This window comes from Mesorhizobium sp. WSM4848 (assembly GCF_055811375.1).
The window spans coordinates 1-57,671 of sequence record NZ_JBVVPX010000024.1; the positions used below are offsets into that span (position 1 = coordinate 1).

44 protein-coding genes (1 of these 44 running past the window's edge) are annotated in these 57,671 nt (G+C 59.9%); 23 read left to right on the plus strand and 21 right to left on the minus strand.

Going from position 1 to position 57,671, the window contains the following annotated elements:
- Positions 1–317: transposase family protein (locus tag AC0L16_RS20960; protein WP_473622972.1), on the minus strand; the 317-nt coding region annotated here is incomplete at its 3' end.
- A 96-nt stretch (positions 318–413) separates the two neighbouring features.
- Here AC0L16_RS20960 and AC0L16_RS20965 point away from each other — a divergent pair.
- From AC0L16_RS20965 to AC0L16_RS20975, 3 genes are all read left to right on the plus strand, one after another.
- Positions 414–695, plus strand: coding sequence for a hypothetical protein (locus AC0L16_RS20965; protein ID WP_473622973.1), 282 nt, complete (start codon positions 414–416; stop codon positions 693–695).
- A gap of 151 nt (positions 696–846) precedes the next feature.
- Positions 847–2,328 carry an ATP-grasp domain-containing protein gene (locus AC0L16_RS20970; protein ID WP_473622974.1) on the plus strand — a complete coding sequence of 494 codons (1,482 nt, stop codon included), beginning with the start codon at positions 847–849 and terminating at the stop codon, positions 2,326–2,328.
- Complete coding sequence (locus AC0L16_RS20975) at positions 2,321–3,082, plus strand: DUF2334 domain-containing protein (RefSeq protein ID WP_473622976.1); 762 nt, start codon at positions 2,321–2,323, stop codon at positions 3,080–3,082. Before AC0L16_RS20970 ends, AC0L16_RS20975 begins: the two co-directional genes overlap by 8 nt.
- Before the next feature lie 140 nt (positions 3,083–3,222).
- Here the strand turns inward: AC0L16_RS20975 and AC0L16_RS20980 are convergent, their stop codons facing one another.
- Positions 3,223–3,489 (minus strand): hypothetical protein, encoded by a 267-nt coding sequence (locus AC0L16_RS20980; RefSeq protein ID WP_473622977.1) that lies wholly within the window; start codon positions 3,487–3,489, stop codon positions 3,223–3,225.
- 169 nt (positions 3,490–3,658) lie between these two features.
- Between AC0L16_RS20980 and AC0L16_RS20985 the strand changes: the two genes are divergently transcribed.
- Positions 3,659–4,510 (plus strand): hypothetical protein, encoded by an 852-nt coding sequence (locus tag AC0L16_RS20985; RefSeq protein WP_473622978.1) that lies wholly within the window; start codon positions 3,659–3,661, stop codon positions 4,508–4,510.
- Positions 4,511–4,608: 98 nt separating this feature from the next.
- Here AC0L16_RS20985 and AC0L16_RS20990 read toward each other — a convergent pair whose 3' ends face one another.
- From AC0L16_RS20990 to AC0L16_RS21020, 7 genes are all read right to left on the minus strand, one after another.
- Complete coding sequence (locus AC0L16_RS20990) at positions 4,609–5,748, minus strand: hypothetical protein (RefSeq protein ID WP_473622980.1); 1,140 nt, start codon at positions 5,746–5,748, stop codon at positions 4,609–4,611.
- Positions 5,749–5,955: 207 nt separating this feature from the next.
- Positions 5,956–7,437 carry a lipopolysaccharide biosynthesis protein gene (locus AC0L16_RS20995; RefSeq protein ID WP_473622981.1) on the minus strand — a complete coding sequence of 494 codons (1,482 nt, stop codon included), beginning with the start codon at positions 7,435–7,437 and terminating at the stop codon, positions 5,956–5,958.
- Between the two features lie 447 nt (positions 7,438–7,884).
- Positions 7,885–9,150, minus strand: coding sequence for a glycosyltransferase (locus AC0L16_RS21000; protein WP_473622982.1), 1,266 nt, complete (start codon positions 9,148–9,150; stop codon positions 7,885–7,887).
- A gap of 99 nt (positions 9,151–9,249) precedes the next feature.
- The gene (locus AC0L16_RS21005) at positions 9,250–10,500 is read right to left on the minus strand and encodes a glycosyltransferase (protein ID WP_473622984.1); all 1,251 of its coding nucleotides are present in this window, start codon (positions 10,498–10,500) and stop codon (positions 9,250–9,252) included.
- A gap of 579 nt (positions 10,501–11,079) precedes the next feature.
- Positions 11,080–12,057, minus strand: a complete 978-nt coding sequence (locus AC0L16_RS21010; protein WP_473622986.1) for a nitroreductase family protein — start codon at positions 12,055–12,057, stop codon at positions 11,080–11,082.
- Positions 12,058–12,079: 22 nt separating this feature from the next.
- Entirely contained in the window at positions 12,080–13,246 is a 1,167-nt protein-coding gene (locus AC0L16_RS21015) for a polysaccharide pyruvyl transferase family protein (protein WP_473622987.1), read from the minus strand.
- 49 nt (positions 13,247–13,295) lie between these two features.
- Positions 13,296–13,598, minus strand: a complete 303-nt coding sequence (locus AC0L16_RS21020; protein WP_473622988.1) for a glycosyltransferase — start codon at positions 13,596–13,598, stop codon at positions 13,296–13,298.
- Between the two features lie 346 nt (positions 13,599–13,944).
- On the opposite strand from AC0L16_RS21020, the gene AC0L16_RS21025 reads away from it, so the two are divergent.
- From AC0L16_RS21025 to AC0L16_RS21045, 5 genes are all read left to right on the plus strand, one after another.
- Complete coding sequence (locus AC0L16_RS21025) at positions 13,945–16,578, plus strand: SGNH/GDSL hydrolase family protein (RefSeq protein WP_473622990.1); 2,634 nt, start codon at positions 13,945–13,947, stop codon at positions 16,576–16,578.
- Positions 16,575–16,835 carry an acyl carrier protein gene (locus tag AC0L16_RS21030; protein ID WP_077378588.1) on the plus strand — a complete coding sequence of 87 codons (261 nt, stop codon included), beginning with the start codon at positions 16,575–16,577 and terminating at the stop codon, positions 16,833–16,835. Before AC0L16_RS21025 ends, AC0L16_RS21030 begins: the two co-directional genes overlap by 4 nt.
- 8 nt (positions 16,836–16,843) lie before the next feature.
- The gene (locus tag AC0L16_RS21035; RefSeq protein WP_473622991.1) at positions 16,844–18,409 is read left to right on the plus strand and encodes an amino acid adenylation domain-containing protein; all 1,566 of its coding nucleotides are present in this window, start codon (positions 16,844–16,846) and stop codon (positions 18,407–18,409) included.
- A complete protein-coding gene (locus AC0L16_RS21040; protein ID WP_473622992.1) occupies positions 18,409–19,557 on the plus strand; it encodes an acyl-CoA dehydrogenase family protein in 1,149 nt (382 codons plus the stop codon). The genes AC0L16_RS21035 and AC0L16_RS21040 overlap by 1 nt, the downstream gene beginning before the upstream one ends.
- 257 nt (positions 19,558–19,814) lie before the next feature.
- Positions 19,815–20,966: a glycosyltransferase gene (locus AC0L16_RS21045; protein WP_473622994.1), complete on the plus strand. Its 1,152-nt coding sequence runs from the start codon at positions 19,815–19,817 to the stop codon at positions 20,964–20,966.
- A 152-nt stretch (positions 20,967–21,118) separates the two neighbouring features.
- Here AC0L16_RS21045 and AC0L16_RS21050 read toward each other — a convergent pair whose 3' ends face one another.
- A complete protein-coding gene (locus tag AC0L16_RS21050; RefSeq protein WP_473622995.1) occupies positions 21,119–22,486 on the minus strand; it encodes an exopolysaccharide biosynthesis polyprenyl glycosylphosphotransferase in 1,368 nt (455 codons plus the stop codon).
- Between the two features lie 385 nt (positions 22,487–22,871).
- On the opposite strand from AC0L16_RS21050, the gene AC0L16_RS21055 reads away from it, so the two are divergent.
- The 3 genes from AC0L16_RS21055 to AC0L16_RS21065 all read left to right on the plus strand — a co-directional run bounded on the left by AC0L16_RS21055 (position 22,872) and on the right by AC0L16_RS21065 (position 24,823).
- Positions 22,872–23,594, plus strand: a complete 723-nt coding sequence (locus AC0L16_RS21055; RefSeq protein WP_473622996.1) for a Crp/Fnr family transcriptional regulator — start codon at positions 22,872–22,874, stop codon at positions 23,592–23,594.
- Positions 23,595–24,118: 524 nt separating this feature from the next.
- On the plus strand, positions 24,119–24,412 hold the full coding sequence (locus AC0L16_RS21060) for a hypothetical protein (RefSeq protein ID WP_473622998.1): 294 nt from the start codon (positions 24,119–24,121) through the stop codon (positions 24,410–24,412).
- Between the two features lie 252 nt (positions 24,413–24,664).
- Positions 24,665–24,823: a hypothetical protein gene (locus tag AC0L16_RS21065; protein WP_473622999.1), complete on the plus strand. Its 159-nt coding sequence runs from the start codon at positions 24,665–24,667 to the stop codon at positions 24,821–24,823.
- Between the two features lie 89 nt (positions 24,824–24,912).
- Here AC0L16_RS21065 and AC0L16_RS21070 read toward each other — a convergent pair whose 3' ends face one another.
- Positions 24,913–27,063: a GDSL-type esterase/lipase family protein gene (locus AC0L16_RS21070; protein WP_473623000.1), complete on the minus strand. Its 2,151-nt coding sequence runs from the start codon at positions 27,061–27,063 to the stop codon at positions 24,913–24,915.
- 722 nt (positions 27,064–27,785) lie between these two features.
- Between AC0L16_RS21070 and AC0L16_RS21075 the strand changes: the two genes are divergently transcribed.
- Entirely contained in the window at positions 27,786–29,507 is a 1,722-nt protein-coding gene (locus tag AC0L16_RS21075; protein WP_473623002.1) for a hypothetical protein, read from the plus strand.
- A 428-nt stretch (positions 29,508–29,935) separates the two neighbouring features.
- Positions 29,936–31,036 (plus strand): SGNH/GDSL hydrolase family protein, encoded by a 1,101-nt coding sequence (locus AC0L16_RS21080; protein ID WP_473623003.1) that lies wholly within the window; start codon positions 29,936–29,938, stop codon positions 31,034–31,036.
- A gap of 62 nt (positions 31,037–31,098) precedes the next feature.
- Here the strand turns inward: AC0L16_RS21080 and AC0L16_RS21085 are convergent, their stop codons facing one another.
- Complete coding sequence (locus AC0L16_RS21085) at positions 31,099–32,139, minus strand: EscU/YscU/HrcU family type III secretion system export apparatus switch protein (RefSeq protein ID WP_473623004.1); 1,041 nt, start codon at positions 32,137–32,139, stop codon at positions 31,099–31,101.
- Between the two features lie 84 nt (positions 32,140–32,223).
- On the opposite strand from AC0L16_RS21085, the gene AC0L16_RS21090 reads away from it, so the two are divergent.
- Complete coding sequence (locus AC0L16_RS21090; RefSeq protein ID WP_473623006.1) at positions 32,224–33,027, plus strand: tetratricopeptide repeat protein; 804 nt, start codon at positions 32,224–32,226, stop codon at positions 33,025–33,027.
- 94 nt (positions 33,028–33,121) lie between these two features.
- On the opposite strand, the gene AC0L16_RS21095 is transcribed toward AC0L16_RS21090, so the two are convergent.
- The 7 genes from AC0L16_RS21095 to AC0L16_RS21125 form a co-directional block, all read right to left on the minus strand.
- The gene (locus AC0L16_RS21095) at positions 33,122–33,568 is read right to left on the minus strand and encodes a hypothetical protein (protein WP_473623007.1); all 447 of its coding nucleotides are present in this window, start codon (positions 33,566–33,568) and stop codon (positions 33,122–33,124) included.
- Between the two features lie 13 nt (positions 33,569–33,581).
- Positions 33,582–34,931: a type II and III secretion system protein family protein gene (locus AC0L16_RS21100; RefSeq protein ID WP_473623008.1), complete on the minus strand. Its 1,350-nt coding sequence runs from the start codon at positions 34,929–34,931 to the stop codon at positions 33,582–33,584.
- 57 nt (positions 34,932–34,988) lie between these two features.
- Positions 34,989–37,154, minus strand: coding sequence for a type III secretion system export apparatus subunit SctV (sctV, locus tag AC0L16_RS21105; protein WP_473623010.1), 2,166 nt, complete (start codon positions 37,152–37,154; stop codon positions 34,989–34,991).
- Positions 37,151–37,462 carry a tetratricopeptide repeat protein gene (locus AC0L16_RS21110; protein ID WP_473623011.1) on the minus strand — a complete coding sequence of 104 codons (312 nt, stop codon included), beginning with the start codon at positions 37,460–37,462 and terminating at the stop codon, positions 37,151–37,153. Before AC0L16_RS21110 ends, sctV begins: the two co-directional genes overlap by 4 nt.
- Positions 37,463–37,485: 23 nt before the next feature.
- Positions 37,486–37,920, minus strand: a complete 435-nt coding sequence (locus AC0L16_RS21115; protein ID WP_473623012.1) for a hypothetical protein — start codon at positions 37,918–37,920, stop codon at positions 37,486–37,488.
- Positions 37,917–38,882, minus strand: a complete 966-nt coding sequence (locus AC0L16_RS21120; RefSeq protein ID WP_473623014.1) for a SctD/MshK family protein — start codon at positions 38,880–38,882, stop codon at positions 37,917–37,919. Before AC0L16_RS21120 ends, AC0L16_RS21115 begins: the two co-directional genes overlap by 4 nt.
- A gap of 113 nt (positions 38,883–38,995) precedes the next feature.
- Positions 38,996–39,175, minus strand: coding sequence for a hypothetical protein (locus tag AC0L16_RS21125; RefSeq protein WP_473623015.1), 180 nt, complete (start codon positions 39,173–39,175; stop codon positions 38,996–38,998).
- 200 nt (positions 39,176–39,375) lie between these two features.
- Here AC0L16_RS21125 and AC0L16_RS21130 point away from each other — a divergent pair, with 200 nt between their 5' ends.
- Positions 39,376–40,251: a MurR/RpiR family transcriptional regulator gene (locus AC0L16_RS21130; protein ID WP_473623016.1), complete on the plus strand. Its 876-nt coding sequence runs from the start codon at positions 39,376–39,378 to the stop codon at positions 40,249–40,251.
- 89 nt (positions 40,252–40,340) lie between these two features.
- The gene (locus AC0L16_RS21135) at positions 40,341–51,881 is read left to right on the plus strand and encodes a LysM peptidoglycan-binding domain-containing protein (RefSeq protein WP_473623017.1); all 11,541 of its coding nucleotides are present in this window, start codon (positions 40,341–40,343) and stop codon (positions 51,879–51,881) included.
- Here the strand turns inward: AC0L16_RS21135 and AC0L16_RS21140 are convergent.
- A complete protein-coding gene (locus tag AC0L16_RS21140; protein ID WP_128245325.1) occupies positions 51,854–52,816 on the minus strand; it encodes a LysR family transcriptional regulator in 963 nt (320 codons plus the stop codon). The two genes, AC0L16_RS21135 and AC0L16_RS21140, sit on opposite strands and share 28 nt — an antisense overlap.
- A gap of 39 nt (positions 52,817–52,855) precedes the next feature.
- Positions 52,856–53,581 carry a L,D-transpeptidase gene (locus AC0L16_RS21145; protein WP_473623018.1) on the minus strand — a complete coding sequence of 242 codons (726 nt, stop codon included), beginning with the start codon at positions 53,579–53,581 and terminating at the stop codon, positions 52,856–52,858.
- A 237-nt stretch (positions 53,582–53,818) separates the two neighbouring features.
- Here AC0L16_RS21145 and AC0L16_RS21150 point away from each other — a divergent pair, with 237 nt between their 5' ends.
- The 6 genes in view from AC0L16_RS21150 to AC0L16_RS21175 are tightly spaced (at most 51 nt apart) and all read left to right on the plus strand, a layout consistent with a single transcriptional unit that may run on beyond the window.
- Positions 53,819–54,469, plus strand: coding sequence for a type III secretion protein (locus tag AC0L16_RS21150; protein ID WP_473623019.1), 651 nt, complete (start codon positions 53,819–53,821; stop codon positions 54,467–54,469).
- Between the two features lie 20 nt (positions 54,470–54,489).
- Entirely contained in the window at positions 54,490–55,149 is a 660-nt protein-coding gene (locus AC0L16_RS21155; protein ID WP_473623021.1) for a hypothetical protein, read from the plus strand.
- A 51-nt stretch (positions 55,150–55,200) separates the two neighbouring features.
- A complete protein-coding gene (gene sctJ, locus AC0L16_RS21160; RefSeq protein WP_473623087.1) occupies positions 55,201–55,998 on the plus strand; it encodes a type III secretion system inner membrane ring lipoprotein SctJ in 798 nt (265 codons plus the stop codon).
- On the plus strand, positions 55,995–56,618 hold the full coding sequence (locus AC0L16_RS21165; protein WP_473623022.1) for a SctK family type III secretion system sorting platform protein: 624 nt from the start codon (positions 55,995–55,997) through the stop codon (positions 56,616–56,618). Before sctJ ends, AC0L16_RS21165 begins: the two co-directional genes overlap by 4 nt.
- A gap of 5 nt (positions 56,619–56,623) precedes the next feature.
- Positions 56,624–57,244, plus strand: coding sequence for a type III secretion system stator protein SctL (gene sctL / locus AC0L16_RS21170; protein ID WP_473623023.1), 621 nt, complete (start codon positions 56,624–56,626; stop codon positions 57,242–57,244).
- Positions 57,241–57,671, plus strand: the start of a protein-coding gene (locus AC0L16_RS21175; protein ID WP_473623025.1) for a FliI/YscN family ATPase. The gene runs 928 nt beyond the window's last position; 431 of the gene's 1,359 nt are visible here — the first part of the coding sequence; the start codon lies at positions 57,241–57,243; its stop codon lies beyond the right edge, outside the window. The genes sctL and AC0L16_RS21175 overlap by 4 nt, the downstream gene beginning before the upstream one ends.

Below are 57,671 nucleotides of genomic sequence, written 5' to 3' on the forward strand. Positions count from 1 at the left end.
GCAACGAAGGCAAGAAAGCAGGAGGCGAACAGGTCCGGTCCGATCCGGTTCATCACCACCCGCAGCCAATCGGCGCAAGGAATGCCGAAATGGTAGGGCTGCAGACGCCGCAGGAAGTCGAGATGCCTGTTCCCCCACAGAACGATGTCGTCATAGTCGTCGCAAGCCGCCATCGTGCCGCAGACAACCAACAGCAGCACCTCGCTCAGCGGATACATCACCTTGCAGGACTGGCGATTGTCCTTGATGGCCGAAAAATGCTCCAAAAGGCTCTTGCGGCGCGCGGCTACGTCTTGGCTCATGGCTTCCTCTCGAATCATGGAAGCCTCTTGAATCACGCCAACCTACGCCGTGCCACAAATTACAACTCGCCGTTAACCTGAACTCGTTGCCCTGGATCCACCGGCCACTGCTTGCGTTACACCCCCATTCCGGGATATATTAGCGCCGGAACTTCCAGCATCTACCTAGCAATCCTTGCCGTGGTGATGGCCATCGTCTTTGTCTTCGCCCAGTTGTTCGAAGCTCCGGGGTCATCCATCAAGCTGTATTTGCGAGGCATGTTTTCGGATCGCCCTAAAACTCAAGCCGTGCAGGCGGTGAGCGTGTCGGAGCCCGAGGCGATGAGTCAGAACGTCCAACCTGCTAACAGGCAAGTAACACTGGCCCCACTCTCGAGCCTCGAATTGGACTGAAAAAAGTCGTTGGCGCGCCCTATGACAAGACCCCCCAAATAACAACTCCCGATTATTAACGATTATGAAGATTGCCTTAGTTGACGCAACCGATCGAGCCGGCCTTGCGGTGTGTCGATCCTTGGGTCGAGCCGGGCACGATATTACACACGTGCAGTTTGGAAACAACAAGAGAGTAGCCGATTTATCAAGGTATTGTCGCAATCGGGTTGCAATCGGAAATCCAAATATTGATTTGCCTCGATCAGCATTAAATCTTGCAACGGCACTTGGAGATATTGACTATGTTATTCCTATAACAGATGGCGCTGTTGAACTTGTATACTATGCTCGTGACAATATAAAAACTACGATACTAGGCCCTCCATTCTGCTCTCTTCAGAAGGCAAAGAACAAGCTCGCCGCGATTTCCTTGGTAGCGCCTTGGTTGAAGGCCCCGCCAACGTCGCTGGTTCCGCCTAACGGCGACATTTCTGGAATCGAATTCCCCTGCTTTGCCAAGCCAATCTTCTCGTCTCACATTGTTGACGATCGACTGATCGGAACATCGGTCTCTTTCGTCAAGACAGCTAATGAGCTAGAGCGCAAGATCAGAGACACGCCTGTGCCTCTTTTGATCCAGGAGCCCATCTCGGGCCCGGGCGCAGGGATAAACTTCGCCTCATATCAGGGACAGCTTCTCGGTGTCTCCGTCACGGAACGGCTGCACGAGCCGGGCTATGGTGGCGGGAGCTCTTACAGGCGCTCTGGGAAAGTAACAGACCTTATTATAGAGGTTGCTAGCGGCCTTAGCGCTGCCCTTGAGTGGACGGGCGTGATGATGATTGAATGCAAGCGCCACGATGGAGAACTTTACCTGATGGAGTTAAATTGTCGTCCTTGGGGTTCGTTCAATCTCTCCCTCTTTGCCGGCGCGGATTATCCCACCTTAGTTTTGAACGCCTTTCAGGGTATGGGAACCGGTAAACTTGTGGTGGCGCGTGAAAACGTTTTCGCCAGGCATCTAAAGAAGGACATTGGCTGGGTTCTTCGAAATCCCCAGAAACTATTTCATTGGCTCGCTTCTTTCCGAATGGTGTTCTCTGGGACAGAGCAATTCGACATTGAGCGATTATCAGATCCTTTGCCAGGAATGTATCAGTTTGTCACTGCAGTTGGTCCCTTGTACTCAAAAGCCGTCCTTCGCCTTCCGCATCGGACGGAGCGCCATGCGATTGATGTGTCCAAAGGGGTGGTATTTATCTGCAAGGGCAATGTGAATCGCAGCGTTGTGGCCGCCTATGTTGCCAATCAATTGGGCATTCCGGCCAAATCGGGATGTTTACTGACAAGGTCCGACCGGCGCGCTTCAATTGAAGTCGAAAGGTATATCGAAGGAACTCTTGGCACGAGCGCAGCGGGTCACCGTACGACAGTTCTGGAGCGTGCGATCTCGGGAGCAGAGAACGTCGTCGTATTCGAAAGTCGCCATGTCAACGAGGTCCGTAGGAGGGTCCCGCGCCATAAGGTATTTCTGCTGAGTGAACTCGCTGGAGAAAGCGGAGATGTGGCGGACCCGGACGGCAGGTCCTCAGACGTTTACGAAGAGTGTTTTCGCCGAATAACCGATCTGGTGAGGAAAGCGTTTGGCTAAACTCGTGATCAGGGTCGACGATATCCACCCAAGAATGAAGTGGGCAACTTTCATGCGCTTCGTCGAAGGATTGTCGCGCCGCGGCTTCACGGCCACACTTGGCGTTATCCCGGAGTGCATGGACGCCCAGCTTTGCCACGATGCCCCGAGGAAGGAATTCTGGGATACGATACGCCAGCTTTCCACCGAGGGATGGATAGTTGCACAGCATGGGTACAGGCACGTCTACGACATCAGCCACGCCAACTACCTTGGCATCAGAAATCGAAGCGAGTTCGCAGGTCATCCGCTTGACATACAGGTCGAAAGACTTGCGGCGGGAGCCGAAATATTGCTTGCCGAAGGGCTAAGGTCCGACGTGTTCATGGCACCTTGGCATACATTCGACAACACTACTCTAAAAGCTTTGGAGCGCACTGGCTTCCGTTATGTTACCGATGGCTACGGTTTTTGGCCATATCCGGAGGGTGAAATTATAATGGTTCCGCAGCTATTCGCGCGACCGCACGGGTGGCGACTCGGCGTCTACACGTCATGCATCCATCTTGATGGAATGTCCTATGTAGAAATCGAAAGGATGGTAGGGGGTCTGCAACGGTTTGAAGTGGTCAGTCTGTATGAGGCTGCCAAGCTGCCGCGGCCGCTGACTATGTCTGTTCTGTCCCGGCACGCTACCAAAACCGCTATCCTTGCTCGTCGGTTGGTTAGGGATCAGATCAAAAAGGTACGCGCGGCAGTGCAGCCAACCCGCTAACACCTCATTAGAGGGTAAGTTTCCTCTGGCTCTCATCATTGCGGCCGCTTCCGAACACGATCCTATCCGTATCCGAGGACCGGAGCACGTGATGCTCAGGTCTCCGGTTGGAACCGGCCCAACCGCCAAGGAACCGAACATCAGCGCGCGCCTTTGTAACTCGGCAAGTACATGCCGAGCCGATAAGTCACGCCATTGATCACAGAACACATCAGAGAATGCAGCGAACCATCAACTTCACAATCATTTCCGGGAACAGACCAGGGGATGCCAGGAGTGAGCTTTCGGCTGCGAGCCTTGCGCCGGACCGGCGGCGCGAGCACCCGTCCTGGGCGATCGGCGGTCGCCAGCACAAGGGCGGCGCATGCGGCCCGCGCCAGGTCCCGGCGAGAAAGGCGGTTGGTCATTGTCGTGTGCCAATAATTGCTGGTTTCGGGATGAGACTCCGCATGGACACCCGTTACTTACTATCGCGCTTCTCCTCACAAGCTCCGCAGCATATCATAGGTTTCAGTTTAGCCTTTCCACGACGGCCAGGGAAGTGAGTCGCGCCTGATGCGATAACGGAGAAAGCAGATGCAGACCGCTGACAGGATCGGTGCTTCGCCTCCCACCAGGCCGGGCAAAGTTCTTCCGCCCAATGCGCTTCTATTGAATTGCTTTGGCCGAGGTGGGTCAAACATTGTCTGGAATATCATCGGCAGCTCGCCGGATGTGTTGATGCCATACCGCGAATGGCATGAGGGGGTATTCGGACGTTTCTACAAGCTGCGCAAGGCTGCGTGCCATGTTGGCGGGGCCGTCAACTGGGCGTCTGTTCCCTTCCTCTGGCGGCATATGCGCGCAGCGACTGCCGAGTCGCTCCGCCACGGGGAGCGCAACGAAAAGTCCCAAGCGCGCTACGTCGTTTTGAAGGTGATGGATTACTACATCGCATTCGACGACGCGATTGCGCGCGGGTTTATGGAAGCGCGGAACCTTGTGCTTACGCGGCATCCATTACCGATGTGCGAAGGGCTCATACGCAGCGGTCTCAGCGAGGCGCGCGCGATCAAATGGTACAATGATGTGACTAGCCTAATGTTCAAAGCCTCGGGAAAGCCTGATGCGCTATTGCTTCGATTCGAGGACTTGATCCAATCACCGGATACCTTTGTAAAAAGCCTTTACGACGCGCTCGGCATAGCAGCAGCGGAGGACGGAAGGATCCGGTTTAAGGTCAAATCATTTGGGACGGAGCGGACGACGAACACAAACGCCACAACTGGCGAAAAGCTGCGGATAAGGTTGGATGAAGCACCCGATCACATCGCACTAGACGTTAACACCCGAGCGGTTGCCCGCCTCGATCGTTCAGCACGACAGCGGATTTGGACAGACACCCGCGCAACTGCGGAATTGTTCGACTATGGAGCTGACAATTTCTGAGTTTGTGCAGTTAACGGCGTTTGCCGATTGGCCCGGAATAGGCACGGGATAGGCGTAGACAAGTTCACGGTATCCAGTCCTTAGCGCCCGGCAGCCGGTCATTGAAATCGGTTTGTTGCCTCCAACAGCAATCTGCGTATGCCGCTGCCGCGCGCAAAGTCGAATATCAATGAGAGAAAAGGCAATCGCCTGCGAGTGAAGGAGGCCCATCGCCTCAGAATGCGCTCCAGACGGAAGCCCATCCGACCTTGAACAGCGTTGTAGTGGAATTCGATCTCCTTTCTCTTCTCGAGCGCAAGTCCCGGGTAGGGCTGCCACGTGGCCTTGGCCGCATCGAGATCGAGTTGCGGAAAGGGGGGCAGAGAAAACTCCGCCTGTAGCAACTTCATACTTGGTTCCAGCCTTGATAGGAGGTCGGCTCTCTCATCGGGTGAAAGGTATTCGTGATTATTGTCGGGATTCGTCACTCTCCGATCAACCAATGCATAGATCTTTCGTTCCAGCCGCCGCTCAGAAAACAGGATATGCTCGTTTTTGAGGCGCTTATACTCCAAGACATCTCGGCTCAGGCGTTCATTAGCCCGACGATAGGGCCGTACGAATGCGGAGAGATACTCGATCCCGACGACATTCTTCATGAAATCACCGATCAGATTCGGCAGCGCCGACTCGTAGACGCGTACCAAACACGCGCTGCTTCCAAAGACTTCGCGCCAGATGGACAGGCAGTGACGATAATCCAAACTATCCTCGATCGTGTTTAGAAAGTCGATGACATCTCCGGTGAACAGAACACCGCGCTTGACGTTCTGATTATACATTGACTCAAGCCAATGATCCGGTCTTCTCACATAACACAGCACACGGCATTCCATCTTCGCCGGAATGGAAGCACGCAACCGTTCGATCAAATTGCGCTCCTGTGATAGGGCGTCGGCGCTGGATTTATTGGCCATGAAACGCGCAAGGTATCTGATCAAATAAAGGTTTTCAGAACTTGCAATGATCGTGTGCGCTCCGTCTCGTTCGGCCGCCCTCAGATGATGCAGGAAGAATGCCTGGAAGTTGTCCGTGCCGGATAGCAAATAGCTGTTGGTAACACTGTTGAAATTGAACTGGTTTGGAGGTACAGCATAGTAAATTCTTCTCTCTCGGAGCTTCTTTGCATTCGCGGAAAGAAAATATTGTAGCGCAGTTGTTCCTGTCTTGCTCGTGCCAATGTGGAGGATAAGCTTCATCTGGCATTTCCTTGCCTGATAGCCGGCATACATGACACCGGCTTCACAAACGGTCTCGCCCCTGAGCCGGTTACAGTAAGGGGGCGTCGTGACTGAACTCCGTCGACTGTATCGTCAAGCCTCCGTACCTTCATGATGCATTCCATATCCTCTGATGGTCTGTCGCAAGACACGCCGAGAACGCAGGTATTGTGGGGCTATGCAAATCTAATGCATTCGGTTTGTTTGCTTGGATGTTAGCGTTTGCAGAACTTCCGCGCCATATTTCCCGAAGAGGAGCGACGCTCTCAGATAGACAGTGACAGCGGACAATGTACCTGTAACGAACAGCCCGGTCGCGAGCACAAGATAGTCGGGCGATCCGGCAAGCAGCATTTTGACCGCCGAGCCGGTGGCGAACACCGCAGCGGCGAATGCGACAGGCGGCACATGGACGAGCGCGAAATCCAGAGCTGATAATCCTGTCATCCGACAACCGACCGCCGCATAAAGGATGAAACTCGTCGCGATGGCGCCGGACACTGCAAAGGCCACCGCGTTCACGCCGTAGGGCGCTGAGAGCAATGCGAATGAAGCGACAAGTGACATATAAACGAACGCCATGAAGGCTGTTTGGTAACTTTGGCCTGTCGCAAGCATCACGGCTCCGGAAACTCTATAACCTAGGCGGAAATACATTACCATAGAGAACACGGTAATAGGAACGACGGCATCCATCCACTTTTCGCCGAGGACAGTCAACACAACCTCTTTTGCAAAACAGCATAGAAACGCACTGGTCGGTATAGAGAGCGCAGCAGTCAAAGCATACGCCTTGAGCTGAGCGCTGCGTAGTCGCGCCTTGTCGTGATGAACCTTCGACAGAAGTGGGAAAACGACGCTCTTGTTCAGATTGCCGAACAGATTTGCCGGCATTGCGATCAGATAATATGCTCGCGAGTAAATGCCAAGCTCTGCAGTACCGATCAACCGTGCCACAATTATATTGTCTATATATTTGGCGGTGAAGCTCGATATACCGGCCAGCGAATAGCCCAGGCTCTGGCTGCGGATATCGCGGTAGGACTGCATGTCGAAACGGGGACTCACGAGATAGTCCCTGGCAATGAAAAAATAGATGCTGGCCAGGATGAACGCCTCGGCCATGTACGCGACCACCAAGGCCCAATAGCTGAGCCCAAAATAGGCAAGCGGAATGGCTAGGCCGACGTGGGAAGCAATCCATGCGACCAGCCTCGCCATGGAGGATATTTTGAATTTCAGGTGCCGCGACAGAAGGGCCTCGGTGGTCAGATTGAACGCGTTCGCGACCATCATCACCGCAAGGACGCGCGAAACGAGGACCAATTCCGGCACACGAAGAAAATCGGCAATCTGCCGTGCAAACACCCATTGAAGCAAGCCGAGAATGGCAGCCATCATCATGGACAAGGAAACTACGGTTCCGACATGGCGCTCCTCGATGTCCCGTCGCTGGACCACAACTTGCGACATGCCGAGATTGGCAAGGTTATTGCCGATGGCTGCTATGATCATCGCAGCGCCGACAATGCCGTACTCTCGGGGGGAGAGCAGGCGCGCGAGAACGGCCGTGACCAGGACATGCAATAAGATTCGGGCCAGCAGAGTTGTGCCCGACCAGGAAAGTCCCCGGGCAGCCTCGCGTGTCAAATTCCGGTTTTCGTTCACGCGCCTACCACCCTGACTGAGAACAATGCGCTCAACTACTTGAGACGGCTCAATGCAACGACAAGCATCCTGTGCATCCCAGTGGCGCGCACCATCTCAAGCGCCAACGACAGAAACGGCAATCGCCGACGCGCTATGGACACCATCCGCTTGAAAAAACGCTCCAGCCGGAGGTCCATCTGCGCCTAAGCCACTTCATGATGGCATTCGCAGCTCACCAGCGCTACGCCCGAAAACATCCCGTCAAACCGATAGATAGCGGTGGTAGTCCGGTGTTGTTCCCGCTTGGGGTACCAATATTGGAGGATGAGCCTCATCTGGTTTGTTCCCTCGGCGGCAGCTTCTTGCCCCCATTCAAACGCAGAGGCGGAAGCCGCTCACTGAACCCGGTCTTGTTGCCTTCAACAACAATCTGCGGATGCCGCTGCCGCGCGCAAAGGATGAGCTTCATGTGCGATTCACACTCTGGACGCGGAGCGAAGAGGTCCCTTCCTTGAGAAGAGCCGCGTAGAGCTTCATTTGCTCTTGGGCAGCCCTCTCCATGCTGAAGCGCATTGCGATGGTGTTCACTGCTTGCTCTCCCATGTCATCGCGCTTGGCCTTCGATAGGCCGAGTGCGCGACGAAGGAGTCCGCAATACTCCACATGCGAGCGAGCCACAAAGCCGCTGTACTCATGCTCCACAATGTCGGACGCACCGCTGACATCGGTGACGATCGGCACCACGCCGCAACTCATGGCCTCGAGCAGGGCGTTTGACATGCCTTCCGACACCGAGGTGGAAAGATAGAAATCTGCGTCCCACAGAAAAGGAAAGACATCTTCGACCGCGCCGGCGAACGTGACCCTGCCGGAAAGGCCCAACCGGGCCGCCTGTTCCTCGAGAGTGGCGCGGCACTGGCCATCGCCCAGGATGGTGAGTTGCGCCTTTGCCTGAGCGGGAAGTGCCGCGAATGCGTCGAGCATGTGCTCGACGCATTTTTCCGGATCGAGACGACCAAGGCAGATAAAGCGTCGGCTGCCATCGGCGCTCGGCTCGCGGTGCGGCATGCGGGGCAGATCGATCCCATTCGGAATCATATGAATGCGATCCGCGTCGATGCCATGTCTCTTCAGATCACCAGCGATCTGGCGGCTATTGGCGATGAAGGCCGTGACGTGACGTTTAATCAAGGCGGACGCCCAGCGACCGATGATTTTCTTCTCGCGCACAACGTCGAGATCGAAACCCCGTCCGCCCCGGCCCAATTTTGCGAGAACCGGTTTGCGCAGGAGGGCTCCTGCCAATGCCGCCGGAACAGCGTGAAGTCGGGCATGGATGATATGTACGACATCGAATTCGTCGCGACGGTGCAGCATCCAGATCAAAACCTGGACGTACCACGACAGGAACGACAGCATATGCCGCCCGCCCAAATACGGAGCCGCGCGCAAACGAAGGCGATGGATAGGCACCCCGTCGATGGCGGACCGTTTCGGGGTCGAGTGCGACAGTCTGGGTGCCAAAATGGTTGCGGAAACGCCGCTTTCAATCAGCACCCGAGCAAATCGCCGCGCCTGTTGTTCGCCGCCGCCATATGACTCAGGAAAATAGGTTGGGAGCACGAGCAGAACTCGAATGCTGGGAAGAGCTTCGGCTGGCGCGGTCTTCATCGGATGAGCAGAGACAATTTCTGTTACAATCATATCAATCCGCGGGATAGCGTTATCCACTTATCGTCCAGATCGACGCACCCGAAATCGGTAAAGCATGCATCGCTAACCAATCCCACAACCTGCCCGATCACTGTCAAACGCATAGGTCACACCCGTTCATCGCGGAAGCGCCACATTTCGGACAGGAGGTATTGTTGATACTCCCTTGCTTGCCCGATGCTGGTCAAGAGCCTCGCGGTAAATGGCATCGGTCCGCTTGCCCATCAGCTTGACGTCCCAGTTCGAAAGATCCGTCGCCGCGGCGGCACCTTGGGCGAGGCAGGCCAGTCTTGCACGATCCTCCAGGAGGGCGGCAATGGCATCGGCCATGGCTGCCAAATCATCCGCGGGTGTAATCACACCGTTGATACCAGGGCGGAGCACTTCACGAAGACCTGGCAGATCGCAAGCGACGCAGGGCTTGCCACCGGCGAGATATTGCATGACCACCCGGGGCAATCCCTCCCGCATGGAACAGAACAGGCAGAGATCCGCGAGCGCGATCAGCCGCTCGGGGTCGTCCCTATAACCGGTAAAGACCACTTGTCGTTCGAGTCCAAGCCGCTTGGCCCGCGATTCCACGGTCGAGCGAAGCGGCCCGTCGCCCGCGAGTACAAGCACCGCGTCGGGTAACCGGACGGCGACTTTGTTGAAAGCGTCCAGAAATTCCGTGTGTCGCTTGCGTGGCTCGAAAGCCGCGATCATCAAGAGCACGGACGGGCGCGGCGCGTCCGGGGTCAAGCGCAACAAATCGCGCCAATCGTCGGGCGGACCGGCGTTGCGAAAACGATCGAGATCGAATCCGGAATGGACGACATAATGTTTGTCTGGATGTCCCACTCCTGCGCTCAAGCATAAGTCGCGGATGCCCTCGCTCACACTGATGAAAGCACTGGTGACTGGCGCTGCCAGCTTTTCCAAGGCGAGATAAGCAAACCGCTCGGCGACGCCGACATTGACAAAAGGCACGATATGCACGCCATGAACGATCGCTGGAACTCCCGCCGCCCATGCGGCGAGCCGCCCGAGAATACCTGCCTTGCTGGTGTGCGTATGCACGATGTCGGCATTCAAGGCGCGGAATCTCCGGGTGAGCGCCAACAATGCCCGCATGTCGGAGACAGGCGAAATGGACCGAGTCAGGCCCGGGACGCCAATGAGTTCCACCCGCGGGTCCACTTTAGCTATGATTTCCGGCTGGACCGTCTCGCCATGTAGCAGGACAACATCATGCCCCCCTTGCGCGGCCCAATTGCAGGAATGGACAGTATTCTCATCAGCACCGCCATTGATGAGACGGGTGATGACATGAGCGATACGCAGTCGACGCCCCAAGTCAATCTTACCTTCCGCGTCCTGTACTTTCATATCGCCGCACCGATCGCGCTGAATTTATCCGTTGGGTGCGTTCCCACGCCCAGCCGCGCTTTTGGTCCATGCGTCCCGATATCGGTGCTACTGCATTGGAGTGACATGCCACGCCCCGGTGGGTGCATGCCGTATGGAGATGAACCCCGAATCCTAAGTGTGCCCTTCCTTCTTGGGTCATGACACATGCAGTCCGTAAGGAGGGTTATTCCAACGGCTTCCAGTCGATCAGATCTAACTTGCTGAATTTAAACGTCTCAGAGAACTGCCGCTGTTACCCCGGGCACAGCGGAGTGATTATTTTGTGGTATACCTTGTACCAATATTTCTCCCTCACCGCGTTTGCGCGAAATCGGATCGGAACCGGACTCGTTCAAAAAAGTAGTGGAGGCAATGCTTTAAGGGACTTATGGGAGGGGCCGGACCCGCAGCTTGCGGATTTTTCGCGTGCTCCACGTTACTTATTGTCGATGTGCGGCGGCAACTGGTTGGCGCGCGCGAGCGGGCAGTCGATCAAGACATTGTCCCTTCCCCGAGAAGCCAGCTTGGTTCGATCGCTCTGCAAGTGCCAGCGGAGACTTACTCCTCGGTTACAAACGAGACCACCTCATCAATCGGCCTGCGCGGCGACCTGGCAAATCTGATGGCAGTACCTGCCATAGGGCCAAGGGCGACGCATGCAATCAATCTCTCGCCTGCTCGAATTCGACCTACGTCACGAATTTGCCGTTCAACTCGACTATCGACCGCGAGATTGAGTGGGCAAGCCACGAGCCGAAGTGCCTCCGCGGCCAACAGGAAATGCATTAGGAACAGCGCACCATCGACATAAATCTGGTTTCGTTGATTGCTTCCTCGCCAGGCCCTTGTGTCTGACGTGACAATGGCCAGGTTTGATATGGACTGTGAAAAGCCTCGCGCCCCGCCCTGCAGGGCGAGTATCTGATCGATTTGATGACGGCCCTGGTAGAGGTATACTCTTGTCGCCTGCCTGTTGCATTGGGATGGCGCACCTTGGGCCAAGCGTACCAACTCCAGCAATGTGGTGCGATCTATTAATTGTTCGTCAAAGTATCTAATCGAGCGACGACACTGAAGTCCTTCCAGGAGTGTGAGGGCTGGCCCCCCAATTGGCAGAACGGCGCTTTGAACCCCGCCGGTGAAGGCGACTCCATCAAGCCCATTGAAACGCTCGACGAATTGACGAACTTTCTCAACAAAGGGCTGCTCAGCCTCTCCTGGTGGATGAAGGTCAACATAGGCGCGAAGTGCGCCGACAGCCATTTCAAGCGGAAACGCCCCTAGCGAGGTGTCGTAGGAGGACACCTCATTCATAAGTCGCTTGATTTTTTCCTGGCCAAAACCGGGCCTCCTGTCCTTTAGAGAAAGGCCCTTCTCAATCGAGTGAGCGTCCACGATTATTCGGTAATATAGCCGCTCTTTCTTGGGAACCAGCAGCGAATCCCCGTTGTAACGTAGGTAATTTCCAACGTCATATACGTAGGAGATGATTACCTTCGCTTGAGCAGACAGAAGAATTTGCAGCTTTCGAAGCATTTTTATAACATCTTAATTTGTTTTACTTGGACGCAGGCAGGGCCCTGTCCAGAAACGTACGGCCAATCTCAGCTAGTTCCCGGAATCGGTTGTCTATCTTCACGTGGTCGTGAACAAGTTTTCCGAGGTTTTCGCACATGTCCAGCAAATTGTCCCTGGCATCCTTGCGGTGAATACACACGTACTGAGAGGGAATGCCCATCAGCGTCATCAAAGCTTCATTCTTAGTGGGGAAGCCGATGGCGGGTCGCCGACTGTCCAGGCAAATTAACGGGCACCGGTTCCGCAGAGCAAATAGTGCCCCATGCATGCGCTCTGACAAGCAGTAGGAGAATTGTGATGCCAGATTTGCCCACTCGATGGGATCTATAGGCTTTTCGGTGAGATCGATGTCTGCGAGGTGATTGCGATCCGAGACCGATACAATCTGCACGCCGCGCGCCCGCAGAGAGGTCGTGGCCTCTGCATAGAGCTCGTGCTGGCCGGCTATCACCAACGCCCGGGGCCGATTGAAATCCACGCCCCAGGAAGCCAGCTTTACGCGCAGGCTTTCATGAGTGGCATTCGAAGTTAGATCGTGAGTGACTGTCGGGTCTGGGGTCAATGTCACACGATCCGCGAGGCTTGGATCTGCCCAGAGGACCATCTCACGTGTCCGCTCGTCCCGCACGCCGATCGCGACAAATTCGTTCAGGCATTTGGCCATCAAGTATCGATTGCGGCGCGGCATTTCGGTCCATTTGGTGCTGCTGCCGGTGCTCGCCGCATATGCTATCTTCGAGCACGCCACTTCTGGCCAGTAGACATTGGGAAATGGGGGACATAGTGGGTTGGTCTGAAGTTTGATCAGCCCACCGAGACGGGAGACGTAGTCGATCTTCCAAACCTCATCGCTACCCACCACAACCGCATCATAGCGGTCACTTACGTAGCGAAACGTTGGTGACCTATCCTCCGAGTAGAACCTCTTGGGGCTGAGCAGCAGTCCATCGGCGAAGGCGGCAAGCGTTCGCTGGCGTGCGTTTGTCGCCGGCCCATAGCCAGTCTCCAGTCGTCTTGGATAGCGGTGGTCCACGATCTCCGCCGGCGAGCCGGGACGCAGGTCCGAAATGCAGCGTTGGAGGGCGAGGCTCTGAAGCTGCGCCCCCTCGTTGTAACCGGTGTGCAAAGTTAGTGTGCCAATCAACATTTAGCAGGTCCGTTGCTATCAACGGCAAGTTGTCCCGTCAAGTAAAGTATCACACCAGCACGTAGGCAACAATTGCCTCCTCGGCCGAATTGTACTTAACGATCTTCAAGGAATAGAGGCTGTTTTCAGGAGCGTTTGACTTTGACATACCTCCCGACACCGAGGTGGAAAGATAGAATTCAGCCTCCCACAGGGATGGAAAGACATTTTCGACCGAGCCAGCGAAAGTGACCCTGCTGGAAAGACCCAACCGGGCCGCCTGTTCCTCGAGAGTGGCGCGGCATTGGCCATCGCCCAGTATAGTGAGTTGCGCCTTTGCCTCGGCGGGAAGTGCCGCGAACTCGTCGATCATGTGCCCGAGCGTTCCGGACTGAGATGGCCAAGGCAGATAGAGCGTCGACTGCCATCGGCGTTCGGCTCGCGGCGCGGATTGCGGGGCAGATCGATCCCATTCGGAATCGGCTTTCAATCGGTCAGATTTAGCTGGCTGGATTTAAGCGACTTAGAGACGGGTCGCTGTTACCTCGGGCACAGCGGAGCGATTTTATCGTGATAAACTTATGTACTGGAACTTCTGCGTTTGCGCGGAACCGGACTCGTTCAAAGAAGTCAAGGCAACGCTCCAAGGACCGGGCGCTTACCCGTCAGGAGATGGGAGTCATGGGAGGGGGAGAACCAGCAGCTTGCGGATCTTTCGCATGCCCCAAAGCTACTTCTTGTCGATGTCCGCCGGCAGCTGGTTGAGGCGCGCGAGCGTGCATTGGATCAAGACATTCTCTCTTCCGTGGTCGGCGGATCCAACGGGGACTGAATCGAGAAGCATCCTGGCTTGGTTCGCCATAGCCGGCGAGCTGGCCCTCTTCATCGCGCTGGTCTATCTCCTCAGGCTCGAGACTAATGCGCTTGTCCGCGTCCTGCTCGTTGCCTTCGCCGGCTGGTGCGTGCACTACTTCCTGCCACAGCGTTACCGGCTGCCGTTTTTCGTGCTGCTCTCGTTCGCGGCTATCGCCGCAGTCTTCGCGAACCTTGGGCCCAACTGGCACCACTGGAGATTTGAGGGCCTCATCGATGCCGCCTGGATCGTCGCCATTGGGCTCGTACTGATCGGAATTGTCCACCTACCCATCGCTTTTGGATGGAGAGTGCTGGCGCTGGTTGGCGCCGGCTGCGGGCTCGCCGCCGCACGAATGGACTGGATTGCGACCCCGTGGACGCGCGCCGTCTGGCCCGTGCTCGCTTCCATGTTCATGTTCCGTCTCATTGTCTATGCGTACGAAATGCGGCGTGAACAGAGGATGGCGACGGTTTCGGAACGTCTCGCGTATTTTTTCATGTTGCCGAACGTGTGCTTCCCGCTCTTTCCGGTCGTAGATTTTAGAACTTTCCGCAGCAGCTACTACAATGCTGACCGGCATTATATTTATCAAACAGGTGTTCAGTGGATGTTTCGCGGCGCTGTCCATTTAATATGCTACCGTATCGTGTACCAGCGGTTTGTGATCGATGCTGCGGACGTACACAATCAGATTGAGCTTTTGCAATTTATCATATGGCCATTTTTACTTTATCTGAAGGTTTCAGGAACATTTCACATAATCACCGGGATTTTGCATTTATTTGGATTCAACCTTCCAGAAACCCACAATCTGTACTTTCTTTCCTCAAGTTTCACAGATTTCTGGCGTCGAATAAATATATACTGGAAGGACTTCATAATGAAAATTGTATACTATCCGTTGTATTTTCGTTTTCGACGCTGGGGAGAGAGCGTAGCGCTGGTTAGCGCGACCCTCCTCGCGTTCCTCGCGACCTGGCTGCTGCACAACTATCAGTGGTTCTGGTTACGTGGCACCTGGGTATTCACCTGGAACGACTTCCTCTTCTGGATGATCCTGGCCGTGCTTGTGACGATCAACGCCCTCTATGAAATGCGGCACGGTCGCACGCGGCGTCTGCGTGGCGGGGCACTAAGCTGGAGCGGTGCGCTGCAAACTGCGGGCCGGACCATTGGCGTATTCGTCGTCATCTCGCTCCTTTGGTCGTTTTGGAGCGCGAGCTCGGTCCCGCAATGGTTCTCGGTCTTCGACACTGTGGGCGTGGAAGGCCCAGGCAAAACGACGCCTGCCCTGGTGCTGCTCGCGGTGGCAGCCATCATTGGCATTCCTGCCCTTGTGCTCGCGCGCGGCAGCGCCGACCGCCAGTACAGTTTCCGGCGGTCGGTTGCGTCGGTCGGTGTCTGCGGGTTGATCGCGGTTTGCATCTCGCTCCCCGTGGTTCGCGATCGCCTCGGCGAGACGGTCAGCACCGCAATGGCCGACATTAGAATGCCGAACCTCAATAGGCGCGACAACGCGAACCTGGAGCGCGGCTACTACGAGAACCTCGTCAATGTCGGCGCATTTAACCCAGAACTGTGGATTGTCTATGGCCAACAACGACACGACGGTTGGGACAATTTGGACAAGACGCCGCTGAGCGAGTTCACGGGTGCGCTTCCCACGATCTATCTGCGTCCACTCTCCCAAGCTGACTATAAGGGAAAGCGGATCCACATCAACCGCTGGGGCATGCGAGATCAGGACTACGAGAAGATTCCTTATCCCGGCACCCTACGAATTGCAATCGTCGGCTCTTCGCACGTCTTCGGCGAGGGCGTCGCGGATGAAGAGATTTTCGAGGGCTTGTTGGAGCGGCGGCTGAATGAGCAGGCGGCCGACAGCGGGTATCGAGATTACGAGATGCTGAACTTCGCCGTCGGGGGCTATGTCCCTCTGGACGTTCTGGCCATCACCGAGGATCGGGTGCTCGCATTCAAACCACAGTACATTTTTTACTTCGAGCACAGCGCGCTTATTCCACGAATGCTAAAGCGTCTCGTGAAAGCAATCCAGAATGGCTCCGCATATCGCTACGACTTCGTGCGCGACATTGTACGCGAGAGCGGGATCGATCCCAGCGCCGACCGCGAGGTGCTTCAAAGAAAGCTCACGCCCTACGGAGAGAGACTTCTGCGTTCAATCTATTCTCGAATCGTGGAAGCCGCGAAGCGAGAAGGTGTCAGGGTCTTTTGGATCTATCTACCCAGACCAGACGAGAGGACCAGTCCCGAGCTGGAGAGGCGCATCGCTTCCGAGGCTGGATTCAACGTTCTCGATCTTTCCAACGTGTATGACGGGCACGACTGGCGGACCCTTCTTGTAGCACCTTGGGACGATCACCCAAACGCCGCCGGCCATCGGCTCATCGCCGACGAGCTTTACGAGGTGCTGCAGCAACACCGGGATCTAATTCCCCTGAACCTTGTGGTTGCTCCGCAAAAGGAGGAACAATGAACGCGATCCAGATCAGGACGATGGCCAGGGATTTCATATTGAAGGAATTCCTGCCTGGCGAAAGGCCGGAGAATCTGACGGATTCAACGGAGCTGATAACTGACGGCATTCTCGACTCGCTGGCGACGCTGAAGCTCGTTGCCTACCTGGAAAAATCCTGCGGTATCGAAATCGCCCCTGACGAACTCGTGCCGGAGAACCTGAACTCTATCGCCCAAATTGCCAATTTCGTTCAGTCGAAGCAGGCGTCCACATAGAGCCCGCCATGACGGTCGCTGCCTTACACGAGTATCTGGAACAGAGCGCGAGGCGGTATCCCCAGACGTGCGCCGCTGTCGAGGCGAGCTCTGGGCAGCAGATCACCTACGGTGAGCTCGACGCGCTGTCGGACCAAGTCCGCGACCATCTGCGTCGGATCGGCGTCCGGCCGGGGGACCGCGTCGGCATTTGCCTTCCAAAATCGATCGCCTCGCTCGCTGTTCTGTTCGGCACCTTAAAAGTGGGCGCGGCCTATGTGCCCGTCGACTCTCTGGCACCGCCTGCGCGTAACGCGTTCATATTTAACGACTGCGGCGTGCGCGCGATTTTCGTGGAGGCGTCCCGAGCCGAAAGTTTGCGCTGTGAGTTAACGCGCTTGGCTGCGGAACCTCGGCTCTTGCCGCTCGACTGGTCCGACGGTTCCTCGCCGCTCGCGACGTATTTGGCGCGCGTGGAAGCCGAGGGCGGCTTGGCAGTGGAGGACGAATCGACGCGGCCGGGGCCGGACAATCTCGCTTACGTTCTTTACACTTCAGGCTCGACCGGCCAGCCGAAGGGTGTGATGCTGACGCATCGCAATGGCTCGAGCTACGTGGACTGGTGTTCCGATATCCTCGCCCCTGACGAGAACGACCGCTTCTCCTCCCATGCGCCTTTCCACTTCGACCTGTCTATTCTCGACATCTTCGTACCGCTGAAGCACGGCGCGACCGTATTCCTCATCGGTGAGGAGCTCGGCAAGAATCCGACCTGGATGGCGTCGGTGATCGCCGAGCGGCGGTTGACCGTCTGGTATTCCACGCCTTCCGTACTCACGCTTCTGGTCGAGCACGGCGGCCTTGATGCTCGCGACGACCACGCTCTTCGGTTCATTCTATTTGCCGGCGAGGTTTTTCCGGTCAAGCACCTGCGCAGGCTAAAGGCTGTGGTCCCACGCGCACGCTACCTGAATCTCTATGGCCCAACCGAAACCAACGTCTGTACCTACTACGAAATCCCGCAGACGATCGCCGAAGACCGCTCGGCGCCGTTTCCGATCGGGCGCGCCTGCTCGCATGTTAAGGCACGCGTGATCGATGCGAATGGTCGCAACGTGCCGCGAGGCCAGGAAGGCGAGCTCGCAATCAGCGGTGCTCCCGTGATGCTGGGCTATTGGAACATGCCTGAGCGAACAAGCACCGCTTTTCATGTCGATTCAAGCGGTCGTTGGTACCGTACCGGCGATGTAGTGATCGAAGGCGATGGCGGAGTCTACACCTTCCGCGGTCGACGCGACCGGATGGTGAAGAGACGGGGATATCGGATCGAACTCGGCGAGATCGAGACGGCGCTCTATCGCCATCCAGCGATCTCCGAGGTGGCGGCGATCGCCCGCTCGGAGGAGTCGGGCGTCTCCATAAAGGTGTTCTATGCCTCGCGCGACGGCCATGCGCTGTCGCTCATCGAGCTGAAGCGGTTCTGCGTCCACAACTTGCCGGCCTACATGGTCCCGGACTGGTTCTCGCATCAGCAGTTACTTCCCAAGACATCGACAGATAAAATCGACTACCAGCATCTGATGAGGATGGAGTAGTGGATTTCGCGCTGAACGAGGAGCAGCGTATCCTGCGTGGCCAGATCCTTCGCTTCGCGCAAGATAAGCTCAATAAAGATGTCAGGCAGCGCGACCGAGACCAAGTATTCCAGCGCGAGTTGTGGGGGGCTTGCGCGCAGATGGGCCTGACCGGCCTGCCAGTCCCCCAGGCCTACGGGGGACCCGGTCTCGATTCCCTGTCCACGGCCATTGCAATCGACGCGCTTGGCTACGGCTGCGAGGATTCCGGCTTGGTCTTCTCGATCTGCGCCCACCTTCTGGCCTGCGTGGTGCCGATTTGGAAGTTCGGCACTGAAGAGCAGAAGAATCGATATCTCCCGGGGCTCTGTGATGGCACTTTGATCGCAGCCAATGCGATGAGCGAACCGGAGTCGGGCTCCGATGCATTTGCGATGCAAACCCGGGCGGAGCCTCATGGCGACGGCTTTCTAATCAACGGCACGAAGACCTTCGTGAGCAACGGGCCGGTGGCAGATGTTGCTGTCGTCTTTGCTGTCACTGACCGCGCCAAGGGGTATTTCGGCGGCATCACGAGCTTCCTCGTGGACCGCGGGCTGCCCGGCTATCTGGTCGCGCAAAAGTTCGAAAAAATGGGACTGCGGACGTCTCCGATCGGGGAGCTTGTCTTCGAGGACGTATTTGTTTCGAAGGACGCTGTTCTCGGTGGAGTGGGCGGCGGCTCCAGGCTGTTCGCTCATAGCATGGACTGGGAGCGGGCGTGCCTATTCGCCAGTCATGTAGGCACCATGGAGCGGCTTCTGGAAAAGGCAGTCGCCTATACGCGCACCCGGCGTCAGTCCGGCCAGGCCATCTCCAAGCACCAGGCGGTCGCCCATAAGATTGCCGACATGAAGATGCAGGTGGAGGCGGCCCGACTGCTCGTCTACAAGGCGGCGTGGGGCCTTGAGCGCTCCCAGTCCGTATCACTCGACGCCGCCGTTTCGAAGCTCTTTGTGAGCGAATCGCTAGTTCGCACCACGCTCGATGTCGTCCAGGTCTTCGGCGGCTATGGTTTCTTGAGCGAATTCGACGTCGAACGTGCCGTGCGTGATGCCATCGGCAGCAAACTCTATTCCGGAACTTCTGAGATACAGCGCAACATTATTGCTGGCTGGCTGGGGCTTTGATGACGGCTGTGGTCAGAACCTGTCCGTGAAGGGCGGCGTGAGCTGTCGCTGGGCCTGCCCTCAGTTCGCGAAAAAGGGCGACGATCGATTTTGGTGAGGCAACCGGAGAGTGGTACTATCACAACTCACGGTGCCACCACGGCGGGGCGCTTTTGTCGTTCGACTTGGGTGCGTCTGCCCGGGCCGTGGTCTCCGAATTTGCGGCTCAGAGGCGAAGAACCAGACCAGCCGCGACGCGTGAAAGAAAGGCTTTGTGGATGCGGCTTCTCTATATACATTCTGCGCGCGTCCCGGCGCCGGCCGCCAATGCGGTACAAGTCGCAAAGATGTGCCATGCATTTCGGGTTGCCGGAGCGGAGGTCCTGCTAGCGCTTCCACGCGCCTCCATGAATACACGGGATCATTATGAGAAGATCGCGCGCGAATACGGATTCGGAACCGAGTTCCCATTCCGCGTTCTCCCTATACCCTTTTGGCCTGTGCCTGGCCGGGAGCTTTTTTTTGCTGTGTTGGCGCTTCTTGCTGCGGTCTGGCCGCGGCCGCATGTCGTCTTTACACGCTCGGCTACTGTAGCGCTTGTTTCTGCCGGACTTTTCGGGTTCACGACCGTTTTTGAGCTTCACGACCCGATTGGCAGTTTGAGCAGACGTCAGCGTCAGCGCCTTGCCAAAGTGATAGGCCTAGATGCATTCCGTATGCTGGTCGTCACGTCGCAACGTCTGCGGGACGACAGCATCCGCCTCTTTCCTCAACATGCGGGAAAAATTCTCATCGCGCCCAATGGCGCGGATCCTGTTCCGCCGAATGTCGAGCCATGCAGCCTCAGCGGCACGTTCAAGGTTGGTTATGTCGGACATCTGTATAAGGGAAAAGGCATGGAGATAATAAGCGCTATTGCGCCTCGATGCGGCTGGGCGACATTTCACATCGTCGGGGGAACACCAGGCGATATAGAGTATTGGACATCGAAACTGGCCAAATGCCCGAACACAGTGTTTCATGGCTACGTTCCTCACGCCGCGACATGTGCCTACTTGGCCGAAATGGACGTTGTACTCGCGCCCTATCTTAGAGATGTAGAGGGCCAGGGCGGCGGTCGAAATATCGCTGAGGGAATGTCGCCGCTCAAGCTCTTCGAATATATGGCGCATGGCAAACCCATAGTGTCCTCCGACCTGTCAGTTATCCGAGAAGTTTTGAGGGACAGCGTCAACAGCGTTCTGGTGTCGCCAGACAACCCGTCCGACTGGGTCAAAGCTCTTCAGCGCCTGCGCGAAAACAACGCGCTTCGGGATCAGATTGGTCAGCAGGCGAAGGCAGACTTTCTGTCCAGATACAGCCGCATCGCACGCGCAACAAACATTCTAGAGGAAATCAAGAGCCGGATGCCGTCGAGCGGAAGCTCATAGGACTGCACAATTTCTCTTGTTGAAGACGGCTGCGCCGCCAACCGGCGACTGAACCGGCGCGAACCAGATTGTGAATCAAAATTATCCGTTCAATCGGTCGGAGGATGAACTACATATATCCATTTAGCTTCCCGAGAAGCTGGCTATATACATCAATAGACATTACGATCCGAGAAGATCAGTAGAGCAGTTTTCCAAATTATCTTAACGTCGAGAAGCATGCTCCAGGATTTTATATACCAGAGGTCGTGCTCAACGCGTTTTTCCATCCTCCAGAGTTCCTTCGTTTCCCCTCGAAAGCCATTGATCTGAGCCCAGCCTGTCAAACCGGGTTTTACATGATGACGATAAGCATAGCTCGCAATGATCACACTATAGGTATCGTCATGAGCGACGGCGTGAGGTCGGGGCCCGACCAGGGACATCTCCCCCCGAAGCACGTTGACTAATTGCGGCAGCTCGTCGATGTTTGACCTGCGCAATATTCGGCCAAGTCGGGTAACCCGCGCATCATTGCGCTGAGCCTGGCGAATTTGTGTACCGTTCTCCTGCACCGTCATCGTTCGGAATTTGTAAATATTGAACGGCTTACCACCAAAACCTCGTCGCATCTGCCGGAACAGCACAGGGCGACCGTTCTCGAGCGCTATGGCAAATGCGACCAAGACCATCAACGGACACAGGAACAGCAGTAGCAGGGATGCAACAGCAATATCGAACATCCGCTTGAGCAGGCGTTCGTCAGGCCTCAACGGCACACGCTGGACTTCGAAGGCTCGCTGCCAGCCGGTGTGCAGCGGGCATCCAGCCAGAATTCTATCTATGTAGGCGTCGGCGAAAAGATAGATCGGCAGCGGGAGGCGGGACATTTCCTCCAGGATGCGTTCGATCAACTTCCGCTGGTCCCAAGAGCAAAAGAGATAAACTGCCCCATACGAGCCGCTACGGAACGCACCCTGTGCAGCTGCGACGGCGGAATGCACCGATCGTGCTGCGGTCGTGTCATCATGGTTCTCGATGTTCGAAACACCACAAACCGCGATGCCCTGTTGCCCAAGCTTGGCAATTATCCCCTGTTCCTTTCCAGGAACGCCAGAGTAAAATAGATAAACTGTGCGCAACACGAGTTTCTCAGCCGCCAGAAGCCGTTTCAGCCCGCGCGCTAGAACCGCGTGGCCAGGCAGCAGGATTGGGAATCCGACGGCAAACGCCAGCGTCAAGGACCCGCGCGAGAACGTCGACGTCGTCTTCGTGAGAAAGGCGAGCCAGAGAATTGAAAAGAAAACAAACAGCCAGCCGCTGAAGAGTGTTTTGATCCTGCAGTGATCGTCCAGGATGCCACTAACCGTGTAGGCGCCCCTGGCGGTCATGAATGCGACCAGCAACAGGCCGGCAGTAACACTTAGGCAGATCGAATCCCAGATATCTGGCGGGCTCACGCCGAAGGCCCGATGGTAGAGCTCAATTGACGCAAGAAATATTGTCTGTCCAAGGAGGAAATCAGCAGTTGCGAGAAACACGCAAACTGCTCCCACGGGGAGCCGTAGCGGCTCTACGCTCCGCTTCCAGAGCGCACGCGACGCCTCGGTTGGTGCATGCCGCATGAGACGACCCCCCGAATCTTGTTGCATCCCTTCTCCTCTTTGGGTCATGGCACGCCATCCCAAAAGGAGGGGGTTATCCCAACGGCTCCCAGTCGGTTAGATGATTTAAATGTCTCAGAGAGATGTCGCTGTTACCCCGGGCACAGACGAGTCGCTATTTTATCGTATCCTAATGTGTTAATGTTTTCTGTCTTGACGCGTTTGCGCGAGAACGGACTGGAGGTCGTTCGTTCAAAGAGGTGGTCAAGGCAACGCTTTAGGGGGCCGGGGCGCTTACCCTATCAGGGAGGGAGAGGGAGCCATGGCAGAGAATGGCGCTGAGGTTCGAGTCAAGCAGCTGAACAAAATACGCTTATTTCGGCAATTTGGGCAAGATACTCTTAGTGAAATGGCGAAAGCAGCCATCCTAAGGAGGGTTCCAAAGAATAAAGTCTTAACTCACCTTGGGGACATACCGCGTTATATTTACTACATAATTCACGGAAAAGTTCGTCTTAGTGTTCCTCTCTCAGACGGCCGAGAATTCATCTATTCCGATCTCGGTCCCGGTGACACTTTCGACTTGACTAGATTGTTCATCGCGCGACACAGTAACATGAACGCTGCGTCAGTCGTGGACAGCGACTTGCTCCAAATCGAAGCAGCTTTCATGGCTAGCGTCTTCGACAAGCACCCGGATCTCGCACTGAAGGTGATCCCGTACTTATGCCAAGCAACGCACGACGCGCAAGAGCGAGTGATCCACAGTGCGTCCAATGCCCTATCCATTCGATTGGCGAGCACGCTCTTGCGATTGACTGAGACCCCGCACAGCACGGCTACCGTGAATGGAGCTCTGAGCATCCACATTTCGCAGACCGACCTCGCGGCAATGATCCCGGCGTCTCGAGCGAAAGTGAATCGTTGCCTGAGAGAATGGGAACGGCGGGATCTGACCCAATACGACCACGGCTCGCTGACAATTCTCAATCGCACCGCATTAGAGTCTGTTGCTCTTGGCTACTCGCGTTTGATCGTTCAATGATGCCTTCCCGTGTGCTCGGCATCTCCACGCCATCCTCCGGGAAGATAATGAACCGGAAGTGGTGCCGGTCGTGCGCGGATCGCTCGGTAGAGTCCTTTACGTCGGCGTCGTAGGTCGCCGCACCGGACACTGCCGGCGAGATGGCAACGCACTCGCGCAGCCCCGAGCATCCCCACGGACCCTCGGCTCACGGTGGAATTGGAGCACCGCCAGACCGGCCGGCGCAACCTCCTGACCCAGATGCGGCTCGGCAGCTTGCGAAATGAAGCAGCTAAGCGTCGGCTGTTTGCCCAAGCGGTCAGCTTGCCGCTGGAACGCGTCGCGAAAAAATTATGGCTCGGCGTGAGGAGCCGCCTGGCCAGCTACCGCGAGCGACCGGTAATCGGCGGCGCTTTTTTGTACCGCCCGAGATTGTCCAATGGCACGCACCAGGGCACCGCCTCTTTGGTGCGCGCGGTGCGACTTGCTGTTGGGGAATCCGGGACTATTATCGGCTCCGCCCAGGTACATCACGTCGGTGGAAAATGGATCTGCAAGTCTTCAGAGATTCGATCGCGAAATCACAGCCGCCCGCCGGCTTGAATCCTGCCCTGCAGGCGCTGTGGTGGGATGCGAAGGGCGATTGGGACAAGGCACACGAGCGCGCACAGGTGCGCGACGATACGGCTTGTATGCGCGTGCATGCCTACCTGCATCGCAAGGAAGGCGATCAATCGAATGCGGAATATTGGTATCGTCGCTGCGACGCCGCGGCGTCGACCTTGACGCTTGAAGAGGAATGGCAAGAGTTGGCGCGGGAAATTTTGCGGCAAAGCTGACGCCTTCCGCATGCCAGGTCTGGTTTTGGCCGCGATCCGTCGTCGTATCCACGTTTTCCCACGACGCTACCGCCTATCGACGATTCTGGGTTTGCAAGCCTAGGCGAGGGCAGGGGCTACACTAGCTCCTGACTTTGATCAGCAAGCGGCACGGCGAGCTCGCCATCTGCAACTCGGCCGCCGCAGTGGCGCGAAAAGGATATTTGGACCGCTCGCTGTGCAAATTGAAACGCGCGATGTGAGGAGTTCGCCATGTTTCGTACGATTGCGTCGGCGCTGTTCGCCGCACTGCTCTGCACGGTGGCCTCGCGTGCCGCCTCGGAGAAGGTCAACGGGCGCTCCGGCGAGGTATGGGGCGCGGAGTCCGGTACCGACCGCCTTGTCTTGATCGAGACTGAAACGGACAAATAAAGCAAAAGAGGTCGAGGCAACGACGAAGTGCAATTGCGGAGACCGCATGTCAGCGACTGTCTTTTGACATCGCGTAGGGAGATGCCGCTCTACACGAAGAGAAAATCGCTGTTCGAGATGCTTGCGACGAGAACACCGTTTAGTGAAAGCATGTCACTGTCGGAGAAGACAACCAACGTGTCGCTCCCGACCTGCCGGAGTTCGCTGTAGTTTTGGTATCCTGAAATCTCCAGGAGATCGTCGCCGGAAAGGTCGAAGTCGGTGATGGTGTCGTGGCCATGGCCGGCGGCGAAGACGAAGCTGTCGTTTCCCGTTCCGCCGGTGAGGATATCGGTGCCAAGACCACCGACGAGCCGGTCCGACCCGCCCCGGCCGTCCAGCCGATCTGCGCCGCCGAGGCCTTCGAGCGTGTTCGCTGCGCCGTTGCCCACCATGGTGTTGGCGAGCCCGTTGCCTTTTCCCGCCAGATTGGCAGCCGACCTCAGGAAGAGGTTTTCGACGTTGTCGGCCAGGGTCCAGTTTACATAGGCGTGCGTCTCGTCGAAGCCGCCATTGGTCTCCTCGATGGTTTTGTCACCGGCATTGTCGACATGGAAGACGTCATCACCCGCGCCGCCGACAAGCGTGTCGGCGCCCGCTTTTCCGTTCAAGACGTCGCTGCCGTCCATTCCATAAATGACGTCCGCACCGGAACCGCCGGTAAGCGTATTGTTGCCGTTGTCGCCTACGATTGACCCCGGCGGCGGCTCGTTGGGTGGATCAATCCAGACGAAATCCGAACTGCTCAAGGACGCGCTGGTCACGTCTTTGAGGAGAACAGTGTCACTGTCGGAGAAGACGACCAGCGTGTCGCTCCCGACCTGCCGGAGTTCGCTATATCCTTGGTATCCTGAGATCTCCAGGAGATCATCGCCGGAAAGGTCGAAGTCGGTGACGGTGTCGTGGCCATGGCCGGCGGCGAAGACGAAGCTGTCGTTTCCCGTTCCACCGATGAGGATATCGGCGCCAAGACCACCGCCGAGCCTGTCCGACCCGCCTCGGCCGTCCAGCCGATCGTCGCCGCCGAGGCCTTCGAGCGTGTTCGCTGCGCCGTTGCCCACCATGGTGTTGGCGAGCCCGTTGCCTTTTGCCGCCAGGTTGGCAGCCGACCTCAGGAAGAGGTTATCGACGTTTTCGGCCAGGGTCCAGTTTGTATAAGCATGCGTCTCGTCGACGCCGCCATTGGTCGCCTCGATGGTTTTGTCACCGGCATTGTCGACATAGTAGACGTCATTACCCGTGCCGCCGACAAGCGTGTCGGCGCCGACCCCGCCGATGAGTTGGTCGGAGCCGCCGCGGCCCTCCAGCAAATCATCGCCAGCCAGCCCATCCAGCACATTGGCTCCCTCGTTTCCGCCGAGTTGGTCGGCAAAGGAAGAGCCTGTAAGATTTTCGATGCTGGTGAAGGTATCGCGGTCGCTTCCGATACCGGTCCCGTCCAGGCCGAGATGCTGTTCCAAGGCGTCGATCCAATGTGAGGCGATTTTTGCATAGCCCCCGGCAGTCGGATGCAGCCCGCTATCAAGCGGCGGCGCGGTGATATCATCTGGTGTCAGATCACGCATATCGACAAAGACGACCTTATGCCCCTGGGCGGCCAGTTCAGAGATCAGACCGGGCATTGCATCATTATAAGCATCGACACGGTCGGCACGCGCTTGTGACTGTTGGCCGACGCGAACGGGAGGCAAGGATCCGACGAAGACAGTCAAGGCGGGATCGCTCGAACTCAAGCTGAGCAACAGGGTGCGCAGATCCTGCAGCATCGTTGGCACGCTATCGGTCGAGCTGTCATTTGTTCCGGCGATCAGCAGCACGGCGTCGGGTTTCGTAGCTGCCACAACACCGTTGTCGATGCCGTTCAGCTGATTGAGCGTCCAGTTGCGGTGACCCTCGTGATCCCGATCGCCCATGCTGGCGGGTCCGTTGGACGAGGAACCGACGAAGTCGATCTTCACATTGAGTGCCGCCAACTGTTCCAGCATGAACTTCCGATATCCGCCGCTTTCGGTATCGGAAGAGCTCGCAATCACTCCATAGGTAATGGAATCGCCCAGCGGCAGTATCGACAGCAACTTGTAAGCACGGCCGGAAGCCAAATCGGCGATGACTCCACGGGACGAAGCGCCGTAACTTACGGCGTCGCTAGCGGCTCCGCCGACGAAAGCGTCCGGACGGCTGCTATCGTAGAACACCGTCATGGTATTTTCTCCACCTGGCCAAGCTTCTCGCGGTTGCCGGCGTAACTGTCCTCGTCCCGGATATTGCTGTTTGCGCGGCGTTCGAGCTGCCGATCATCCGCGTTATGGCGCCCCATTCGAGGACGGGAACGCGAGCTTTCTTCCGTCTGGCGAACTGCTGCTGGAAAAAGGCTGAACCGAAGCCAGCGCCGATCACGACGATACTATCGTCGGCGACCTGATGGGCGGGGGTGTCGAGTACCATTGTCCATGGCCTCTTCAGCCACTGACCCTGCACCTGGCGCCGATGCGATCGGTTTCCTGCAGGTCAGCGAGACAAATTCAATGTTGCATCGCACTCTTAGGCACTGCAACATAATATTTGCCACTACTTTGGGTAGTTAGGCAACATTTTTCTGAGCCTCCGATGCCTGGCTCGACACCGGGCATGGTGACGAGGGTTGGGCGATCGGTGTCGCTGTTATCGGACCTATATTGCGACAGATCGGCAATTTAGCACGGGCTTTAACGACAATTGGCGCAAATTGCGCGCGCGCATTGAGCCAGGGCATCTTAAAAAAAGTTCGTCGTTGCCTGTACGTTTAGGTTGGAGTACGCGTCCTGTTGCAGTGCAGCAATATCCCGGTGATAATGTGCGGCCGCGAGGGCTCATCTCCCCAGATAGGTGAGCACCGAAAACCGAATAGGTGAGGCGAAACTCCGGAAGACGGGAGAAGCATGGGATGAGCATCGGAGCGGGCAGCGCCCGGCGTTGGCCGTCAGTCGGTATCAAGCGTTCATTCGTCGAGCGCTGTGTTCTTGCAGCCCTACTTTTTTTCCCGTTCCTGTGCGGGCTCGTTCCGATCCTGTTGTACGAGAAGGCGGCATCCCGCGTGGCGTGGCACGATCCTGCCCTCGCCACGGCCAGCGCCATCGGGTTGGCCCTGCTTTGCTGCCTTTTTGCATTCGTGCGCTATCCCGCCGAGGCGCGGGCTGCGCGAATTGTCGTCGTCGGCCTTGCGATAACGCTGGGCCTCTTCAGCTTCGGGCTTGGAGACGAACTCGGCATTGCCGACGCAGCTCACGCCGACGCGTTGGGCAATGTACTCATCTATTCTCGCCTGATCGCGCTAGCGGCGGCCGTTTTTTCGATCCTGCGGCCATCCTTCGCCATTTTCCCGATGGTCTATTTCGCCTTCCACAAGGATGTCACACGGGCAGTTTCCGGTGCTGCGGAACTGGGCCGCAACGACTATGCGCCGTTGATTGAGGTCGGTCTCTTCCTGGCCTGTGGCCTGTTGGCCCTTGGCCTGCTGCAGAGTTTGAGCCGGCTGAAGCTCTTCACCAGGAACCTGGCCAGCCTTAACGAACTCGGAACCAGGGAGTTCGCGGCCCAAGCTGCCGGCATACTGCTGCTTGCCGGGATCGGCGCCCATTTTGGCAACTACTTCATGTCCGGGATGGCCAAGGTCACGCTTGACGGAGGGCCGATGAGCTGGGTCCTCGAGAACCCGACCAGTTCCATCATGCTGGCCGGGTACGGCTTAGGCGCGGCCCCGTTGGGCTTTTCCGAATCGCTGCTCGCTCATGCTTATGAAGCAGTCAGGGCGGTCGAGATTCCGATGAATGTCGTTATCCTTGCCGCGCAGCTTCTATGCTTTCTCGCTTTTTTGCGCCGGCGGTGGCTCATCGGACTGACCGCATTCTTCGATATCATGCATATCGGGATCTTCCTTCTGAGCGGCGCGCTTTTTCTGCACTGGATCATCTTGAACAGTCTGATCGTCGCGGCTCTGACGAGAACGAAGGAAAATTCGTTTTCCAAAATTGCCATCGCAACCGGGATTGTTGTCACCATATTCGGCGACGCGGTCTTTTATAACGCGCGGCTCGGCTGGTACGATTCAAGGCAAATCCGGCAAGCATATTTCGAGGCGCTAACGAAACAAGGTGACTGGGTGCGGGTCGCACCGAGCTTTTTCCGCGACGCCTCCTATCTGCTCTATGCCCGTCACTTCGGCTATCAGGAATATCGTCGTGAATCCGGCCACGTTCCGACCTCAGCCTGGGGCCAGATCGGGGTCAGGAAGGTGCGGCCAAAGTCGTCGGACGTTGCCTCGTCCAACTACGAGATCATGAAGCTTACCCGGGAGTGCGCCTATCCAGTCGAACTGCCAATCACGCCGCCTGACTACGATGCGGCCCGCCCGGCGCCGTTTATTCTTGGACAGCACAATCGCGCCGCGAACCTGGCGAACTCGTCTGTTGCGCTCGGTTACAACTTCTATCCACACCATCATTATTCCATGCCGTTCCTGCACCGCGCTTTTGAGGCACTGGAGCCTCGCGACATCGTGGCGTATCGATACCTGGTCGATACCGTCTGCCTCGATGTCGCAGACGGCAAGGTCGTGCGGCGGGTCATGACCCAGACATTGGGGCCCAGGATCGATGTCCGCCCGTGATCCGGCGAGGGCGCAGCGGACGTTTCAGCACGCGAGTTTGACGATAAGGCAGCACCAGTTTCCGCTCGCAATCCTTGCCACTGACGCTGGTCCAAGATTGCCACGGAAGTTGAATTTCTTTCCCTGGCCAGCCCGTCATAATAAGGCCGGCGGCGGCATTACCAGCATGTCTCGAGGAGGAGATAAGAATGCGGCTCAACAGGCCTTTGGTTTTTACGGATAAGGTTTCATCGGCGCTTTCTGCCGCAGCAGGGAGGAGACGGCGTCTGCGTCATATCCTGATATGTTCAACTGTGGCGGCCGGTTCGGCGATCGCAGGTTTTTCGGCACAAGGCGCCGAAAAGGGAGACTGGATCACCACTTGGGCTGCCACACCTGCTCCGCGCTGGTCCGATGATCTTCCTGCGCCTTTCGGAGTGCCGGAGGTATTGGAGAACCAGACCGTCCGCCAGGTCGCCCGCATCAGCGTTGGCGGCAATAGCGTGCGGGTCGTGCTGTCGAATGTTTTCGGCGAAAAGCCGCTGACCATCGGCGCCGGCAGCGTCGCAATAGCAGGCAAGGACGGCAAGGTCGATCAGGCGACCCTGAAGCCGCTAAGCTGGGGCGGCAAGAGTTCTGTGGTCGTTCCGCCGGGAGCTCCGATCCTCAGCGACCCCGTCGCTCTCCCGGCAGAAGCGCTTTCCGAAATCTCGGTCAGCATCTTCCTGCCGAAGAAGACGGCGCTGTCGTCGGTGCATTGGGACGGCGTGCAAACCGCCTACATCTCCGGCCCGGGCAATTTCACCAACGACGCAGCGTTCAAGGCTGACAGCACACTCAAATCGCGCCTTTTTCTGAGCGATATTTGGGTTGATGCCGCGCCGGAATCGCAGGCGGTCGTGTTTTTCGGCGATTCCATCACCGATGGGAATTGCTCGACTCCTGACGCCAACAATCGCTGGCCAGACCATATCGCCAAGCGATTGCAGGAGGCCAACCGCAAGGTCGCGGTGGTCAACGAAGCTTTTTCGGGCAATCGCGTGTTGACCGACGGTATGGGTGTCAATGCTCTGGCCCGTTTCGATTCCGATATACTGAGCCATCCCAAAGTCGCGACCGTCGTCCTGATGATGGGCATCAACGATATCGGCTGGCCCGGCGAAAATGCAATCACGCCGGACGACAAGGAACCGACGGCGCAAGACATCATCACCGGATACAAACAGCTCATCGACCGCGCCCACGCCCATGGCATACGCATTGTGGGCGCGACGCTGATCCCCTTCGCCGAAACCTTCAAAGGACTTCCCACCGAGGGTTACTACACGTCAGAGAAGGAAAAGGTACGCGTCGCGGTGAACGAATGGATCCGCACCGGCGGCGGCTTCGACGGCGTGATCGACTTCGACAAGGTGATGGAAGACCCGGCCAAGCCGGGATACCTGCGCGACGACTACGACTGCGGCGACAACCTCCACCCCAACGACGCGGGATACAAGGCAATGGCAGACGCGGTCGATCTCGACGTCCTGTTGGGTCCAGCCAAGTAGCCGGCTGTCGCTGACCTTGCCGCGCTGCTCAGGCATTGCGGCAAGGTCGGTTCGCGCATGGCTCAAGTGAGCCCGAGCCGGACAAGATGGCGTACGACCGGTGAGAACATCTCCTGACCGATGTAAGCTCCGGTGTGCGTATTTTCGAAGAGTGGGCCGGCGACGGCCGCATCCTCGATCACCGGAATACCTGCCTGGCGTGCTTGAGCCGTCATCTCGTCAGCCGCTCGGCCCTGGCCCTTGCCGACGACCGTCGGCACCGGCGTTTCACCCCTGACGTAACGCAATGCCACTGAGCGGTCACCAGCCACGAAGACGATGACAGCGTTTTTCACGCCCAGCTTCGCAGGTTGCATCACGGCCTCACGCCGCTGTCGCTGCTGTTCATGTCGAATCAACGGATCGCCTTCGAGGTCCTTGTGTTCGCGTTTGTATTCAGTTGTCGTCATGCGCATGTCGCGCAGGAACAGCCAGCGCTGAATTGGGACATCGATCACGCCGATGACGACAAAGGCCAGGGCGGCGGCAATTCCAAGCGGTGTCAGCACCGCCTTGATAATTGGCTCCAGGCATGACGGAGCGCATCCCGGAGCATCGAAGAGCGGCTGCAGCCATGCGATCAAAAGGAATGCGAACAGGCCGGCCAGCAACACCACCTTGACCAGGCCTTTGGCGAACTCGATGACGTTGCGCAGTGACAGGATCTTCTGAAGACCCTTCGCCGGGTTTATGTGATCGAATTGCGGCTTGAGCGGCTCAAACGAGAAGACCGGCCCGAACGTTCCCAGCATGCCGAAGACCACGGCGAGAACGACGACGATTCCGACGAGCGGCAATGTGGCCAGCATCAGCAATGACAACGAATGGCGGATGGCCAGCAGGCTGACTTCAACGAACGAATCGCCCGGGGCGGTCACCGTCTGCACGAGTTCCGAAAGGTGCTCGACGAACATCGGCCAGGCAAAATAAAGATAGCCAAGCGCTGCGAAAAGCGTGAAGCCGGTGCCCAGGTCGCGGCTTTGCGAAACCTGGCCTTTGCGGCGAGCGTCGCGAAGCTTCTTGTCGGACGCCGGTAGTTTCTTTTCCTCAGCTTCTTCGGCCATGTTGCAATCTTATCGCACTGTTGTGGTTCCAGTCGGCCAAGGCCGTGTGTAAGGTGCGGCGGGCTTGAATACGGAGAGGTGGATATGCGGCTGCACGTCGTGTTCTTGCCCGTCGTCGCCATGTTGGCGGTGGCCGGTTGTCAGACGACCAAAACCGACACCGCGCAGGCAAAGGCACCGGGCCCGTCGTCGCAATCGGAGCGTCTGATCAAGCTTGCGGACGATATCCATGCGCAGGGAGACAGTGGCACCGCAATCGCGCTCTACCAGCGCGCCGCAGCGATGCCGGATGCCAAGCCGAGCGCCTTCGTCAAGGCGGGCGAGGCCTATATGCGGGCCGGCTATCCCGCCGAGGCGGCTAAAGCCTATCAGGCCGCGCTCGCAAAAGCGCCCAATGACGGAGGGGCAATGCTCGGGCTTGGCTCGGCGATGATGGAAACGGGCGATATCGATGCCGGCATGCGCGCGCTCGCGCAGGCCGCGCCGCTGGTCAATACCAGCAGCGCCTATAACAGGTTGGGCGTGGCGCAGACATTCGCCGGTCAGACCGGGCAGGCGCAGGTTACTTTTGCTCAGGCGTTGAAACTTGCGCCGGGGGATCTCGACGTCGAGAGCAACATGGCGTTGGCCGCGGCGCTCGAAGGCAATTCCACCACAGCACTGCCGCTGGTCCAGAAGATCTCCGCCGCACCCAACGCGCAGTTGCATCACAAGCGCAACGTCGTGGTGGTCTACGGACTGCTTGGCCAGGCCGATCAGGTCAGGGCCTCGCCACCGATCGGCCTGGCGACCAAGGAGGTGACTACCTTGCTTGCGCGTGCCAGAACCATCCGCTCGAAGGGCAGCACGCAGGCGAGGGCGAAAGCGCTCGGCTCTATCCTCGGCTAGAGCATCGGACCGGAAAGCGTAAAGCCGATTTGGGGCGAGCCCGACGCCAAAACAACCGGACAAAGTAGTGCTCCGCGGGCAAGGCCGCATCGGCTCACTCGACTGGGAGCGTTGTTTGCGGCGTCGGCGGCCCGCTATTGGCCCCGCCCATGGGCGCCTCTTCGCCATTGAGGTAGCGCCGGGCGGCATTTGCCGTCGGCGCGGCCGCCGCCGCCCCCATGCGCCGACCCTCGACGAGGTCACGCTGGCTTTCGGCCATGCGTTGAAGATTATAGGCGTTGGCGCAGCCGGGCGGCAGGTGGGAGCCGACGCCGGAGACGATCGTCAGACCGGTCGCAGCGGCAGAACGGTCGTCATCGGCCGGTTCGTTCAGACAGGCATTGGGAGCAAGCACGGAGCCGCCGACGCCCTTCTCGGAGCCGCCGGTGTCGGTCGACACATAGCTGTAGCCGGGAGAATAGTCCTGCGGCTGTTGCCGGTTCGCGCAGCCGGCCAGAAGCAGCACTGGAAGAACAGAGCACAAAGCGATGCGAAATGTCATGTCCGGTTCCCCGCTACTTGATGATCAGGCCCATCGCCGATGCGTCATTGGCGCGCTTCTTGTGGCGCTTGGCTGCCGGACGATCGAGCGGCGTGGCGAGGCTGTCGCGCACCGGCTCGACCAGGTAAGGCGTGATCAGGATCACCAGTTCCGTCTCTTCGCGCTGGAAGCGCTGTGACTGAAAAAGCGGGCCAAGCACCGGCACATCGCCGAGAACCGGAAATTTTTCCAGATTACGCGAGGTCCGCTGCTGGAAAAGACCGGCGATCGCAAAGGTCTGGCCGCTCGCCACTTCGACCGTGGTGTCAGCCCTGCGCACGACGAAACTCGGCATGGCAAAGCCATTGGCGCTGACCGAGCCTGCTTCCGACAAGGAACTGACTTCCGGCTGGACATGGAGCGCAATGCGATCGCGGCCGATCAGCGTAGGGGTGAACCCGAGGGAAACACCGAACGACTTGTATTGAACGGTAACGACGTCCGTTCCCTGCGGGATCGGAACCGGAATTTCGCCGCCGGCAAGAAAGCTCGCGGTCTGGCCGGTCATCGCTGTCAGGTTCGGTTCGGCCAGTATTTTGACGACGCCGTTGCGTTGCAGCGCTTCGATGAGAATGTCGAAGTTGATGCCATGCGTCTGGTCCATGCTCAAACCAAGATTGCCGGTGCCGGAGGGCACGCCATTGTCCTGGAACATGTTGAATTCAAAACCGCCGCTCCTGTACCCGACAGACCAGTCGACGCCGTAGGACTGCAACTCAGTGCGCGAGACTTCAGCGAAACGGACCCGGATGTTGACCTGCTGCGACCCCTGCACGGTCATGTTGTTCAGCGGCGGCTGTTCCGGCGGCGAGAACGTGCGGGCGATATCGTCGACATCCGTTGCCTCCTCGACGCCTTGTGCCTCGCCGGTCGCAACAATGCGGGTCCCGAAAATCGAGAGATTTGTCGCCGAGTTCGGCTGCATTGCGGCCATCGCTTCGTTGGCAGGCGTGACATCGGGGGTGACGCGGAACTGGGCCGTTGCCTCGATCCGTTCATCGGCTGTGATTGCAATGAGGTTGGTCAGGCCGGGCTTCAGGCCGAAGACATAGACCATCCCCGGCGACACGACCTGAAGGTCCGCGATCGTGGTGTCGGCGATCAGGACCGATTCAACGGGTTCATTGAAGCGCAGCAGGCGTCCTTGCCCGACCGGCAGGTCGACCGTTGGCCGGCTCGGCAATGGCGACACATCCTGTGCTGTCGCGTCGGCATGTGTGAATAAAAACGCCAGCAAGACGCCAACCGTCGCGATAGCGAGCCAGCGCATCCGCCCGGCGAAAATGGCGGATCGAACGCCTGCTGCGGTATCGTGAATTGTCATGCCGTTCCCCTGTTGAGCATGTAGTTCCCCCAATTGTCCCAATCCGCCCGGCTGGCATCATGAGGCTGCCTCTTGCCCGGCTTTCGCCTCAGCTGCTGATGGCAGCGACCGAGAGACGTTGCGTGCCACGCCCGAGCGGCCGGATATCGTGGCCAATGGCTGGACGTTGAATTCCTGTGCGAGTTCCCCGAAGGACAGAACCGGAAGTTCGATGGCATTGTGCGTGAGCAGGCTTCGCATGTGACGGCGTACATCCATCGCCGCCAGGACGACCGGTGAGACATCGGTGGCGTTCTGCGACAAGGCTCGTTCGATTTCGGCGATCAATGCCTGTGCATCGTCATCCGAAAGGTTCAGGAACGTGCCGGTCGATGTGTTTTGCACCGCGTTTCGCAGGATGTCCTCGGCCGAGCGCTGCAGAACATAGGCTGCGATGATGTTGCTGCGGCCAGCGAAGCGGAAGCTGATCTGGCGCTTCAAGGACGCGCGGATATATTCCGTAAGCAGAACGACGTCCTGCTCGCGTTGACCCCATTCGATCAGCGCTTCAAGGATCAGGCGCAGGTTGCGGATCGGCACGTTTTCGCCGACAAGTCGCCGAAGCACCTCCGCGATTTTCTGCAGCGGCACGATCTCTTGCGCCTGTCTGACCAGATCCGCATAGTCCGGCTCCATGTCCGACAGCAGCCTGCGGGTCTCCTGGATCCCGACGAAATGGCCGGCATAGAGCCGAAGTGCATTTCCGGTCCATTTGGCCGCTGCTTGCGCCGGCGTGGAGAAGACGAAGCCGGCTTCCTGCAACGCCGAAAGGTGGCGATCATCGACCCACATGAATTTGCGCTGACCGGCAATCGGAGAACTCTTTTCGTAAGTCACATCGAGCAGATCGAGATGGGTCGGGTCCGCTTCGACAAGAACGCGGTCGGCGGGGATTTCAGCATCCAGGATGGGTGCGCCCTCCAGATCGATGCGCATGCTTCTCGCTGAAAGCCTCTCGTCGACCTGCAGGCCGATAGCCGGAACGTCGACACCGAGATCGCCGAAAAGCTCGCGGCGCACGCCATCGGCGAGCGTGGCGAATTCGGGTTCCGGGACCGAGCGTCCGAGTTCGGTTCCGAAGCGTACGACGATGCGGGATGAAGAAGGCAGTGCTGCGACGGGCGTTGATGAAAGCGACGCCGGTTTTCCAGCTTGTTCGGCCATGGCGGTCTGGCCGATATCCCTAGATTCGGATTCCCGGGCGGTGCGGCGGTTGATGGCGTAGGCGCCCGCGCCGAAGCAGGCGCCAAGGATCAGGAACACAAGGGACGGAAAGCCCGGCACTACGGCAAGGCCGACCATGATCACCGCGGCGAGTCCGAGCGCACGGGAGTCGCGTAGGAGCTGGCTGGTTATTTGCTTGCCAAGGTCGCTCGTGCCGTCCGAGCTGCCGACGCGCGTCACCATCGTGCCGGCGGCCACGGCGACGAGCAGTGCCGGTATCTGCGCCACCAGCCCGTCACCCACCGTGAGCAGTGAGTAGGTCACTGCGGCGTCGCCCAGCGACATGTCGTGCTGCATCGTTCCGATCGCGAAACCACCGATCAGGTTGACCAGAATGATGACAATGCCGGCGATGACGTCGCCCTTGACGAATTTCATGGCGCCATCCATCGCGCCGAACAGCTGGCTTTCACGCTCAAGCTGCTGGCGCAGCCGGCGTGCCTCCGCCTGATCGATGTCTCCGTTGCGCAACTCCGCATCGATGCTCATCTGCTTGCCGGGCAGCGCATCAAGCGTGAAGCGCGCGGCAACTTCGGCCACGCGTTCCGCACCCCGCGCAACCACGATGAACTGCGCGACGGTGATGATCAGGAAGATGACGAGGCCCACGGCAATACTGCCGCCGACGACGAAACTCCCGAAGGCCGAAACGATCTCGCCTGCGTCGGCCTGCAGCAGGATCAGTCGCGTGGTCGTGATCGTGATCGCCAGCCGGAACAAGGTGGCGATGAGGATGACCGATGGCAGCGACGAGAACTGGAGCGGATGAGAAACGTAAAACGAAGCCAGCAGGATAAGCACGCTGACGGCGATATTGGCGGTGATGAGAATGTCGACGAGGAAGGTCGGCAATGGGATGAGCATCATCACCACTGCAACGAGCATCAGGATGGCAATGACCAGATCGCTGCGGCGTGACAGCTTGGCAAGGAAGTGCAGAAGGCGCTCCGATACGGTCATTCGGCGGCTCGATGCGATAGGAAGCTCCGCAAGGCATTGTGCGCCTCGGCCTTACGGCCGGCCGCAAGCAACGCGCGGCTCTTCAGCAACGCCAGTGTCGGGTGGTCCATTCCCTCCAGCGTCTCCAGCCTGGCAATCGTGGCAAGCGCCTTTTCCGCTTCGCCATCAAGTATGAGCAGATGCGCAAGCGTGCGAAGAACGCCGGCATTTCCCGGCGACAGCTGCGCCGCGATAAGCAAGTATGCCGCGCCCCGCTTTGGCTGCCCGTGACAGCCGTAGAGATAGCCCAGGACATGCAGCAGATGCACTGTTTCATGCGGATCAGTCAGGTTTAGATTCCTTCCTGTATCCGGCCAAGCAGATCGCGATGACGCTCGATTTCATCCTCCATCAGCGTTCTGGCAAGTGTCTTGAGTTGCTCGCCACCCTCAAGATCGGGCACCAGATGCGCTACAAAATGCTGGAGAATGGGTACCGAACGACGCAGGATGGCTGGCTCGGGAATAGCGGGCATGACGAAATTGATGAGCGCCTCGTCGAGCGATTCGCCAGCCGTACCCCGAGAGGACTGGAATTCCGCTGTTTCTGGCTTTTGCGTGCCAGCGGCCGATCTGGTCCCCTGAGCACGGCTTGCGGCCTTGTCGACGCCATTCATCCGCCGGCGGTTGATTGCCTGACCGTGCACGCCTTCCGCCTGCCGCACCTCGCGGCCGGTTGTATCAATCCTTGCCGTATCGAACCGCGGCCCTTCAAGCCGGCGGTTCACGGATATTTCAGCGCGACCGTGGCGCCGCCCTTGGTCAGGAGAAGTTCCGTCTCGCCAATGCGTTTGACGGTCCAGCCGTCATTGGTGAATGCGCCTTCATGATAGCGTGCGCCGTCGGTGGCGATGACATAGGGCCGCTCGCCATACCAGATCGCCTGCAGCCTCAGGCGCGGCGCCTGCTCGGCGTTTCCGACCATGACATTGGAGGCGAGGGTGATGTGCGCGCCGAACGCCTGGTCGAACCAGGATTGCGTTTCGGTCCAGGCACCATTCTTGTCGTTGGCGATCATGCCCGAGACCATGAGCCGTCCAGGTGACTGCTGAACCGCCAATGTGCTGATGCCGGATTGCTCGAGGCGCAGCTTGAGCTGGCGTTCCGCGTCGGTGGCGCTGGGTGTCGGCGATGAATCGTCCACAACACTCTGCCCGGCCTCACCGGCGAAGGCCACTGTGATCGGTTTATCGACTTGAGCGGATAGGTTTTTGCCAATGTCGGGCTCGGCGAAGGAGAACCCATTGGCGGCGACGGAAACAGCGAAAACTGCAAAGAGAACACTGCCCGCAACCAGGAGGGGGCGATTGGAAACAGACCAGCGATTCGGCGGGCGTTCCGGGTTGACCAGCCGGATATGGGCATCGCCGATGCTTATCGTCAGCGGCAGCTTGCAGCGGCGGCCTTGGCCTTCACGGATGGTCTCGCCGGTGGCGAGCGTGACATCGCCGCCGACGGCTTCGATTTCAATCTGGCTGCCCTTGCGCCGCAACCTTGCGTGGACCGGCGCGATGCCGGCGTCCCTGAGGACTATTTCGGACTCCGTGCTGGAGCCGACCGTATACAGAGGCTCGACCAGGCTGAGTTGGGCGCCGGCGTGAAATCCGTGCGTTACGCTGAGCGCAACGCAATGTCGCGATGCCGGGGTGCGGCCGATAGCCCAATCTTTGCCGTTGGAATGAACGGTCATGCCACTTCATCTCCCGCCGATGACAATTCAGACGCAGCCCGACAACGGCATCGAAAGCCGTGGACGTGCGCCGCCGGGTGCTTGCGGCGGCGCATGGTTTCGAGAATCCCGCCTTAGGCCTTCTCAGCCGACTGGCCGAGCGTCCTCGCGGTGCTCATCAGCATGTCATGTTGGGACTTCGCGATCTCTTTTGTGATCTCGAGGCTAAACATGCGCTCCTGATGCTTGATCATCTTGTCCAGGTTCTGTTCCGGCGACCCGGCAGCGCCGGACGAAATGGGAGGGGTAGCCATCATTGTCTCCTTGAGGGACCATTCAAGTTACAAACTCCGGAATCACGTCGACGCGATCCGGCAGGTTGCGAAAGCAGCTTAAGGCAGCGTGATCGAAAATGAAAGTCCACTTGGAATATATGAACCAGTTCGGTTCCAACTGTTGCATTGCCACCATTGGAGGAGTAACCTTGCGATCGGGGTAAATGGGGTATGGCAGAATGGAACAAGGTCCTTTGGCGGAGCTGTTGGTCGAACGGTTCGAGAATATGCCGCCGCAGCTGCGGGTCGCCGCGCGTTTCGTGCTGGACCATCCCAAGGACGTCGCACTGATGTCGATGCGCGAGCAGGCGCATCAGGCCGGCGTTTCGCACAGCACGATGATGCGTTTGGCGCGATGGCTTGGCCTTGAAGGCTATGAGGATATGCGCAGCCTTTATGCGCGCGCGCTGCGTGAGACAGGCGCCGGTGAGCCGGCGCGACGGGGTGCCGACCAGGGTGGCGATCCGGGATATTCGACTGCAGGGGTTGTCGCCGACACGCTCGCGGCGCAGGTTTCAAGCCTGGGTGAGTACGGCAATGCCTCGCAATTCATCGCCGCAGCGGACCTCCTTGCACGATCACGCAATCTGTTTGGTCTCGGCTCGCGCTCCTTCTATCCGGTCGCCAACCACTTCGTTCACATCATGTCGTTTCTGGCTGGCGGCGACCGCAAGGTGACGCTTGTCGGCGAGATGGGCGGACATGGTCTCGATGCCTTGCAGGGCGCGGGACGCGGCGATGTGCTGCTTGCTGTGGGCATGTCGCCTTATGAACGCACGACGATTGACGTGGCGCGCCAGTCGGCCAGGCAGGGTGTCGGCGTGGTGGCAATCACCGACAGCAGCGTGTCGCCGCTGGCCCGGATCGCGCGGGAGACCATCATCGTTACGGCAAATTCGCAGTCGTTCTTTCGCAGCATGGCGCCGGCGTTCGCCGCCGTCGAGATTCTGGCCGCACTGACGGCTGCGCAGTCTGAAGTGAATGCTGCAGAACGAGTAAGACAGTCGGAAGAGCAACTCGCTGCTTTCGGCATTTATTGGAAGCCGCCCCGGTAAGCTTCCGGGGCTTTCACTGTCGGGCGCGGGGGCGTTGACGGCAGGCAGACTGCCTGAACCAGGACTGGACCGGCTCCGGAGGTTGTTTGATGATCCGCCCGATTAATACCGTCAAGCCGCCGCCGCCTCCCAGGGTCGATCCAAAGGCCAATGCCGAGCAGATTACGCGGCTGCAGGCAGAAGCCACGAAATTGCAAAATGACATCCGGCTCGCCAACAAGATGGGCGAGGCCGACGCGGCCGCGGGCGCCCGCCAGCGGCTGACGCAGGTCAATGCGGAACTGACGACGGCGCAGCCGACCGCCCCGGCGCAGCCAGGACCGGAGCTGCCTGCCGCGGTCACCACGGCGAACCGCAATGGCGGCGCCACCGCCGCGCCGGCGCTTTTCACGACGCAGGATTCCGGCGGCGCGCCAAACCTCCTGCTGGCCAGTGGTGGGCCCGACGACGTTTCGCCGAAAGCCAAGGCGAACGACATTCTCAAGGCGATCGAGAGTGGCAAAAGCATCGACAACATCGCCGACGAGCAGGGCCTGGCTCCCGAGGATGTGGTGGCGGCTCTGAATGCCGGCGGCATGACGGCGGTAGCGTCCGAGCACGCCAACGGCGACACCCGCACGGTGGTGATCACCGTTGGAGACCGCACGATCACCGAAAACCAGGATTATCAGCACGGCGGCTACTACACCGAAGTGACCGGCCCCGACCTGCAGGCGACCTCATCGCCGATCCGTGACGATCTCGGCCGCAAGGAAACCACCAGCGTCGACGCGCAGACCGGCGCGATCACCACCACGCTGGTGGATGATCTCGGCGACGGCGCGGTCACCGAACGCACGACCAATCCCCAGACCCGTGAAACCACAACCACTGAAACCAGTGGTAACGGCGCCGTCACCGTCACCAGCAACCTGCCGAATGGGTCGACCGTGCAGACGGTGACGCCCGCCGGCGGCCCCGCATTGCCGGTAACCACGGTTACGGCTCCGGGCGGCGAGGTGACCACCTTGGCGCAATCGCAGACGGCGGACGGCTCGGGCGTGGCGGCGATCGAGGAACAGCTTGCCGCCGGCAAAAGCATTGAAGAAATCGCCGAGGCGAGCAATCTCACGCCGGAGCAGGTGATCGCCGAACTGAACGCCGCCGGCCTCGAGGTGACGCAGGGCGGTGACCCTGGCGAGACCCTGCAGATCGTCGTCACGGATCCGGAGACCGGCAAGACGGTCACCTACAACAACGACTACCAACACGGTTCGACTTCGGTTACGACCATCGAGGGGGATACCGAGACGACCGATGCGGTCGACGGCAATGGCAGGACCAGCCACACCGAGCGTAACACCGAAACCGGCGAGCAGACCACCACCATCGTCGACCCCCTCAACAACACCGAAACGACGATCGTCGTCGACAAGGACGGCCGGCGCACCGAGACCATTGTCGAGACGCTGAACGACGGCGAGCCGATCGATTACCAGGTCCAACCCGGTGACAATCTGAGCGACATCGCCGAGGCGCATGGTGTGACGCTGGAGGATCTCGCCGAAAGCAATCCGGAGTTGTTCACCTCTCCGCGCGATCCCGACCTTATTCATCCCGGGGAAACCGTGGTGATCGAGGGCGGTACCAACACCACCGTCAATGTGACGTTTAACGGCTACACAATGACCACGTCGCCGGACGGCAAGATCACGCTGACCAACGCAACGACCGGCGCCGTCACGGATATCGCGGCCGGCACCGCGCAGGAAGCGTTGGCCGATTTGTTGCTGGACATCAACCCGAACAGCAATGGCCCGGAACAGGCCAAGGAAGACCAGATACTCAAGACGATGCTGGATGGCATATTCGGCGGGGCGACGCCGGAGCTGACCACGGGGGCGCTTGAAAAGCAGCAGGCCATGGTCGCTGCAATGGAACTGTATGGTCGGGGACAAGACGCAACCGGCGCGACTCTCGAGGGTGGCCCCACATCGGTTGGTCCCTACGGAAACCCACCATCAGCCACGGCTCCTTCGGGCGGGAAGTGGGTGCCATTGCTGGTCGACGGGAGCTGGAAATGGTTCGACCCGGAGGTGGCCAAGGCGATCGCAGCCGAGAACGTGGCGATTGCGAACTTCGGTGAGGCAGAAGCAAAGGCTGCGCAGAGCGCGGCACAGCTCGACGTCTATGCGCTGGACCCTGAATTCAAGAACGCCATGGACGGTGCCGAGTCGATGCTCGACGAGGCGTTGGCGCCTTATGGACTGGATTGGAAGCCGCCCGAACCGAAGGGCACGCTGGCAGATGCGCAAAGCCGGTTGAGCCTCGCCAACAACGCGCTTGAAAGCGCCAGCACCGCCCGGGCCGAATACGAGGAGGGCCAGACGTCACTTCTCGAAGCGATCGACAAACAGGTAGATCTGCCGACGCTCAGCGATCCCAACCAGACTGCTGTCAGCAACCCGGATGGCCCCAGTGCCGAGGAAACCAACCAACAAGGAAAGGCCGCGCACGCGGAGGTCGCCGAGCTCTTTACAAACGCTTCGCTACACACCGCCAACGGCAACAAGGCCACGATCGATCAAATGATCAGCTCGACCGAGCTGGAGCTGAAGCTTACTGATGCCAAGCCTGGAAGCCCAGAATACACGGCCATCGAAGAGCGGCTTGAAGGTCTGCAAACGCTCCAGGGGGCAGCGGCCAATCAGGTGACCCTGGCCGAGGCATATCAGGAGTATGGGGTTGCACAGGCAGAGGCGGCGGATCTTGCCGTGACCATGGAGCCTCTCAAGCAGCAACTGCTTGCGCAGGCGCAGGAAAGAAACCCGCATCATTTCGATTGGGAAGGCTATACCAATGGACACGGTGACTTTACCGGCAAGATAGAATCGCAGGACATAGTCGAGGAGAACGGTCAACTCTATGTCGTTACCGTCTATGAGAACGCCACTTTCACCGACGAGAACGGTGATGACACCAACATACATAAATCTGCCCTGACATATGACCTCAACGACGAGGGTATCAGGGAAGATTTCCGCAACGATCCGCTCAACAAGCAGTGGCAGGAGATGCTGGCCTCGACGCAGGACCTATCGGCGCCGGTATGCACAGCCAACGCAAACGGATCGCAATCGGCGCTGGACGCGGCCAGGTCGAAGATCGTCGGCGTGCAGGTCGACCAGCTTGATGCCGGGCTGAGAGATGCGAAGACGGGGCTCGTCGACGCGACGACGGCGCGCGACCAGGCGATCACCGACCACGGGCCGGGAACCGTAGAGGCGCCCGCCGGCACGCTCAAGCCGGGCGAGACGGCGGTGAAGATCGCGGTGAACGGCCGCGACCTGTGGGTCGCGCCGGAGGTTGCCGCGGCCTACGAAGAGCAGGGGCCGGGCGCGATCGGCGACAGCGGCAAGTGGGTCCAGATCGAGATGGACGGCCAGAAGCTGTGGGTGCACCCCGAAGTTGCTGCCGCGGAAATCGATCGAGGCCAGGCGGAGACCGAAAAGAACCAATTGGAGGACTGGGAACAAAACGTGCGGCCGGCGATGGTGGCGGGGCGCGACTGGTACGCTTTTTCCGCAAGCCACCCCAAGCTTCTCGAATACGGTTCCGCCGAGCATGAGGCGAAACTCAAGTACGAGTATTTTGAAGAACACAAGGACCAGGCGCTGGCTGGATATCAGGTCCAGTTCGAGAACCTCTACGAGGCCGGCTTCACCGGCGAATACGAGACATATACGCCGGACCAACTCAGCACTGCCGTTGGTCAGACACTCGGGCTCGACGCGTCGAGTGAAGACGTCCAAAAGGTCACCGAAGAAATCACCGACCGCGCTGGCGACGACGCCGAGGTCAAGATCGTGCCGGTTTTCTCCCTCGACGGTGGGAAGGAATCGACGACGGCCTTGTTCGCGATCAAGAGCGGCGGCGACGAAATCGGCTATGTCGACAGCTCGGGTAAATATTACAGCACCTTCGATGAATTCCAGCACGAGAATCGCATCTTCAGCGAGAAGGGCAATCTGGTCATGGCCAAGGGCGGCGACATGTCGCTCGGCGAGGATGGTTTTTCGCTCGACGAACTGGAAGTGGCCGACGCGCGCAAGGTGGGTTTCTGGGACAAGGCTACCGACATTGGCCTTGGCATCGTAGCCGGTGTCTCCACTATCGTCTCGTTCGTGCCGGGCGGCCAATGGGCGATTCCCATCGCGATCGGCTCCGGCTCAATCCTTGGCGGCAAGGCTCTGATCAAAGAGGGTGATCACCTCCTGCAGGGCGGCGACTTCGACAGCCAGTCGGGTTGGAATATCGCCACCGGCGTAACTGCGTTCCTGCCAGTGGGCGCGGGTGCCCTGCGCACATTCGGCTTGGCAAAGACAAGCCTGTCCAGATCCCAGGCTTTCGCGGGCGGCTTCGGGATGACTCGCATGAAAGATGCCAGTTGGGGCATCGGCAGATTCCAGGTGAACGTAGAGGAGGCCTCTTATGCTGGTAAGGTCTCGGAGTTTATGCAAAGCAGCAACAGGCTGACGAACGCTGCGTGGGCCCTCGATGCCGGCGCCGTGGTTACCGGTGTTCCGCTGCTCGGCAAATCGGTGGAAGATCTGTTGGCGCATGGCGGCGATATGTCCCTGCTCGAGCTCGCTAACGCAATCGTAGGCATAGGCGTCGGCACTGTCGGCACGGGGCTGGGCGGACGCTCGCTGTTGTCCAACATGCCTGGAACGGGCGGTACTCGGAGCGGAACTTTTCCGGATTCGGGGCCGCAACCGCGGGCCGTCTACGAGATGGGCCCCGACGGTGTCTACCGGCCCACCGGCGAGCAGGTCATGCCGGACCCGGATGAGATCATCATCGCCGGCGACGTGGCCGGCGAAACATCCGGCCAGCAGGGAGCCGGTTTCGGCGCCCGGGATGGTTTTGACAACACCGGTGCGGCTAACCGGCCAACCGGTCCACGGGCGCTGCCGGCCGGCGAGTCCGGCGGTCCGAATCCACCGCCACCCATGGGCGGCAAGGGTGATCCATCAGGCGACGGACAATCGTCGCGGCCGATGGTCGTGCATGAGCAAGGCACCGACGGCGTCCATCGCCCGACCGACATGCTGGTCTTCCACGATCCCAGTCACCCCGTTGTTGAGGGGACGGTTATCAACGTCCACGATGAAGGGCCGAGCGTTCCGGGCGAGCGCGGCGATCCCGAGAATGCCAGCGACCGAGACGCCCAGGGAGCGCGTGAGCAGAATGTGCGCGTTCCCGCCGACGGCGATCCGATTGTGGTTCCGCCGGTCCGCGGCGATGGAACGACGCGCCCGGCCGAGAGCGGCTTGCGGCTCGTCTGGGACCCGGCGACCAAGACGTTCACCGGCATGCCAAGCCGCAATCCCGCGGAATACGTCTACACCAGCGGCAAGGATCCGCAGCAGACGGGCTACCTCGACGGCGCACGCCCTTCCGACCCGGCCGTGCTGGTCACCCCGGACGAGGTCCTGCTCCAGTCCGAAACGGAAACACGCGGGGCGGAAGGCACCCGCCCGTTGATGCGCTACACTCTCGGCAACCGCCATACCGGCGAGATGCTCGTCGATTTCAACGTGCCGGAAGGGCAGAGGGTTGTCGCCATACCCGAACCCAAGGCGATCACGGCCGCGCCGGAGCCGGTGCCGGCTGCTGTCGATCTCGACCCTTCCTTGCCGGTGCTTTATCTCGGCGCCGACGGTCGCTGGACAACCGATCCGAACGCCCGCACCGAGCCACCGGCCGTGACGGACACCGGGCACCCCAGCCGGTTTCGGCCCGACGGCACGCCCATCATCAATCGTTTCTCGTCAAACCCGTACAGCTTCGGCCAGACGTTCACTGCCGCCAAGGCCGGCCTGCGGCGCATCGGCACGCGTTACGCGAATACCGAACCCCGCTATGACTATCCGAAGCTCGGCGAGCTGGTCGACAGCATCTATCACCGGCCGGTTGCGCAGGACGGCGTCACCGCCGGACAGGACATCTATGTCGAGGCCGGCGGCGAATACCTGCCGGCCAAGATCGTCATCGCCGGCCCGCAGGCGAGCATGACCCGCGACACCGCCCCCGACATCGTCCCATTGGGCGAGCATGCGACGGATGCCGGCTACCTGGGTTCGGGCCAGACCGTCGAACGCGCCAAGCGCGGGTCGATAACCACGCCGAACGGCCAGAACAGGGTCAACACCCCGGCACGGGAAGTCCAGACGTTCGATCCCGCCAAGAATCCGGAAGTCAGCCATCGCTCGGCGCTCGGCGAGACCCTGGCCACCACCTTGCCGGCGCTTCCCGACGATGCGGCGGCGCCGGCGCCGACATGGACGCCCGAGCAGCTGCAACTGGTCGGCGACTACCTGCATTCCCTCGAACGTTCCAGCGATCCTGTCGTCCGCGACGCGGTGACCATGACCAGGGTGCAACTCGGCGGCAGGGGTCTGCCTCAGCCCGGCACGGAGATGACGCCGGCCCAGCATCATGCGCTTGGCGAAATGCTCAATGCCGACCGCAGCAGCTCGTTCACCGGCTCCAAGCCGGCCGGCCAGCTTTCGAAGAACGGCTTGACGACCCTCCAGGTGTTCAGCGCACAGGGCAAGCTGCCGCATCTGTCGCCAGGAGAAGTGATCGACCAACTCGGCCTGTCGTCAGACGCCAGGCTGCCCGGCGGCGAGCAGTTCCTCACCGCCGGGGCGCTGCCGGGAGAAGCCGGCTGGACCGATGCCGGCCGTGGCATCGTCGGCGATTACCTCAAGGCGGCGTCACACTCCACCGATCCGAACCTTGCCGCCGCGGCAAATGCCGCCTCGCCGTTGTTCAAGGGGCGCGCCACCAAGCTCGGCAAGGCGGTGACCGCCGCGCAGCAGGATGCGCTCATGCAGGTCCTCCAGGCCGACAGTGGCAGCACGTGGGTCTACGGTCCTAAGCTCCAGCCGGACTCTTCGTTCAAACCCGCCGGAGAGCTTTCGCCGGAAGGCCGCTACAATGAGAAGGTTCTGTCCGGCCACGACACCTGGACGCCTTATCTTTGGCGACAGATGCGCGGTTACGCCGCCAACCAGGCGAAATCCGCGGACCCCGCTGTCCAGTCGCTCGCGCACGCGCTGGAGAACGCGCTGCCCGCAAGCAAGCCCAGGGCCGGGACCGAGATCAACAGCGAGGTGCCCGTCCTGCTGGAGCGGTTGCTGGATGCCGACAAGGCGAGTTCGTGGCGCGCCCCGACATTCTTCACCGATGCACAAGGGGTCTGGCGGTCCGACCGCGCCACCGTTTCCTGGTTCCTGCAGGAACACGAAGCCAATGTCCTGGGCGGCCCTTTGCTGAACGACATGGCGACCAACGGCGCCCTCCTGGCTGCCGGGTGGATCCTCGGCCCCGACGGCCGCACGGTCACTCTCGGCGGATCGATGCTCGGCATCGGCCTCAAAGTACCGCTGCCCAGCCGGCAGGTCTATGGCGAACTCAGCCTGAAGAACAACGGCCCGGACGGCACCGGCTTCCTGCTCCCGGTCCATCCCAACGACGCGAAGGGCCAGAAACTTTTCGTCAATGGATTCCGGCCGAATTTCGCTTATGACGAGGCGGCGGCTCCCTCCGCCCAGTGGGTCGCATCGGCGCCGATGCTGTCGAAGAACACGTTCCAGAACGAAAAAGCCGCTGGCGTTTCACTATCCATCTTTGGCTTCTCTGTGAGCGGGGCCTACGTCAATCGCACGCTGCGCTATCTCGGCGGCGAAGGCGGCCGGCCAGGATATACGCACAGGGAGCCTGGCCCGCTCAGCCAAAGGGCAGCCTCTTTCTGGGAGGAGGCCGCGAGAGGTGGCGCCAGCCACTATAGTTCCGAAGGCAAGGTGCCTGGTTTCGAGGATCGTGTCCTCTACCGCAACTTCAACGTCATGGCGCCCTTCGGAGGCGGCAAGGAACCCTGGCGCGGCACCCCCGCCTTCGAGGGCGTTCCGCGCGAGACGGGCGCCGGGCCGCTCAACCGCCTGGACCGCAAGGACCACGGCGCCGGTGTCGCCGTGAACTATAGCCAATGGCCGCTAACGACGGTGGAACTCGGCTCGGTGAGGAAGGATGTTGTCCCGCATGCCCGTACCGCCCGCGCCCATCCCGGATCCTCCGAAGGCGCGCAAAAGGTCTTCTCGGCGCTGGGCACCTCGGGGGGGCGACTGACGCCGGACGTCCTGCAGCATCTCGACGCCTATCTCGCCGAGGTTGCGGCATCGCCGCATGGCGATTTGAGGTTCGCTGGTCAGCGCGTGTTGGATGTGTTCCCGGAACTGGGCGTGGCGCCATATCCGGACCAACTCGCCGGCGGACGGCCAGACGGCATGAGCCGGCCAGCATGGAAAGTGTTGCGGCAACAGCTGGACCAGCAGGCCCGCAGCGAGCTGACGCCCACGCAGGCGCATTACCTCAACCGGCTGCTCGAGCAGGATGTGCTGCACAATTCGCCGCCGACCCCGCCGGCACTAGGCCCGGGGCCGTCGGAAAAAACGGTTCGGATCGTCGACGAGAATGGCGAAACGGCCACCGTGCGGTATCTCGGGACGCCGCCCAAGAGCGTGGAGAATGTCTATGTGCCGCCGGCCGATGCGCCGAGCGCGCGCGGCGACGAACCGGAGTTGATGCATAAATCGCATATCCTGTTCCGGGATCCCGAAACCGGAGAGCCTTATGTCCTGCCCTGGATACGCGGCGCTTCCGAAGACCATGTGCCGGGCAGCCTTGGGCATCCCGAGGAAGGCAATCTGCCCGTCGAAAGCGCCGGCGACCCCGCAAGACCTGTGCGCGGCAATGTCGGCCCCTATGTGTTCCGCGCCGATACACGCGCGCCGAGCGAGATCAGGGACGCAGGCGGCTTCTCGCCGCCGCCGCCGACAGGAATCTGGGTGGACAACCCGCAAGGCATCGTCCTGAGCAACTATGTGCTTGGCAATACCCATGGCCGTTTCGTCGGCACCAGCCAGTCGGTCTCGGGCGCCAAGGCTTTCGTTTCGGAAGAGTCACGGGCCGCGCGGCAGCAAGGCTATACCTATCTCTACACGCTTAATCCGAGCAGACCGCGCCTTCACGTCCCGACCGAGTTCGAGGCGATGGGCCGGCCCGTCAGCGACAGCATGGCCCGCGTCGACGAGACTGCAATCGACGGCAGCATCCCATGGAACGAGGTCCATGGCTGGCGGATGATGGATCCGAACGGCAATTTCATCGGTGAGTTCATGCGCAATGAGGATGCCTTCGCGCCCGGCCGATCGACGCAGAAACGCCCGCAGGTGATCTTGCGGCCGGCCGACGAGTTCTGGGATGCGCCAGCGCAGGCCGAAGCGCCGCCGCCGCCGGCCGAGGTGGTCGTCAACGAAACCCCGGCCGTGACTGGCGAAACGCCGCCGACAGAGAATAGTGCTGCCGAAACGCCGGCCGCGACATGGCCGCCAGCGACTGACCGGGGCAGGGTGGTCTTTGACTCTGCCAGCGGAAGGATCGTCAGCCTTGAGTTTCCGGTGAGTTCCGCCGCGGAGCCGGGATTTGCCGAACCAGTGCGGGCGCCGACCGGGCCGGAGGTCAGGGCGCTTGCAGCCGATCAGACTTCCGAATTGACCGGCACACAATTGCACGCCATCAAGCCGGAGCACATCGCCAAGCTGGCGCTTGAGCAGGTTGCTGCACTCAGCCCCGAGCAGGTCCGGCAGCTGACGTTCGATCAACTTGCCGCGCTTCGGCCGACGCAGTTGCGGGCGCTGGGTGGCGAACAGCTTCAGGCGATCAGGCCAAGCAAATTGCAGGCTGTTGCCCCTGGCCGGATCACCGGCTTGCGGCCGGATCAGGTCGCGGCCCTCTCACAAGAGCAACTCGCCGGATTGACCATCGAGCAGGTGCGCAAGCTGACGCCCGACCAGAACGCCAAGCTCAGTGACGAGCAGCGCAACGCCCTTACGCCGGAACAGGTCGCCGCCATGCGGCCCGCCCAGTTCGGCCATCTCAACGCCACCCAGTTCGCGGCGCTGGACCCGGCTCTCGTCGCGGCACGCGATCCCGCGACAATGGCAAAGCTGTCGCCACGCCACGTCGCAGCACTGACGCGGGAGCAGCTTGACGCTCTGACCATTCACCAGATCGAGGCGCTGACGAAACAACAGATAGCGGCGCTGACGCCGAAGCAGCTTGGCGAACTGAGCCCCGGCCAGTTGCGCAAGTTCACGCCGAGGCAGTTTACCTGGATGTCGACGGAGCAAACGAACGCGCTATCCGTGCTGCAGTTGACCACCTATCGGGCGACCCACAAGAAGGTCATGACGCCGGATCAAACTGCTGCCGTCGATCAGGCGCTGACCCTCGCCCGCCTCAACGAGAACGCGCAGTTGGTCGCGACCTTCGGTCCGATGGCCGGCTCCTCCTACACGGTATGGCAGATCCTGCCACCGCATTGGGCCGCGACGGCTGCGGGCGTTGCGTTCGGCGTCCGCGGCATCGTCTTCAGCGCGCAATCGGTGTTTCCGAACGCCACGGCAAATCACAAGCCGCTCGGACGCGCCCTCAATGCGGCGAGCGGGGCGTCGTTCGTCTTCTCGTCTCCAGGCTCGGCCGCCGGGCTGCTGCGCGGCGACAATGTCTGGTTGAACGGCTCCTTCTCGCTGGGCAATGTGATCTACGGAACGAAATCCGCGCTGCAGTCGGTCGCCGGGCGGCCGGTGTTGCGGAACGTGGCCGAGCATCTGGGCGGTCCCGCTTATCTGTTTGGCTCCGTTCTCTACACGGCACAGAACCTGCACTCGCCGCTGGCCGCGACGGCGGGCGCCTTGTTCACCGTCGGCAGCGCCGAGTTCTGGGTGTCGGCCGCGCGCACGGATCTGCTCAATCGCCGGGCCGTGCCGAGGACGGCAGAGCAGATCGACGTCCGCGCAAAGTCCGACGCGCGCTGGGGGATCGCCGATCGCATCGCGCTTGGCGTGACCTTCGGCGTCGGCATGCTGCTGTTTGCCTGGGATACGCTGGACGACCAGCCATGGAACAACACCGGCAAGACGCCGGCAACCGACCCCGCGCCGGGCGACGATCCTTCCGGCGTCGCGCCACCGGACGAGCAGACCCCGCCGGGTAACGATCCTTCCGGCGTCGATGGTGCGCCGCCGGACGAACAGACCGAGCAGCCTGATCCCGGGACGCCAACCCCGCCGCAGGACTTCCCGCAACTCGCCGTGCTGGCCGATGATGGCCTGAACTTGCGGACCCAGCCTGACGCGGATTCGACCGTGGCGACGGTTCTGCAACCCGGCACCTTCGTCGAGCAGACCGCCGGGCCTTCGACAGACCAGTCAGGAGACGCCTGGATACCGGTCGAAGGTTTCGGGCCGGACGGCGAAATGCACAGCGGCTGGGTTTCCGGCGACCATGTCGAGCCGCATGCTGACGGCAGCAGCAACCCTGCGGGCCGCACCAATCCAACGCTGGAGAAAGACGGCTACCAGTGGGTCGAGGTCAAGAACGGCGACAGCATTCGCCTGATCGCCAGGACCCATTCTGCGGATGTGGCCGAGACGGTGGTGCTCAACATGGACCATATAATGAGCCCGGATGTGATCTTCTCAGGCGACCGCATCTACCTGCCGGCCACCTTGGTCGGCTGAGAAACCGCGGGCCTAAGTTTATCGGTTCTCGCAGCATAGGCGTGCGCAACGCAGCCGGCCAGCTTTGCCGCCCGCTCCGCTATCGGATTGGAGGGTTCGGAAGAGTAGGAGGCGGTAAACTGCAGGTCTGACGGGTGCCATTCGCATTCGACGATGCGCAGTTTGCCGCTTGCGAGATAGTCCTGGACGACTCCCTCGGGCAGCGAGGCTATGCCGATTCCGTTGAGTGTCATGGTGATGGAGGCGGCCAGCGAATTGGCCGGAAAGATGCGCGGCGTCTCTTCGAATTCGCCGGTGAGCTTGCGGTAGAGTTCGCTGTAGGGTCGCGTGGTGCGGGCGTAGCTGATGATGGGAAACTGCATCAGGTCGTTCAGCGTCACCTTGCGCCGGTGAGGCAATTCCAATTGCGGCGAGCAGACCCAGACAAGCGGAAAGGACGGCATCTCGATATTCTCGATGCTGTACTCCAGGACAGGGCCCATCAGCACCGCAAGATCGAGCCGGTGTGACATCAGTTCGTTGCGAAGGGTCGTCGTCGCATCGACGACGATATCGGTATCAACAAGCGGAAAGTTTGCCTTCAGTGCCGTGAGGAAATCCGGCAGCCAAGTGTGCACGATCGTTTCGGCAACCCCAAGCCTCAGCACCCTGGTCGTCTCTGAAGTCTCTGAAAGAGAGCTGGCCATCAACTGCAGCCGCTCTGCGACGCGCAGAACCCGTTGGGCAGGTGGCAGCAGCCGTTGTCCCTCGGCGGTCAGCCTGACCGTGCTGCTCTGCCGCTCGAACAGCTTGGCGCCAAGCGCTTCCTCCAGCCCGGCAATTCGGGTGGACACCGCCGGCTGCGTGGTGTTCAGGCGTTCCGCCGCCCTGCGAAAGCTTCCGAACGTCGCCACCAGGAGAAAGGTTTCGAGCTGCTTGATGTTGAAAGGTATCACGACTGCGAATCACTCATTTGCGGCTTTCGGGAACGGCCATCAATGCCGCACAATGATCTGGCTGCCGATCTTCACGCGGTCATAAAGATCGATGACGTCGTCATTGGTCATGCGAATGCAATCGGAGGAGTTGGCCCGTCCGACGGTCCATGGCTGGTTGGTGCCGTGGACGCGATAGAGCGTGTTGCCGATATACAATGCGCGCGCGCCCAGTGGATTGTTCGGTCCTCCCTCGACATGCACAGGCAGGAAGCGGCCATTTGATGCTTCTCTGGATCGCATGTCGGCCGGCGGCCGCCAATCTGGCCAGATCTTCTTGGCCGAAATCGTGTCGCGGCCGGACCATTCCAATCCCTCCTTTCCAACGCCCACCGCGTATCGCAGCGCCCTGCCGTTGCCCAAAATGTAGTAAAGCCGCCGCTCCGTGGTGTCGATAACGATCGATCCCTTCGGTTGAGCCTCACTGAAATGCACGATCTCCCTCGGGATTGCTGACCAATCGCGCTGGGCTTCTCCATCGGGAGTCTGGTCGGGAGCGGAAGGCGAGACCAGCACATTTCTTGCCGGATCGTAAGTCCAGCTTCGTGGGTCATAACCGCTATTCGATTGGGCCTGCGCCGGCGCCATGGCGGCAATCGATATGAGAGCGATCAGAAATGCACGCAATCTCTGGTTAAGGCGCGGGCTCTGGATAAGGCGCGGGGTGACCCGGACCTTGCGTCCCGCAACCTTGACGGGAACAGGCAAGTTCGCAAGCAGGATCATTTGATTGCCGCCCAAGACCGATCTCTCTTCTGCATCCAGGCGTTCAGCTGGCGATCACCTGATTCCAGCGCGCACCATATCGCTTTGCAAGCGGTCCGCAACGTTTGGCACCAAATGCCTGCGCGCAATCCAATTGGACTTCCAATTCTGCAATGTGCACGATAGAGTGAATCGGCGGGTAAACCATTCAACCAGCGACGCGGGCCATCGCTCGTGCGTCCCTTTGTGATAGGACCAATGTTGACGGGACGCGACACCTGCCATGCGGATCGGTCGTTGGGAACCAGGGCGGTTTTTGCCGCCTGCGGTCTTGCGATGATCCTGGCGTTGGGCCTTGCCTCGTCGCCGGCCAACGCAGCCGAACCGCGCTGGCCTGCCGGCCCGTACAAATACATCACCGTCGATCAGTCGGTGGCCGACGCGCTGGTCGAACTGGGCCGCAACATGCGGGTGCCGATGCGTGTCAGCAAACTCGTAAAGGGGCGTTTGAGCGCCGGCATGCCGGTTGGAACGGCGCGCGAGTTCCTGCAAGAGATCTGCGATCGATACGGGTTGGTCTGGCATTTCGATGGCATCGTCATGAACGTCGCGACCGAAGCCGAGGTCCGGACGGAAATGATCGCGCTTGATGCCAACACGGCTGCCGGTGCGGAAGATCGGCTTTCGCGGCTGGGGGTCATCGACCCGAAGTTTCCGATAAAGGTGTCCACGCAGGACGATGTTGTCTCGGTATCGGGGCCGCCGTCCTATGTTGAACTTGTCAGGAAAACACTGGGAGTTCCTGCGGCGCCGAGCACCAGGCAGGAGGCTGGCAAAGTTGTTCCGGTCCGCGTTTTCCGCGGCAGGCAGGCGGAGGCGCAGAATGTTCCCTCCGGCAAACCGAACTAAGCAAGCAGGAGGGCAGGTTCATGCAAATCGCGCCGATTGGAGCCCTGGAAGCCACACTGGCGAACTTGACCACCAGCATAGCTTCGCAGCAGCAGATCACCGCCGGCACGACAGCGCAGCCGGGTAACCGAATGGTGGGTGCCAATCAGGAAAAACATGATGCGGCGAAGGTTAGTATGCCTGAACGCGGTGATGTCGCCACGCGGGCAGGCCAGCAGGTGGCGCAGGCGTCTTCGGGAGCCAATCCGGCAATGGCCGGACAATCCTCCAAACTGGCCTCCAAACTGGAAAAGACCGAGCCGATCGCCGAACACAAGCTCTTCGACTATCTGGCCGAGGTGGAGAAGGCTGGGGGCGGGGCGCTCACGGATCCGTCTGCATTGTTCGGTTCTGCGGTTCAGTCGCTGGAAGGGACCATGCAGCAGGTCCAGAAGGCGCTTGGCCAGGCAAACGCTCCCGTGAATGCTGAAACGGCTACCATGCAGGATGGCGCAAGCAAGACCGCCCCGTCAGGCAAGGCCCCGTCAGGCAAGGAAGACGAAAACGCCACCGCAAAAAATGCCGAGCAACTGCTCGAACGATCCATTTCGGTGATGTGGGCAGCCGCCAATCTCGAAGTGGTCACCAGCAGCGTAACGGCCGTTACGTCGTCCACCAGCACGCTGATCAAGCAACAGTAAGCCTACGGAGTGTTCGTGCACACGATATCCTTGCCGCAGCGGTCGACACTAGTGAATCGATGCGGCGTCCGGTGCCGCGTCGCGCTCGTCGTGCTGAGCATGCTTGTGCTCCAGGCGTGCTCGGTCGAGCTGTATTCCGACCTCAACCAGCGGCAGGCCAACGAGATCGTAGCCACGCTGATGCGTCATGGCATCCCGGCCCAACGCGTGGCGGGCAAGGACGGCAAAATGACGGTTTCGGTGCAGAAGGACCGTTTCGCCGAAGCTATGGCGATTCTCGACGAAAGCGGCTTGCCCAAACAGGAATTCCAGACGCTCGGCGACGTGTTCAAGCGAGACGGGCTTGTATCCTCGCCGGTCGAAGAGCGGGCGACGATGATTTATGGCCTGAGCCAGGAACTGTCGCAGACTATTTCGGACATCGACGGCGTGCTTTCGGCGCGCGTTCATCTCGTCCTGCCCGAAAACGATCCGCTGAGGCAGCGGCTGGTGCCGTCGTCCGCCTCCGTTTTCATCCGGCATCGCGCATCCGTTCCGATGAATGAGCTGATCCCGCAGGTCAAGATGCTGGTGGCCAAAGGCATCGCCGGGCTGACTTATGACAATGTATCCGTCACGCTCATTCCGGTGACCGCGGCAGTTCCCGAGCACGCAACCGGCGAGCCAGGTTTCACGACGTTCCTCGGCCTCTGGCTGCATCCCGACAGCGTCGCCGCCGCGATGTGGCTGTTTTACGGCATGACGGCGGCACTCTTGGCGCTGGCTGCCCGCTTGGCTTACGTCCAGTGGTATCGACGACCCGGCGTTTACGCGCTCGACGCTTCGGCCATGCCGGTGAAGAAGACATGATCCAGACCGGCTCGAAGCAAACTGCCAGCCCGGAATGGCAGGCATTCATGGCCAATCCCGCATTCTATGCGGATGCGGCCCGGCTGGCGCAGTGCTTTGACGGCACGATTGGCGAGGCTGCCTGCGAGCGGATGTTGCGGTCGCAGCGCCTGCAGGAGCGATTGTCAGAGCTTCTGCTCGACCGTTACGGCCTCAGCGGCGCCGTCTCCAACGAACCAGCCGATGAGATAGACTTGGCGATTGCTTTGTCGTCGGGTGAGGAGTTGGAGGACCTTGCGCTTCGCGCCGGCGCGATCTACTGGGCCGGCAGTCTGGCCCCCGTCATCGATGGACGCCAGGCCGCGGCGCTACAGGCAGCACTCGGCGCGGAAATCTGCGCTTTCGCAGTCGCCAACCGCGATCTGGCCGGTCCTATGCAGCCGTTGGAGCCGCTGGAAGACATTCTTCGTCGTGTCCATGCCGACGGCCTGCGTTGCCTTGGCGCCTGGTGTCAGGCGATGCGGGGCGAAACCAGCATGCGGGTCCGCCTCAAGCTGATGCCGCATGCGCTTGTTGACCAGCCGACAGCCGAACCATTTGCCGAAGCTGGTCCGGCGATTGTTCGACGGGCGATGGGTTAGCAAAGATGGTCGAACCGGGCAAAGCGACCACTGCCGTGCCGAGGCGCCCCGTCGCCCGCATCCTGCGCGCTGCCGAGGCACGCGCCTGGCAGGATGGGCACGCTTTTCTCGACGAAGCCAGGCGTGATGCGCAGCAGTTGCGTGACGCCGCTCGGCGAGCCTATGCGGCCGAATACGCGCAGGGCTATGAAGATGGCAAGGCGCAAGGCGACACGGACGCCGCGCGTTTGGTCAGCGAGACCGCGGTCAAGGTCGACCGCTATCTCGGTGGGCTGGAAGCCGAAATCGTCAATCTGGCTCTCGATGTCGTCAGGCGCGTGCTGGGAGAATTCGACGCCAGCATGCTGGTCGCCAAGGCGGCCGCGCAGGCCGTCACTGAAATTCGCCGCGTCAAATATCTGAAGGTCCGACTTCATCCTGCTTCCGTCAGCAGGGTTCGCGACGAACTGAACGCGGTCCTGCGCGAGAGTGACCTGGGCATGACGGTCGAGATCGACGCGGACGATACGCTGGCGACGGGCGCCTGCATCCTTTTGACCGACATTGCCGTCATCGACGCCAGCATCGAGGCACAGCTCGACGCCATTGCCGCCGCGATTTCATCAAAGGCCGAGGCGGCGGCATGACAAGTCCCGCCACCAAGCTCGAGAGCCGCCTCGCATCGATCGTCCCGAACCTGCGTTCCGGCCTGCGTGACGATGCCAGCCGACCCAGGAAAGGGCGTGTACGGCGGGTCACCGGCACGGTCATTCACGCGACGGTGGAGGAGGTTCGGATCGGCGAAATCTGCGAACTCCTCGATCCAAGGACCGGCACGGCGACCAAGGCGGAAGTCGTTGGGCTCATGGACGAGATGGCGATCCTTGTTCCGCTTGGCGATCTCACCGGCCTTTCAAGCCTCACCGAGGTCATTGCGACCGGAAAGACCCAAACGGTGCCCGTCGGGCCCGGCCTGCTTGGTCGGGTGATCAGCGCGTTCGGCGAGCCATTGGATGGCAAACCGCTTTCGCCGGATGGCATTGCCGGCAGCTATCCGGTCAACGCCTATCCGCC

Coding starts and splice junctions, on each gene's coding strand:
- AC0L16_RS21045 (WP_473622994.1), top strand. CDS start 19,815: ATGCGGCTTCTCTATATACATTCTGCGCGCGTCCCGGCGCCGGCCGCC.
- AC0L16_RS21090 (WP_473623006.1), top strand. CDS start 32,224: ATGCGGCTGCACGTCGTGTTCTTGCCCGTCGTCGCCATGTTGGCGGTG.
- AC0L16_RS21060 (WP_473622998.1), top strand. CDS start 24,119: ATGGATCTGCAAGTCTTCAGAGATTCGATCGCGAAATCACAGCCGCCC.
- AC0L16_RS21010 (WP_473622986.1), bottom strand. CDS start 12,057: ATGCTTCGAAAGCTGCAAATTCTTCTGTCTGCTCAAGCGAAGGTAATC.
- AC0L16_RS21120 (WP_473623014.1), bottom strand. CDS start 38,882: ATGACCGTTCATTCCAACGGCAAAGATTGGGCTATCGGCCGCACCCCG.
- AC0L16_RS21125 (WP_473623015.1), bottom strand. CDS start 39,175: ATGGCTACCCCTCCCATTTCGTCCGGCGCTGCCGGGTCGCCGGAACAG.
- AC0L16_RS21005 (WP_473622984.1), bottom strand. CDS start 10,500: ATGAAAGTACAGGACGCGGAAGGTAAGATTGACTTGGGGCGTCGACTG.
- AC0L16_RS21100 (WP_473623008.1), bottom strand. CDS start 34,931: ATGACAATTCACGATACCGCAGCAGGCGTTCGATCCGCCATTTTCGCC.
- AC0L16_RS21055 (WP_473622996.1), top strand. CDS start 22,872: ATGGCAGAGAATGGCGCTGAGGTTCGAGTCAAGCAGCTGAACAAAATA.
- AC0L16_RS21075 (WP_473623002.1), top strand. CDS start 27,786: ATGAGCATCGGAGCGGGCAGCGCCCGGCGTTGGCCGTCAGTCGGTATC.
- AC0L16_RS21150 (WP_473623019.1), top strand. CDS start 53,819: ATGTTGACGGGACGCGACACCTGCCATGCGGATCGGTCGTTGGGAACC.
- sctL (WP_473623023.1), top strand. CDS start 56,624: ATGGTCGAACCGGGCAAAGCGACCACTGCCGTGCCGAGGCGCCCCGTC.
- AC0L16_RS21145 (WP_473623018.1), bottom strand. CDS start 53,581: ATGATCCTGCTTGCGAACTTGCCTGTTCCCGTCAAGGTTGCGGGACGC.
- AC0L16_RS20990 (WP_473622980.1), bottom strand. CDS start 5,748: ATGAAGCTTATCCTCCACATTGGCACGAGCAAGACAGGAACAACTGCG.
- AC0L16_RS21035 (WP_473622991.1), top strand. CDS start 16,844: ATGACGGTCGCTGCCTTACACGAGTATCTGGAACAGAGCGCGAGGCGG.
- AC0L16_RS21015 (WP_473622987.1), bottom strand. CDS start 13,246: ATGTTGATTGGCACACTAACTTTGCACACCGGTTACAACGAGGGGGCG.
- AC0L16_RS21135 (WP_473623017.1), top strand. CDS start 40,341: ATGATCCGCCCGATTAATACCGTCAAGCCGCCGCCGCCTCCCAGGGTC.
- AC0L16_RS21070 (WP_473623000.1), bottom strand. CDS start 27,063: ATGACGGTGTTCTACGATAGCAGCCGTCCGGACGCTTTCGTCGGCGGA.
- AC0L16_RS21085 (WP_473623004.1), bottom strand. CDS start 32,139: ATGGCCGAAGAAGCTGAGGAAAAGAAACTACCGGCGTCCGACAAGAAG.
- AC0L16_RS21155 (WP_473623021.1), top strand. CDS start 54,490: ATGCAAATCGCGCCGATTGGAGCCCTGGAAGCCACACTGGCGAACTTG.
- AC0L16_RS20980 (WP_473622977.1), bottom strand. CDS start 3,489: ATGACCAACCGCCTTTCTCGCCGGGACCTGGCGCGGGCCGCATGCGCC.
- AC0L16_RS21065 (WP_473622999.1), top strand. CDS start 24,665: ATGTTTCGTACGATTGCGTCGGCGCTGTTCGCCGCACTGCTCTGCACG.
- AC0L16_RS21025 (WP_473622990.1), top strand. CDS start 13,945: ATGCCCCAAAGCTACTTCTTGTCGATGTCCGCCGGCAGCTGGTTGAGG.
- AC0L16_RS21095 (WP_473623007.1), bottom strand. CDS start 33,568: ATGACATTTCGCATCGCTTTGTGCTCTGTTCTTCCAGTGCTGCTTCTG.
- AC0L16_RS21130 (WP_473623016.1), top strand. CDS start 39,376: ATGGAACAAGGTCCTTTGGCGGAGCTGTTGGTCGAACGGTTCGAGAAT.
- AC0L16_RS20985 (WP_473622978.1), top strand. CDS start 3,659: ATGCAGACCGCTGACAGGATCGGTGCTTCGCCTCCCACCAGGCCGGGC.
- AC0L16_RS21165 (WP_473623022.1), top strand. CDS start 55,995: ATGATCCAGACCGGCTCGAAGCAAACTGCCAGCCCGGAATGGCAGGCA.
- AC0L16_RS21020 (WP_473622988.1), bottom strand. CDS start 13,598: ATGATCGACGAGTTCGCGGCACTTCCCGCCGAGGCAAAGGCGCAACTC.
- sctV (WP_473623010.1), bottom strand. CDS start 37,154: ATGACCGTATCGGAGCGCCTTCTGCACTTCCTTGCCAAGCTGTCACGC.
- AC0L16_RS21030 (WP_077378588.1), top strand. CDS start 16,575: ATGAACGCGATCCAGATCAGGACGATGGCCAGGGATTTCATATTGAAG.